49 protein-coding genes (2 of these 49 cut by a window edge) are annotated in these 57533 nt (G+C 61.1%); 13 read left to right on the plus strand and 36 right to left on the minus strand.

Annotation, left to right across the window (positions count from 1 at the left end; translation table 11 throughout):
* Together ctlX and rocF are read right to left on the minus strand one after the other, a co-directional pair.
* Nucleotides 1-446, minus strand: partial view of a citrulline utilization hydrolase CtlX gene (gene ctlX, locus ACR0EF_RS04385; protein WP_170371211.1) — the 5' end (the start) only. It extends 475 nt beyond the left edge of the window; the window shows 446 of its 921 coding nt (coding positions 1-446); the start codon lies at nt 444-446; the stop codon falls past the left edge of the window.
* A complete protein-coding gene (gene rocF / locus ACR0EF_RS04390; protein WP_170371210.1) occupies nt 446-1366 on the minus strand; it encodes an arginase in 921 nt (306 codons plus the stop codon). The genes ctlX and rocF overlap by 1 nt, the downstream gene beginning before the upstream one ends.
* Nucleotides 1367-1452: 86 nt before the next feature.
* Between rocF and ACR0EF_RS04395 the strand changes: the two genes are divergently transcribed.
* Nucleotides 1453-1881 (plus strand): Lrp/AsnC family transcriptional regulator, encoded by a 429-nt coding sequence (locus ACR0EF_RS04395; protein WP_093961837.1) that lies wholly within the window; start codon nt 1453-1455, stop codon nt 1879-1881.
* 101 nt (nt 1882-1982) lie between these two features.
* Entirely contained in the window at nt 1983-4592 is a 2610-nt protein-coding gene (mprF, locus tag ACR0EF_RS04400) for a bifunctional lysylphosphatidylglycerol flippase/synthetase MprF (RefSeq protein WP_170371209.1), read from the plus strand.
* Between the two features lie 3 nt (nt 4593-4595).
* On the opposite strand, the gene ACR0EF_RS04405 is transcribed toward mprF, so the two are convergent.
* From ACR0EF_RS04405 to ACR0EF_RS04430, 6 genes are all read right to left on the minus strand, one after another.
* The gene (locus tag ACR0EF_RS04405) at nt 4596-6188 is read right to left on the minus strand and encodes an efflux transporter outer membrane subunit (RefSeq protein WP_170371208.1); all 1593 of its coding nucleotides are present in this window, start codon (nt 6186-6188) and stop codon (nt 4596-4598) included.
* Between the two features lie 2 nt (nt 6189-6190).
* Nucleotides 6191-7336: an HlyD family secretion protein gene (locus ACR0EF_RS04410; protein ID WP_170357580.1), complete on the minus strand. Its 1146-nt coding sequence runs from the start codon at nt 7334-7336 to the stop codon at nt 6191-6193.
* A 21-nt stretch (nt 7337-7357) separates the two neighbouring features.
* The gene (locus tag ACR0EF_RS04415; RefSeq protein WP_170371207.1) at nt 7358-7717 is read right to left on the minus strand and encodes a DUF3302 domain-containing protein; all 360 of its coding nucleotides are present in this window, start codon (nt 7715-7717) and stop codon (nt 7358-7360) included.
* 34 nt (nt 7718-7751) lie between these two features.
* Nucleotides 7752-8321, minus strand: coding sequence for a disulfide bond formation protein B (locus tag ACR0EF_RS04420; protein ID WP_170371206.1), 570 nt, complete (start codon nt 8319-8321; stop codon nt 7752-7754).
* A 12-nt stretch (nt 8322-8333) separates the two neighbouring features.
* Nucleotides 8334-8489, minus strand: a complete 156-nt coding sequence (locus tag ACR0EF_RS04425; RefSeq protein ID WP_170339565.1) for a DUF5993 family protein — start codon at nt 8487-8489, stop codon at nt 8334-8336.
* Nucleotides 8490-8599: 110 nt separating this feature from the next.
* The gene (locus ACR0EF_RS04430; protein WP_170371205.1) at nt 8600-9361 is read right to left on the minus strand and encodes a DeoR/GlpR family DNA-binding transcription regulator; all 762 of its coding nucleotides are present in this window, start codon (nt 9359-9361) and stop codon (nt 8600-8602) included.
* 219 nt (nt 9362-9580) lie between these two features.
* On the opposite strand from ACR0EF_RS04430, the gene glpD reads away from it, so the two are divergent.
* Complete coding sequence (glpD, locus tag ACR0EF_RS04435) at nt 9581-11173, plus strand: glycerol-3-phosphate dehydrogenase (RefSeq protein ID WP_170371204.1); 1593 nt, start codon at nt 9581-9583, stop codon at nt 11171-11173.
* A gap of 56 nt (nt 11174-11229) precedes the next feature.
* On the opposite strand, the gene ACR0EF_RS04440 is transcribed toward glpD, so the two are convergent.
* From ACR0EF_RS04440 to ACR0EF_RS04485, 10 genes are all read right to left on the minus strand, one after another.
* The gene (locus ACR0EF_RS04440; protein WP_170357584.1) at nt 11230-14367 is read right to left on the minus strand and encodes an efflux RND transporter permease subunit; all 3138 of its coding nucleotides are present in this window, start codon (nt 14365-14367) and stop codon (nt 11230-11232) included.
* A gap of 3 nt (nt 14368-14370) precedes the next feature.
* A complete protein-coding gene (locus ACR0EF_RS04445) occupies nt 14371-15549 on the minus strand; it encodes an efflux RND transporter periplasmic adaptor subunit (protein WP_170339557.1) in 1179 nt (392 codons plus the stop codon).
* Nucleotides 15550-15788: 239 nt separating this feature from the next.
* Nucleotides 15789-17507 carry a methionine--tRNA ligase gene (gene metG, locus ACR0EF_RS04450; RefSeq protein WP_170371203.1) on the minus strand — a complete coding sequence of 573 codons (1719 nt, stop codon included), beginning with the start codon at nt 17505-17507 and terminating at the stop codon, nt 15789-15791.
* 69 nt (nt 17508-17576) lie between these two features.
* Nucleotides 17577-18800: an MFS transporter gene (locus tag ACR0EF_RS04455; protein WP_170339553.1), complete on the minus strand. Its 1224-nt coding sequence runs from the start codon at nt 18798-18800 to the stop codon at nt 17577-17579.
* A gap of 76 nt (nt 18801-18876) precedes the next feature.
* Nucleotides 18877-19476 carry a YceI family protein gene (locus ACR0EF_RS04460; protein WP_170338990.1) on the minus strand — a complete coding sequence of 200 codons (600 nt, stop codon included), beginning with the start codon at nt 19474-19476 and terminating at the stop codon, nt 18877-18879.
* Nucleotides 19473-20687, minus strand: a complete 1215-nt coding sequence (locus tag ACR0EF_RS04465; protein WP_170339548.1) for an MFS transporter — start codon at nt 20685-20687, stop codon at nt 19473-19475. Before ACR0EF_RS04465 ends, ACR0EF_RS04460 begins: the two co-directional genes overlap by 4 nt.
* A 66-nt stretch (nt 20688-20753) precedes the next feature.
* Nucleotides 20754-21374, minus strand: a complete 621-nt coding sequence (locus ACR0EF_RS04470) for an ImuA family protein (RefSeq protein WP_093961848.1) — start codon at nt 21372-21374, stop codon at nt 20754-20756.
* Nucleotides 21375-21425: 51 nt separating this feature from the next.
* Nucleotides 21426-22007: a retropepsin-like aspartic protease family protein gene (locus ACR0EF_RS04475; RefSeq protein ID WP_170371202.1), complete on the minus strand. Its 582-nt coding sequence runs from the start codon at nt 22005-22007 to the stop codon at nt 21426-21428.
* Nucleotides 22008-22049: 42 nt separating this feature from the next.
* Complete coding sequence (locus ACR0EF_RS04480; protein ID WP_093961850.1) at nt 22050-22670, minus strand: MarC family protein; 621 nt, start codon at nt 22668-22670, stop codon at nt 22050-22052.
* The gene (locus tag ACR0EF_RS04485; protein ID WP_170371201.1) at nt 22667-24520 is read right to left on the minus strand and encodes an ABC-F family ATP-binding cassette domain-containing protein; all 1854 of its coding nucleotides are present in this window, start codon (nt 24518-24520) and stop codon (nt 22667-22669) included. The genes ACR0EF_RS04480 and ACR0EF_RS04485 overlap by 4 nt, the downstream gene beginning before the upstream one ends.
* 106 nt (nt 24521-24626) lie before the next feature.
* Here ACR0EF_RS04485 and ACR0EF_RS04490 point away from each other — a divergent pair, with 106 nt between their 5' ends.
* Complete coding sequence (locus ACR0EF_RS04490; protein ID WP_170371200.1) at nt 24627-25829, plus strand: multidrug effflux MFS transporter; 1203 nt, start codon at nt 24627-24629, stop codon at nt 25827-25829.
* Between the two features lie 119 nt (nt 25830-25948).
* Complete coding sequence (gene ndk / locus ACR0EF_RS04495) at nt 25949-26371, plus strand: nucleoside-diphosphate kinase (protein ID WP_027237357.1); 423 nt, start codon at nt 25949-25951, stop codon at nt 26369-26371.
* Nucleotides 26372-26431: 60 nt separating this feature from the next.
* On the opposite strand, the gene ACR0EF_RS04500 is transcribed toward ndk, so the two are convergent.
* Nucleotides 26432-26779: a TfoX/Sxy family protein gene (locus tag ACR0EF_RS04500; RefSeq protein WP_093961853.1), complete on the minus strand. Its 348-nt coding sequence runs from the start codon at nt 26777-26779 to the stop codon at nt 26432-26434.
* Nucleotides 26780-26921: 142 nt separating this feature from the next.
* Between ACR0EF_RS04500 and ACR0EF_RS04505 the strand changes: the two genes are divergently transcribed.
* On the plus strand, nt 26922-28100 hold the full coding sequence (locus ACR0EF_RS04505) for a cytochrome P450 (protein WP_170371599.1): 1179 nt from the start codon (nt 26922-26924) through the stop codon (nt 28098-28100).
* A 25-nt stretch (nt 28101-28125) separates the two neighbouring features.
* Here ACR0EF_RS04505 and ACR0EF_RS04510 read toward each other — a convergent pair whose 3' ends face one another.
* The 9 genes from ACR0EF_RS04510 to ACR0EF_RS04550 all read right to left on the minus strand — a co-directional run bounded on the left by ACR0EF_RS04510 (nt 28126) and on the right by ACR0EF_RS04550 (nt 39661).
* Nucleotides 28126-29496 (minus strand): sensor histidine kinase, encoded by a 1371-nt coding sequence (locus ACR0EF_RS04510; protein WP_170371199.1) that lies wholly within the window; start codon nt 29494-29496, stop codon nt 28126-28128.
* Nucleotides 29489-30169, minus strand: coding sequence for a response regulator transcription factor (locus ACR0EF_RS04515; protein ID WP_093961855.1), 681 nt, complete (start codon nt 30167-30169; stop codon nt 29489-29491). The genes ACR0EF_RS04510 and ACR0EF_RS04515 overlap by 8 nt, the downstream gene beginning before the upstream one ends.
* 165 nt (nt 30170-30334) lie before the next feature.
* On the minus strand, nt 30335-31771 hold the full coding sequence (locus ACR0EF_RS04520) for a DegQ family serine endoprotease (protein ID WP_170371198.1): 1437 nt from the start codon (nt 31769-31771) through the stop codon (nt 30335-30337).
* A 744-nt stretch (nt 31772-32515) separates the two neighbouring features.
* Nucleotides 32516-33157, minus strand: a complete 642-nt coding sequence (locus tag ACR0EF_RS04525; protein ID WP_367646388.1) for a nucleotidyltransferase family protein — start codon at nt 33155-33157, stop codon at nt 32516-32518.
* Nucleotides 33154-35571 (minus strand): GcvT family protein, encoded by a 2418-nt coding sequence (locus tag ACR0EF_RS04530; protein WP_170371197.1) that lies wholly within the window; start codon nt 35569-35571, stop codon nt 33154-33156. Before ACR0EF_RS04530 ends, ACR0EF_RS04525 begins: the two co-directional genes overlap by 4 nt.
* Nucleotides 35572-35665: 94 nt before the next feature.
* Complete coding sequence (locus tag ACR0EF_RS04535; RefSeq protein WP_170371196.1) at nt 35666-36973, minus strand: HlyC/CorC family transporter; 1308 nt, start codon at nt 36971-36973, stop codon at nt 35666-35668.
* A 69-nt stretch (nt 36974-37042) separates the two neighbouring features.
* Nucleotides 37043-37993 (minus strand): tyrosine recombinase, encoded by a 951-nt coding sequence (locus tag ACR0EF_RS04540; RefSeq protein WP_170371195.1) that lies wholly within the window; start codon nt 37991-37993, stop codon nt 37043-37045.
* A 2-nt stretch (nt 37994-37995) separates the two neighbouring features.
* Entirely contained in the window at nt 37996-39522 is a 1527-nt protein-coding gene (locus tag ACR0EF_RS04545; RefSeq protein ID WP_170371194.1) for a hypothetical protein, read from the minus strand.
* The gene (locus ACR0EF_RS04550) at nt 39512-39661 is read right to left on the minus strand and encodes a hypothetical protein (RefSeq protein WP_170338962.1); all 150 of its coding nucleotides are present in this window, start codon (nt 39659-39661) and stop codon (nt 39512-39514) included. The genes ACR0EF_RS04545 and ACR0EF_RS04550 overlap by 11 nt, the downstream gene beginning before the upstream one ends.
* A 79-nt stretch (nt 39662-39740) precedes the next feature.
* Here ACR0EF_RS04550 and ACR0EF_RS04555 point away from each other — a divergent pair, with 79 nt between their 5' ends.
* Nucleotides 39741-40328 (plus strand): shikimate kinase, encoded by a 588-nt coding sequence (locus ACR0EF_RS04555; protein ID WP_170371193.1) that lies wholly within the window; start codon nt 39741-39743, stop codon nt 40326-40328.
* Nucleotides 40329-41441, plus strand: coding sequence for a 3-dehydroquinate synthase (gene aroB, locus ACR0EF_RS04560; RefSeq protein ID WP_170371192.1), 1113 nt, complete (start codon nt 40329-40331; stop codon nt 41439-41441).
* Nucleotides 41442-41450: 9 nt separating this feature from the next.
* On the opposite strand, the gene ACR0EF_RS04565 is transcribed toward aroB, so the two are convergent.
* Both ACR0EF_RS04565 and ssb read right to left on the minus strand, forming a co-directional pair.
* Complete coding sequence (locus ACR0EF_RS04565; RefSeq protein ID WP_170371191.1) at nt 41451-42521, minus strand: site-2 protease family protein; 1071 nt, start codon at nt 42519-42521, stop codon at nt 41451-41453.
* Nucleotides 42522-42539: 18 nt separating this feature from the next.
* Complete coding sequence (ssb, locus tag ACR0EF_RS04570) at nt 42540-43013, minus strand: single-stranded DNA-binding protein (protein ID WP_170339526.1); 474 nt, start codon at nt 43011-43013, stop codon at nt 42540-42542.
* A gap of 204 nt (nt 43014-43217) precedes the next feature.
* Between ssb and ACR0EF_RS04575 the strand changes: the two genes are divergently transcribed.
* A complete protein-coding gene (locus tag ACR0EF_RS04575) occupies nt 43218-43796 on the plus strand; it encodes a lytic transglycosylase domain-containing protein (RefSeq protein WP_093961864.1) in 579 nt (192 codons plus the stop codon).
* A 52-nt stretch (nt 43797-43848) separates the two neighbouring features.
* Here the strand turns inward: ACR0EF_RS04575 and ACR0EF_RS04580 are convergent, their stop codons facing one another.
* The 5 genes from ACR0EF_RS04580 to miaA form a co-directional block, all read right to left on the minus strand.
* The gene (locus ACR0EF_RS04580; protein ID WP_170357599.1) at nt 43849-45936 is read right to left on the minus strand and encodes a dipeptide ABC transporter ATP-binding protein; all 2088 of its coding nucleotides are present in this window, start codon (nt 45934-45936) and stop codon (nt 43849-43851) included.
* A gap of 94 nt (nt 45937-46030) precedes the next feature.
* A complete protein-coding gene (locus tag ACR0EF_RS04585) occupies nt 46031-47494 on the minus strand; it encodes an ABC transporter permease (protein WP_170357600.1) in 1464 nt (487 codons plus the stop codon).
* A 13-nt stretch (nt 47495-47507) separates the two neighbouring features.
* On the minus strand, nt 47508-48554 hold the full coding sequence (locus tag ACR0EF_RS04590; RefSeq protein ID WP_170339518.1) for an ABC transporter permease: 1047 nt from the start codon (nt 48552-48554) through the stop codon (nt 47508-47510).
* Between the two features lie 137 nt (nt 48555-48691).
* Nucleotides 48692-50362 carry an ABC transporter substrate-binding protein gene (locus ACR0EF_RS04595; RefSeq protein ID WP_170339516.1) on the minus strand — a complete coding sequence of 557 codons (1671 nt, stop codon included), beginning with the start codon at nt 50360-50362 and terminating at the stop codon, nt 48692-48694.
* 340 nt (nt 50363-50702) lie between these two features.
* Nucleotides 50703-51599 carry a tRNA (adenosine(37)-N6)-dimethylallyltransferase MiaA gene (gene miaA, locus ACR0EF_RS04600; RefSeq protein WP_254433908.1) on the minus strand — a complete coding sequence of 299 codons (897 nt, stop codon included), beginning with the start codon at nt 51597-51599 and terminating at the stop codon, nt 50703-50705.
* 98 nt (nt 51600-51697) lie between these two features.
* Here miaA and pyrH point away from each other — a divergent pair, with 98 nt between their 5' ends.
* Together pyrH and ACR0EF_RS04610 are read left to right on the plus strand one after the other, a co-directional pair.
* Nucleotides 51698-52450 carry a UMP kinase gene (gene pyrH, locus ACR0EF_RS04605; RefSeq protein WP_170371189.1) on the plus strand — a complete coding sequence of 251 codons (753 nt, stop codon included), beginning with the start codon at nt 51698-51700 and terminating at the stop codon, nt 52448-52450.
* A gap of 206 nt (nt 52451-52656) precedes the next feature.
* Nucleotides 52657-54243 (plus strand): BCCT family transporter, encoded by a 1587-nt coding sequence (locus ACR0EF_RS04610; protein WP_170371188.1) that lies wholly within the window; start codon nt 52657-52659, stop codon nt 54241-54243.
* A gap of 50 nt (nt 54244-54293) precedes the next feature.
* On the opposite strand, the gene ACR0EF_RS04615 is transcribed toward ACR0EF_RS04610, so the two are convergent.
* Nucleotides 54294-54677, minus strand: coding sequence for a VOC family protein (locus ACR0EF_RS04615; RefSeq protein ID WP_170371187.1), 384 nt, complete (start codon nt 54675-54677; stop codon nt 54294-54296).
* A 257-nt stretch (nt 54678-54934) separates the two neighbouring features.
* Here ACR0EF_RS04615 and ACR0EF_RS04620 point away from each other — a divergent pair, with 257 nt between their 5' ends.
* Nucleotides 54935-56161 (plus strand): aminotransferase class V-fold PLP-dependent enzyme, encoded by a 1227-nt coding sequence (locus tag ACR0EF_RS04620; RefSeq protein ID WP_170371186.1) that lies wholly within the window; start codon nt 54935-54937, stop codon nt 56159-56161.
* Between the two features lie 45 nt (nt 56162-56206).
* Nucleotides 56207-57533: the 5' portion of a cryptochrome/photolyase family protein gene (locus ACR0EF_RS04625; protein ID WP_170371185.1), read on the plus strand. The gene runs 98 nt beyond the window's last position; only the first 1327 of its 1425 coding nucleotides appear in the window; the start codon lies at nt 56207-56209; the stop codon falls past the right edge of the window.

The following is a 57533-nucleotide window of genomic DNA, read 5'->3' on the forward strand; positions in this document are numbered from 1 at the left end:
CGCCCGACGTGATCGAGCACCATCGCACCGGTGCCCTCCAGCGCGAGGTTGTCCTGCTCGAGCCCGGAATAGTCGATCACGTCCTGAACGCGATAGTCGCGTTTCAGAATCTCGATCACATCCATCCGACGTTCGCGCCGGCGCGAGGGAACGAACATCGGATAGATCGCCACGTGTCCGCCCGGATGGGTCGAGAACCAGTTGTTCGGAAACACGCTGTCGGGCGTGTCGTTGTCGCCGAAATCGTCAAACACATGCACGGTCACGCCAGCGTCGCGCAGTTGCTCGACCGCGCGGTCATGCTCGTCGCGGGCCGCGGCCGAGGTCGCTTCGGCCGAGCGGTTGGCCAGCGTCTGGAACGCATTATCGTCGCGGGTCTCGGGGTTCGAGGCAAAGGCGTGTGGCCGGATCATGACCACGGCCGAAGGGGCCTGAAGGGAATGCATCAGAAGCTCCGGGTAATGCGGTCGAAGATGCGGCGCCCAAGCAGCGAGGCGGCCAGGTCGACCATAAGTTTCGCGGTGCGGCCGCGTTCATCGAGAAAGGGGTTCAGTTCGACCAGGTCCAGCGAGCAGACCAGCCCGCTTTCGTGCAGCAGTTCCATGACCAGATGCGCCTCGCGTTCGGTGGCGCCGCCGGGAACGGTGGTGCCGACGGCCGGGGCGATGGCGGGGTCCAGGAAATCCACGTCCAGCGAGACATGCAGAATGCCGTTCGCGGCGCGGACGCGGTCCAGAAAGGCCATCAGCGGAGCTTTGATGCCGTGTTCGTCGATGCTGCGCATGTCGGCCAGCATGGCGCGGTCTTTCTCCAGCGCGGCGCGCTCGGCCGGATCGACCGAGCGTAGGCCGATCATGCCGACGCGGTCGGTCGGAACGGGGGCCGCCAGCGCGGGGAAGGCGTCGAACCCGGGCTGGCCGGTGAAATAGGCGACCGGCGTGCCATGCAGGTTGCCGCTGCCGGTGCTGTTGGGTGTGTGGAAATCGCTGTGCGCGTCCAGCCAAAGCACGAACAGCGGGCGCCCGATCTGCTGCGCATGGGCGGCCATGCCAGAGACCGTGCCCATCGACAGGGCATGATCGCCCCCCATAAAGATCGGCAGACCTTGTTGGGCCGCCTGTTGCGCGACCCGTTTCAAAGCCCGCGTCCACCCTACGCATTCGGGTAGGGCAAAGAGGTGATCATGTTGCGGCATGTCGACAGTGTCCGGGCGGGTGTCGCCAAAGTCTGTGACCGTGTGCCCGAGGTCGGATAGAGCCTCGGCAATTCCGGCCACCCGGTACGCGTCGGGTCCCATCCGGCAACCCTGGCGCCGCTTGCCGACGTCCATGCCGGCACCAACGAGAATGACTGATTTGGTATCCATACGTTCATTTAGCGGTGCAATGCGGGTTGCGTGAAGGAGGCAAAATGCTCAAAATGAAATCTGAAAATCCAAATTGGAAACACGAAATGGACGATCTGGACAGCCGCTTGCTCAGCGCCCTTCACAGAGACGCTCGCGCGTCCCTGTCAGAGCTTGCAGAAGTGCTGGGTGTAACGCGGACGACCGTGCGCAGCCGGCTGCAGCGGCTCAAGCAATCGGGTGAGATTGTGGGCTTTACTGTCCTGACCCGTCGGGACGTCGCGCAAAGCCCGGTGCGCGGGTTGATGATGCTGGAAATCGAAGGGCGCGGGACCGAGCGCATCATGGCCCGGATCGCAGCCATGCGGCAGGTGCGGGCGGTGCATTCCACCAACGGCGGATGGGACCTGATCGCCGAGATCGGGACCGAAACGCTAGCCGAACTGGACGAGGTTCTGTTCCAGATCCGCCGCATCGAAGGCGTGACCCGCTCCGAGACCAATCTGCTTCTGTCCACTCGAAAAGGCCGCTTTTGAACCGCCCGCCATTCACCAGCGCGGCATAGCTTTGAATACCAAACGATTTGTGCAAGAGTTTTCCCGCAGGCTTGATCAAGCCCATGGGCAGGGAAATCAATATGAGCACAGCAGACCCAGGCGAAAACTCGCGGGCGGAGATCCTGATTGCCCGGGTGACCGGTCTGTTGGAGCAGCCGGTTGTCAGGTTGGCTATACCTGTGGTGATAACGCTGATCGCGTTGACGGTGCTGCACGACCTGTCGAGCCATGTGAAATGGTCGGACGTTCAGTCTGACATTGCCGGAACATCCTGGCGGGTGATGTTCCTTGCCGTGTTCTGGACGGCTTTCAGTTTTCTGTCTCTGTCCTTCTATGACGTCTTCGCCGTGCAGAGCGTGGCGGGGGGAACGGTCCCCCTTCGCATTGCGGCCATGGCCGGGGCCAGCGGCTATGCGGTGTCGAATTGCCTCGGATTTTCGTACATCACGGGCACGGCGATCCGCTATCGGATCTATGCGTCGCTGGGGTTGGATCTGGGACGGGTCGCGGGCGTGATCGCCACATCATGGGTGGCCTTCTGGATGGGCCTCATCCTGATCCTCGGCGGAATGATGACGCTTCATCCGGACGGGATCGCCCAAGCGTTGCCGATCAGCGGAACGCTTGAAACGGTCATCGGGGTCGCCCTGCTGGCCGGTCTGCTGGTGCTGTTTGTATGGCTAGCCAAAGGCGGGCGTCGGCTGTCCTTTGGCGGGGTGGGATTTGACCTGCCCGGAGGCAAGTTGGCCAGCCTTTTGACACTGGCCGCAATCGGGGATCTGTTCGGCGCGTCGATGGCTCTTTATGTTCTGATGCCCGACGATCTAGGCGTCGGTTATCCGTATTTCTTCACCATCTATATCTGCGCAATCGCAGTTGGGATTCTCAGCCATGCGCCGGGCGGAATCGGTGTGTTCGAAGCCACTTTGATCGCAGGGCTGGGGGCCTCGGGTCGGTCGGACGTGATTGCCGCCTTGCTGCTCTACCGGGTTGTCTACACGTTTTTGCCATTTGCCATCGCAAGCCTGTCGATCGCCGTCGCTTCGGCGCTGGCACACCGGCATCACATCAGCGGCGCGGCTACTTGGTTCTATCGGGCCGTCCGGCCAATCGTGCCGATGGTGGCTGCCGGTATCGCGGCAGTGGCCGGTGTGGTTCTTCTGGTGTCCGGCACCTTGCCTGCCAGCTCAACGAAGCTGGGGATCCTGCGCGAGTTTCTGCCCCTGTCCTTCGTCGAGGCATCGCATCTGGCCGGAAGCGCCATTGGCGTTCTGCTGCTGCTTGTGGCGCGGGGGCTGTACCGCAAGCTCTACCGGGCATGGATCGTTGCCATGATCCTGATGCTGGCCGGGTTCTTCGCGTCGCTGGCCAAGGGGCTGGATACGCATGAGGCCATCGGAATGCTTGCAGCCATCGGTTTGTTGGCCCTGTTTCGGGGGGCTTTCTACCGGGTCAGCGGCGCCTCCATCTTCCGACTGAACATTCCCTGGCTGGTCAGCCTGATCGCGTTGCTGGCGGTGATCTTCTGGATCGGGTTGTTCGCCTATTCCCATGTCGAATACGAAAATGCGTTGTGGTGGGAGTTTGCATGGAATGGCGATGCCTCGCGGTTCCTGCGCTCCAGCATGGTGGTGGCGGTCATCGTCGGGGTGGTGGCCGTGAACTCGTTGTTCGGACGTACGATCCCCGCACGTCAACGCACCGAGATCCCTGCGGCGGTCGGACGTCTGGCGCTGGCCAGCGAAGACACCGAGGCGCAGATCAGCCTGACCGGCGACAAACAGTTCCTGATCGCGCCAGATGAAAGCGCCTTTCTGGCCTATGCCGATTCCGGCAACGCGTTGATCAGCAAGGGCGAGCCTGTCGGCGATGAGGCCGCCGGCCAGCAGCTGATTTGGCAGTTGCGCGAAATGGCCGATGCCGAAGGCAAGCTCTGCGCATTTTATAGCGTGTCCACCAAGTATCTGCCTACGTTTCTGGACCTCGGGCTGTCGATCCTCAAGATCGGTGAAGTCGCCCGCGTTCCGCTGAAGGACTTCACGCTGGACGGAAAATCCCGCAAGCGGTTCCGTCAGGCCCGGAACCGGGCCGAGCGTGAAGGATATGTCTTCGAGATCATTCCCAAGGAACAGCTTGCACCGGTCCTGCCGGAGCTGCGCCAGATCTCGGATCACTGGCTGGAAGGCAAGGCGGGCGCGGAAAAGGGCTTTGCTCTGGGCGGGTTCGACGAGCAGTATTTGTCCTATTTCGATCATGCGGTTCTGAAGAACGGCGAGACGGGTAGGATCGTGGCTTTTGCCAACCTGTTTCAGGGCGGCAACAAGTCGGAATTGTCGCTGGATCTGATGCGCTACGAGCCCGACTGCCCCAGCTTTGTCATGGACGCTCTGTTCGCCGAGATGATGAACTGGGGCGCCGGCCAAGGGTTCCATTGGTTCTCGTTGGGGGCCGCGCCGTTTTCCGGGATCGAGAACCGGCAACTCGCCTCGCTCTGGAACCGGATCGGCGGTTTCGTCTACGAGCACGGCGAGCAGTTCTACCACTTCGAGGGGCTGCGCGCCTTCAAACAGAAATTCGACCCGGAGTGGAGCCCCAACTATCTGGCCAGCCCAGGCGGTCTGGCCGCGCCGCGCATCCTGTACGAGGTGAACATCCTGATATCTGGAGGCCTGACGGGCCTGACGAAATAGCGCTTAGTTCAGGCTTGCTCGTGTTGGGTCCTGCTGCAGCAGGTCCCCCCAATCGGTGCGATAGGACATCTCGGCCAGTACGGTTTCCGGCAGGAACTCCTGGTTCTGACGGATCTGCCAGCCCCCGCCCAGACCTTTGTAGACCGCGACCAGATTCGACGACACCTGCTGGCGCGCCTCGATCAGGTTGGCTTGCGAGCGCAGAAGCGCGGTCTGCGTGTTCAACACGCGGGAATAGTCGGCGATGCCGTCGCGATACTGGCTGACGGCGATGTCGGCAGCCTTGCGCGCTGCGTCGACGCTGCGTTGGTAGAACGTCACCTGCTTGCGCGCCTGGGCATAGGCGACCATGGCGCTTTCGACCTCGGAATAGGCGGTCAGCACGGTGTTCTGATAGTTGGCGATCAGCGCCTGATAGGCGGCGTCTTGCGCGCGCACGTTGTTCTTGATCCGCCCATAGTTCAGAACGTTCCAGACCACGCCGGCGCTGGCCAGACCCGTGGTGCTGTTCGAGCTGAACAGGTCGCGCCCGCCCGACGCCTGCAGGCCGATCGAGCCCGACAGGATGAACTGCGGATACAGGTCCGCCATGGCAATGCCCACTTGCGCCGATTGCGTGGCTGCGGCCAGTTCGGCCGCGCGAACGTCGGGGCGGCGGCGCAGCAGTTCGGCCGGAACGCCGACTGCGACGTTCGATCTTGCTGACGGAATCCGCCCGGACGTTCCCAGCAGACCGGTCATGCGCGACGGTGTCGTGCCCAGCAGAACCGCCAGCGCGTTCTTGGCTTGCTGCAGATCGCTTTCCAGCGTCGGCACCAGCGCCTTGGTGTTGTTCAGCAGGGCGGTGGATTCCTGCACATCCAATTCCGTCGTCACACCATTGTTGAACCGCAACTGGGTCAGATCATTGGCTTCCTGCTGCAGCTTGATGTTCTCGCGTGCGACGGCCAGCGACTCCTGCAGCGCGCGGATGTTGATGTACAGCGCGGCCACATCGCCCGTCAGCGTCACCAGCGCGTCGTCATAGTTGGCGACTTGCAGTGCCAGGTTCGACCGCGCCGCCTGCACGCCGCGTCGCTGCGCGCCCCAGACGTCCAGTTCCCACTGGGCGTCAAACCCCACCTGTGAGGTCGAAAACTCGGTATCCAGCGGAATGATCCGGTTGATATCGGCAATGGGACCGAGATTGTCGCTGATCCGGCGCCGCTCCAACGCGCCGCCCACGGCCTGAGACTGCGGATAGAGCTCGCCGAAGGCGATGCCCAGTTGCGCGCGGGCCTGCAACACTCGCGCGCCTGCGACTTGAAGGGTCAGGTTCTGGGCATAGGCCTCGGCCACCAGCTTGTTCAGGGTCGGATCATTGAAGCTCTGCCACCATTTGACCACGGGGGCGCTGCGTGATGTCAGCCCGCTGGCTTGGCTGGCGCTGGGGCTGTTGGCCTCCATCCACTGTTTCACGACCGGCGAGTTGGGGCGCACGAAATCCGGCCCGACCGGGGTGCATGCAAACAGCAACGCGGCGCTCAGCGCGGTGCCAACCAACATGTGGCGGCGGTTTCGTGGCCTGCGCGGATGGTCCGGGTTCATGTGTGTCATGCTCAGATATCCAACGGTCGGATGAAGTTGGCGAAGGAATAGAGGCGGATGTTGATGCGGCGCAGAAACTCGAAGCTTGTGCCTTGCCCGGTATAGATGGCCACGGCCGCGTGCCCGCCAGCGGGGAAGGTATGCCCTTCGGGGACGTCGACTGAAACCTGCACCGCGATGCGCCCGGGAATTTTAGGCAGCTCGAACCCCGGCAGGCGGCCAGAAGGCAGGTATTGCCCCTGCCGGGTGGCCCACCAGATGGCCTCGACCCTGCCGGTCAGAATTTCACCCGGATAAAGATCCAGCGCGACTTCGACGGGCTGACCGGGTTCGACGAATTTCAGGTTCTGCTGGCGGTATGTGGCCAGGATATAGGGCGAATCCTCAGTCACGAAGCTGGCGATGGCCCCAAGTCGGATATCACCGACCACAAGGCCGGGACGGGCCTGTTGCGAGACGATCATGCCGTTTTCAGGAGCGTAGATCGTTGTATTGTCGAGGAAATACTGTGCTTCGGCCAGCTGCGCCTTGGCCTGAAGGATACCGGTGTTCACTCCGTCGATCTGTGATTCCTGCGCAAGTTGCGCCTTTCTTAGATTGGCCTCAGCCTGTTTGACCGCAGCCTGATCTTCGGTCACTTGTTCGTTCCAGCGATCCAGCTCGTCCTGACGCGCACCCCCGGCAGGCACCAGGTTTTCATAGCGCGCCTTCTGCGTCATCGCATAAGCCAGCTGGGCATTGGCGCGCTCCACCGCCTCGGTCGAGGCGATCACGTCCTGTTCAAGGATTTTGGCGTTCTGCTCCGCAGCCACCAGTTGGGCCTGCGCGTTCTCGACGGCCAGCTTGAACACCGTGTCATCGAACCGGTACAGTGGATCACCCTTGGTGATGGGCGTGTTGGGTTCGACCAAGACCTCGGTCAGGATGGTCGGTTGTGTCAGTTTCGGCACGATCTGGATGGTGGACCGCACCACGTGGCTGTCGATCGAGAAGGGTTGGAAGAACCGGAGCGCGACGAGGAAGATCAACAGCAGATGGGCGCCGACCCAGAACGACACGATCCCCCAGACAATGTTGAACTTGAGCCATTGTGCTTTGAAGAAAATGAACCAGACAAAAATGATGTAGAAAAGCGTGATGCCGAGGGCGACGAACATAGTGGTGGATTTCCTTCGGCGTCAGGTTTTCTGTAGGTCGTCTGCAGCAGGGGCCCGGTACTCGTCCTTGACCTGCCCGCCAAGGCGCTCGATCTCCTTGCGGATCGCTTCGCGCTCGCCCTCGGGCAAGCGGCGGATGTCCACGGTCATGCCATCATGATAAGCCCAAATAAAGGCGTGCACCCAGGGGATGATCGCCAGAAACCCCATCCATCCCATCAGTTTGACGGCTTCGGCATGGGGGTGGTTCCGTTTGATTGCGATCCGGCCGGGCAGGCCCATGATGAACAGAAACAAGGCCATGACCGCCGCCAGCAGCAGGATCAGCGCGACGAAAGTCAGGTAGTCATAATAGCCCAGCGGCTGCCCCAGTAGTCCCATCGTCGCGCCTCCTGTCTGGACGGTTGCCCCATCCTCAGTTGTTGGTGTCCAGTTCGTCAATCAATTTGTAGCTGGTCGGCGGGTCGGCGCAGATGCCCGGACCGCATTCTAACAGCGTCGAACCGGCGTTCAGCACCGCAAGACCCAGCATGATGAAGAACGCAACCTTCGCCAATGTGCTGCCGCCAAAGCGTGGTTCCGCGCGCGTGTCCGAAACATACTGCTTCTCGAACATCAGCATGATCGCGGTGCCCAACAGGATCAGGAAAAAGCAGATGGCCGCCCAGGTATAGTAGTGCAGGCCCAACACCGGAGAGCCATAGTGCCCGGTTCCCGGCACGATGTGCAGAAGGATCTGCCGCACCGACACGCTGCCGCCGTAGAGGGCTGCAATCAGAATGATCGCATAGTGTTGGGGCCGCGGGCCATAAAGCAGGTTCAGGCCCAGACCAACACCAACCGCAACGAAGCCAACTCGCTGCAACAGACAGAGCGGGCAGGGCAGTTCGTACAGCTTGAGCTGGTAGACATAGGCCAGCAACAGAACAAGGCTGACGGCCAGCATTCCTAGGGCATTCAGAGTACGGGACAGTTCAGGTGTCATGATCGTCCCTTTCTACAACTGAATTGTCAGTTGGCTGGTGGCGTGAAACTTGAGCCAATAGACGCTCAACGCCAGCGTGAGAAAGAAAACCACGTTCCCGGCCTTTGTTCGTCCAAAGTAATTCAGCGCCATAACGGCTGTAAGTAACGCAAATAAAAGCGCGATCATGGCTCGGTCCTCCCCTCCCGTGCAACGATTGCAATGGTGGTGATACTGTCAGGCCCGCTGCCATCTGGCAAGTTTTGGGATCGTCCGTTCGCCTTAAGTGCGAGCGAAGCCTAGCCGCACACCGCCAATTGGGTCTGCCATTCGCGGCAGCGCGCCGCCAGTTCGGATGTGACGGGAGCGTCTGTGTAGAACGTGTCGATTTCGGACAATGACGTGATGCGGGCCGGGGCCGACCGCTGGAACTTCGAGTGGTCTGCAACAAGGCTGGTATGCCGCGCCTGCGCGATGATTGTCTGGCTGACGTTCACTTCCTGAAAATCGAAATCCAGCAGATCGCCTTCGCTATCCAGCGCAGAACACCCTATGACCGCGTAGTCAAACTTGAACTGACGAATGGTCGAGACAGTCAGATTTCCGATCAGGCCTCCATCTGATCGGCGCAGAACACCACCAGCGACCACGATCTCGCATTCAGGGTTTTCGACCAGAATGTTGGCCACGTTCATATTGTTGGTCACGACCATCAGGTTCTTGTGGGTCAGAAGTTGCCGCGCCACGGCCTCGGTCGAGGTGCCGATATTCATGAACACCGATGCTCCGTCCGGAATGTCGGCGGCACACCGTTTGGCAATGCGTTTCTTGGCTTCGTCGTTCAGTCCGCGGCGGTCTTCGTAACCGATATTCGAAACGCCCGACCTCAGAACCGCGCCGCCGTGAACGCGGTCCAGCATCCCGGAATCGGACAGTTCCGACAGGTCCCGACGAATGGTCTGGACGGTGACATTGAACCGCTCGGCCAGATCCTCGACCGCGACACGTCCGTTTTGCTTGGCAAGGCTCAGGATGTCGGATTGGCGAAAGGACAGGGACATATTCGGCTCCGCGGGTGTGGCTCTGTTCGTTTTTGTTCTTTTTGTACATCGAGCGCAAGCGTTATGTTTTCTTGACTGGGTGCCAAAGAAGATAGAAGTGAACGACAATTAAGTTGCACGAGATGCGACAAAGCGAATAAAAACGAAAATCGAAATTGACTAAACGAGTGTCGGTCGCGTTAATGCGCGCGACCCTTTTGCAAATGGAATCATCAGACCATGGAACAGTCGGACACTCAGATCACCGATCTTTTCATCATCGGTGGCGGCATCAATGGCTGTGGCATCGCGCGCGACGCCGCAGGGCGCGGGTTGAGCGTCACGCTCGCCGAGATGAACGATCTGGCTTCGGCCACTTCGTCAGCTTCGACCAAGCTGTTTCACGGAGGGCTGCGCTATCTGGAGTATTTCGAGTTCCGTCTGGTCCGCGAGGCCCTGATCGAACGTGAAACGCTTTTGCGTGCCATGCCGCATATCAGTTGGCCGATGCGGTTCGTTCTGCCGTATCACCCGGACATGCGGTTTGACTCTGAAACGCCCACGTCGCGCCTGTTGGGGGCGGTCATGCCGTGGATGAAGGGGCGGCGGCCTGCCTGGCTGATCCGTTTGGGGCTGTTCATGTATGACAACCTGGGCGGCCGGAAGATCCTGCCGGGAACAAGTTCATTGAACCTGCGCACGGCGCCCGAGGGTGCGCCGCTGAAGGACAAGTTCGAAACCGCGTATGAGTATTCCGATTGCTGGGTCGAGGATTCAAGGCTGGTGATCTTGAACGCACGCGATGCAGAGGCACGCGGCGCGCGGATCTTGGTGGGCACCAAGGTTCTGTCGGCCGAACGCAGCGAAGATGTTTGGCAGATCACCGTGCAGGATTGCGAAAGCGGTGAAACCCGTGAACTGCGCGCGCGGATGCTGATCAATGCGGGCGGGCCGTGGGTTGGAGACATCATTCGGACAAAGATCCGTTCGAACTCACGCGAGGGCGTGCGGCTGGTGCGCGGCAGCCATATCGTGACGCCGCGTCTCTGCGACCATGACAAATGCTACTTCTTCCAAGGTGAGGACGGGCGCATCATCTTCGCCATTCCCTATGAGCAGGACTTCACTCTGATCGGGACCACTGATCAGGACCACCCCGATCCGTCCGAGCCGCCCGTCTGCACCGAGGCCGAGCAAAATTATCTGTGCGCCTTCGCGTCCAAATACTTCAAGAAGCCGGTCTCGCGTGACGACATCAACTGGACCTACTCCGGCGTGCGCCCGCTGTATGATGATGGCGCCCAAAGCGCCACGGCAGCGACGCGGGACTACACATTGAAAGTGGACGCCGAGGGCGGCGCGCCGGTCCTCAACGTGTTTGGCGGCAAGATCACAACCTATCGCCGCCTTGCCGAAAGCGCGATGGAGAAGGTGGCCGAGCACTTCCCAGACCTCTCTGGCCCTTGGACTGCGGGAGTTGCTCTGCCGGGTGGGGATTTCCCGGTCGACGGGGTAGAGGCACTGGTTGCCGGATTGAAGGCTGACTACGGATTCCTCACCGACAAATGGGCGCACCGTCTGGTACATGCGTACGGCACCGAAGCACGCATTATCCTCGGGAACGCAGTCCAGGCCGATGATCTGGGCGTCGATTTTGGCGCGACCCTGACCGAGCGTGAGCTCGAATGGCTGATCGACAAGGAATATGCCCGTACAGCGCAGGATGTGATCTGGCGTCGAAACAAACTGGGACTGCGCCTGAAACCCGAGCAGGTTGAGCAGATTGAGGCCTGGATGCAGAAGCGTCGTCAGCAACAACGGAAAACCGCTTAATTACCCACCAAAGAAAAACGCCCCGCGGATGTCGCGGGGCGTTTCTTTTTTCTCGGTCAGGCCGCCTTTTCGGAGGGGTCGGGATCCTTGTTCGTGCCCTTGATCCACTCTCGCATGCTCTGCATCACCGCATAGAGGACCGGCACCAGGATCACCCCGAACAGGGTCGCGGCGAGCATCCCGCCAAATACGGCCACACCAATCGCCTTCTGGCTGGCGGCACCAGCACCGCTGGCTGCCAGCAGGGGCACAACGCCCAGCAGGAAGGACAGCGCGGTCATCATGACGGCCCGGAAACGCTGATGCGCAGCCTCGGCGGCGGCGTCCTTGACAGACAGACCCTTGGCCCTCTGCTCCATCGCGAATTCCACGATCAGGATGCCGTTCTTTGACGCAAGCCCCACCAGCATGATCATCCCGATCTGCGTGTACAGGTTGATGTCACTGCCCACGATCGCCACCGCCGCAACCGCGCCGAACAGGGCTACGATCACCGACAGCAGGATCGAGACCGGCATCGTCCAGCTTTCGTATTGTCCGACCAGGAACAAATACCCGAATAGGATCGCCAGCCCCAGGATCACCACGACCAGCCCGCCGGATGCCAGCTGTTGTTGGGCGGTTCCGGTCCATTCAAAGGCATATCCCGGGGGCAGGGCGGTCGCCGACTCTTCTGTCATCACGGTGATTGCGTCACCGGTCGACAGACCTTCTGCCGGAACCGCCGTCACCGTCGCGGAACGGAACAGGTTGTGGCGTTTCAACAGAACCGGGCCAAGCACGTTTTCGACGTCGATGAGCGTTCCCAGCGGGACCATCTCACCGGTGTTCGAGCGGACGTACAGGTTCGAGATGTCCTCGACATTGTCACGATACGACCCTTCGGCTTGGATCATCACGCGATAGACGCGACCGAACAAGTTGAAGTCGTTCACATAGTACGAGCCAAGCTGAGCCTGCATGGTCTGGAAGATTTCGGCGACCGATACGTTCAGAGTTTTTGCCTTTTCCCGATCCAGATCCACGAACAGCTGCGGGACGTTGGCCCGGAAAGTCGTGTAGGCTTGGCCGATTTCAGGCCGCTGGTTGGCAGCGTAGACAAAGGATCCCACGGCCGAGGCCAGATCCTGCGGCGAGCCGCCTCCGGTTTGCTGAACCTCCATTTCGACGCCCGCCGACATGCCAAGACCTTGGATCGGCGGCGGGTTGAATGCGACGATCGAGGCGGCGGATTCGCCGTTGGCGATGGCCAGTACCTTCTGCAGGATGGCGTCCGCCGTCAGATCCTCGTCTTGCCGTTCGTCCCAGTTGTCGAGGTTGACGAACACTGCCGCACCGTTGGTGATGGTTCCGTTCAGCAGTGAGAAACCGTTGATCAGAACGGTATTCGCCACGCCCGGGATCTCGCGGATCTGGTCATCCACGCGTTTGGATACCGCCTCGGTTCTCTCCAGTGTGGCCGCGTCGGGCAATTGGATGTCCACGAAAAGATAGCCGTTGTCTTCAAGCGGCAGGAACCCGCTGGAGGTGTTCGACATGATAGTCACGCCGCCAAAGGCAAAGCCCGCGATGATCCCGAGCGAGACCACGGGGACGATCAGCAGCTTGCGCACGATGGACACATAACCTGCGCGCATCGTCCCGATGAATTTCTCGAACACCGCCAGCAGACCCTTGGGCGGGCCTGAACGTGCCTGAAGGACCAAACCGCACAGCGCTGGCGACAAGGTCAGCGCATTGATGGACGAGATGACGACGGCGGTCGAGATCGTAACCGCGAACTGTGAATACAGCCGCCCCGAGATACCGGGCATGAAGGTCACGGGGACGAAGACGGCCAGCAGAACCAGAGTTGTCGCAATGACGGGGCCAGTAATCTGCCCCATGGCCTTGCGGGTCGCCTCAGCCGGCGGCAGGCCTTCCTCGGCGATGATCCGTTCCACGTTCTCGACGACCACAATCGCGTCGTCAACCACGATCCCGATGGCCAGCACGAGTGCAAAAAGCGAGATTGTGTTCAGCGACATCCCGAACAGCAGCAGGAACGCAAATGTCCCGATCAATGAGACCGGAATCGCCACGGCCGGAATGATGGTCGCCCGCCAACTGCCCAAGAAGATGAACACGACCGAGATCACCAGAATGAAGGTCAGGATCAGCGTCGACACCACGTCGTTCAGCGACTGTTCGACGAAGTCCGTAGTATTGAACGGAACCGCATACTCCACATCGGTCGGGAAGGACCGTGAAAGACGCTCCAGTTCGGCTTCGACGCGGTCGGACACGGCCAGCGCGTTGGCGCCCGGCGCTTGGTAGATGCCGATTACCGTCGCCGGAACGGCCTGAAAATAGCCCGATGCGGCATAGTATTCCGCCCCCAGTTCGACGCGTGCAATGTCACGGACCCGCACGATCGAGCCGGCGTCGCCGGTCCGAATGACGATATCGCCAAACTCCTTGGCCGATGTCAGGCGGCCTTTGGTCTTGATCGTGTACTGAAAGGTCTGACCTTCAGGCACCGGCGGGGCGCCGATCGAGCCAGCGGAAACCTCGATGTTCTGTTCGCGAATGGCCGAGATCACGTCACCCGGCGTGATGGAAAGGGCGGCCATCTTGTCGGGATCCATCCAGATCCGCATCGCGTATTCCAGGTTGGTCAGAACGTCGGCCTTGCCCACGCCCTGCACCCGTGCCAGCGCATCCTTGAGGTTGATCGACGCGTAGTTCGACAGGAACACGCTGTCATAGGTGCCGTTGGGCGAGGTCAGGGTGACCAGCAACAGCATGTTGGTCGACGCTTTCTGCGTCACCACCCCCGACGAGGTGACTTCGGTCGGCAGCGAGGACATGGCCTGCGCCACACGGTTCTGCACATTGACCGATGCGATGTCGGGGTCGGTGCCCACCTCGAACGTGATGTTCAGCGAATACGAGCCGTTGTCCGAGGATGTGGACGTCATGTAGATCATGTCATCCACGCCGTTGACCTGCGCTTCGATCGGCGCGGCAACCGTGTTTTCAACGGTTTCGGCGTTAGCGCCAGTGTACGTCGTCGTGACGCTGACCACCGGCGGGGTAATGTCCGGGAATTGGGCAACCGGCAGGACCATGTAGCCGATCGCCCCCATGATTGTCAGCACAAGCGAGATCACAAGTGCCAGCTTGGGCCGGCTGATGAACAGGGCGGAAAACATCAGTTATTCTCCCGGCTGTTCAGAGGCGACAACGGCGTCAACGGCAACACCCGGGCGCACCCTTTGCAGCCCTTCCACGATGACGCTTTCGCCCTCGCGCAGACCTTCCTTGACGATCACGGCAGAACCGACCGTGTCGCCGGTCGTGATGTAGCGCTGTTCGACCATCTGCTTGTCGTTGACGACCAGCACAAACTCTCCGCGTTGATCTCGCTGCAGGGCAGCTTGAGGGATCAGCACTTCAAGTGTGGGTTCAAGCGCTTCAATGTGAACGTTCAGAAAGGCGCCATCCACGATCAGACGTTTGTCGTTTGCAAACTCGGCGCGCAGGGTGATCGCGCCGGTCAACGGGTCGATCCGGTTGTCCACGAACACGATCTTGCCGGTTTCTTCCAGCTCGGTACCATTGGGCAGCGTAAGCCGGACAACCGGGCTCTTGTTGCTTTCAGCAAGGGTGGAGGCGGTCTCACCAACGGTCTGAAGAACGGAGGTGAACTGCTTTTCATTCAACGAGAAATTCACGTAGATCGGCGCTTCGCTGATCAGGTTGACCAGCGGTTCCGTGTTGGGGCCGACCACGTCGCCGACGCTGGTGCTGATCCGACCGATCCGGCCGGAAAACGGCGCGTGGATCTGCGTGTAGTCCAGATCAAGCTGCGCCTGTTGAATGGCTGCGTTGGCCGCTTTGACTTCGGCTTCGGCGACCAACTCGTTCGCGCGGGCAATGTCGCGCTCGGATTCCGGCGTTGCGTCGCGCCTGTACAGTTCTTCCTTGCGGGCCAAGTCGACCTTGGCCAGTTCCAGATTGGCTTCGGCCCGATCAAGATCCGCTTTTCGGGCGTCCAGCGTGGCCTGGTACAGGTCGGGCTCAATGGTAAACAGCAGATCACCCTCGTTGACCAACGAGCCTTCTTCGACATTCCGGCTTTCCAGGAAACCGCTGACCCGTGCGATGATGTCCACGTTGTCCGTGGCTTCGGCCCGCCCGATGAAAACAGCCTCCTCGGTGATTTCCTGTGTGTATGCGGCCGCAATCGAAACCTTGGGCGGCGGTGCATCCGACTGATCCTGGGCAAATGCGACCGGTGTAAACGCAAGGCATGCCAGCAGTGTCGCGCAAAGGCCGAGACGCGAGAGCGTTCGATTGCTGGTCGTGTGGGTAAGCGTCTTTTCAACGGTCATTGCGAGTGCCTCATTCAAACCGGGATTTGGGTCGAGCCGGACCGTTCCTGAAGCCCGAGTCGACTAAACTCCAAGTCAGGATGGAGGCATTGTTGAAAATTCTCAAGTATTTGAATTTTAAACGCTCGAACCCTGTCCGGGGATGTCTCGGCCGTCGAACCAATTTCGTCCGACGATTTCATCGGATCGGTCGGGTCAGTTGGCTGAAAAAAAGGGGACCGCCGGCCCCCTTGCTGTACTCAGCTCCGCACTCCGGCAAAGCGTGTTTGCCAATCTTCGCGCTGTTCGTCGGTGATCTTGGCGAACAGAACGTCCGGCACCGTGAACGCGTGTCCGGCGGGCAGGGCGCTCAGCGCGGCCTCCACGTCCTCGGGCCAGCTGGTATCGAGCGTGTTCATCGCGCTCAGCATTCTGGCCGAAGTTTCAGGGATGAACGGCGCGCTGAGTACTGCATAAAGCCGGATCAGGTTCAGGCCCAGCCGCACCTGCGCGGCGGCCTGTTCCGGGTCTTCTTTGAAGGTGGACCAAGGCGCAGCGGCCTGCAGGTATTCGTTGCCCGCAACCCAGATCGCACGCAGTTCCTGCGCCGATTTGCGGACCTCCATCGCCTCCATGTGCGCCTCGTAGGCGCGAATGCGCTTGGTCAGTTCCTCGCTCAGCGCCTGTTCGCGTTCACCGTATTCGCCACCGGACGGAACCTCTTCACCGAATTTCGAGCGGCAGAACTTGGTGATCCGGCTGACGAAATTGCCCAACACGTCCGCCAGGTCCTTGTTGACCGATTGCTGGAAGTTCTCCCAGGTGAATTCGCTGTCGCTGCTTTCGGGCGCATGGCTCAGCAGCCACCAGCGCCAGTAGTCGGCGGGCAGGATGTCCAGCGCCTGGTCCATGAAGACGCCGCGGCCCTGGCTGGTCGAGAACTGTCCGCCGTCATAGTTCAGATAGTTGAACGACTTCAGGTGATCGACCAGCTTCCACGGCTCACCCGAGCCGAGGATGGTGGCCGGGAAGGACAGGGTGTGGAACGGCACGTTGTCCTTGCCCATGAACTGCACGTAACGCACGTCGTCGGCGCCCTTGTCGGTGCGCCACCAGCGTTCCCATTCCGCATCCGACTTGCCGTGGGCGTCGGCCCATTCCTTGGCGCAGGCGATGTATTCGATCGGCGCGTCGAACCAGACGTAGAAGACCTTGCCCTCCATGCCGGGCCAGTCCTCGTCGCCCTTCTTGACCGGGATGCCCCAGTCCAGGTCACGGGTGATGCCGCGGTCCTGCAGGCCGTCGCCGTCATGCAGCCATTTCTTGGCGATCGAGGTGGTCAGCACCGGCCAGTCAGTCTTGCCGTCGATCCAGGCGTCCAGCTGATCCTTCATCGCCGACTGGCGCAGATACAGGTGCTTGGTCTCGCGCACCTCAAGGTCGGTCGAGCCGGAAATCGCGCTGCGCGGGTCGATCAGGTCGGTCGGATCCAGCTGCTTGGTGCAGTTTTCGCACTGGTCGCCGCGCGCCTTTTCGTAGCCGCAGTTGGGGCAGGTGCCTTCGATGTAGCGGTCGGGTAGGAAACGGCCGTCGGCGTTGGAATAGACCTGCTTTTCGGTCACTTCGCGGATCAGCCCGGCCTCGGCCAGCTTGCCGGCGAAATGCTGGGTCAGCTTGTGGTTCTGCGGGCTGGACGACCGGCCGAAGTGATCGAAGCTGAGGCCAAAGCGTTTGGCGATGTCGGCCTGCACCTCGTGCATCTCGGCGCAGTATTCGGCCACCGGCTTGCCCGCCTTGGCGGCGGCCAGTTCGGCCGGGGTGCCGTGTTCGTCGGTGGCACACAAGAACATGACCTCGTTTCCGCGGCCGCGCTGGTAGCGCGCGAACAGATCCGCCGGCAGCTGCGAGCCGATCAGGTTGCCAAGGTGCTTGATCCCGTTGATGTAGGGAATTGCCGAGGTAATGAGAATCCGAGCCATGTTTGGTTTCCGCCTAACTGTCTGCGCGCGCTCTATCAAACCGGATCGGGAAATCCCAGCCCCAGAATGCTATCGCCCTTCGCGCGAGCGTTTCAGCAGGCGGCCGATGGTGAAGGACGTGCGCGGCGCGTAGACGTAGTTGGTGCGTTCCTCGGGCGTCGGGCGCGAGCGCATCCGGGCCAGTCCAAAGATGATCAGGACCGCGTGGCCCAATGCCACGAAGGCAAACAGCGCGCCGGGGCCGAATTGCTCGATCAGCGTCGAGGAAACATAGGGCGAGGCGATAGCCCCCAGCGCATACCAGAACATCAGCGCCGCCGACAGTTCCACCCGCTGCTCGGTGGTGGCGAAGTCGTTGGCATGCGCGGATGAGATCGAGAATATCGGAAAGGTCGTTATTCCGAACAATCCGGCGGCCAGCATAACGCCCACAGTGCCCGTGCCGCTGGCGGCCATGGTGATGCTGCAACTGATAACAGCGGCAATCGACATCCAGATCAGCACCCAGCGGCGGTCGTATTTGTCGGCCAGCCACCCGACCGGATACTGCGCCAGCGCGCCGCCCAGAACAAAGGCGGCCAGAAAGAACGCGATCTGATCGACGCCCAGCCCAACCTCTTGTCCGTAGACGGGACCAACCATCCGGAACGAAGCAGAGCTGATGGCCGAGACGATCACTCCAGCCACCGCCAAGGGCGAGCAATGCCAGGCCAGCTTGGGCCGCAAACGCGGTGCGTCCGGGGTTTCAGGCTGGCTGGCGCGCGTCAGGGTCAGCGGCAGCAACGAAGCACAGCACAGGATGGCCAGCAGGTTGTAAGAGACATAAGAGGCAGGCGGCAGAACGGCGATGATCAACTGCGCGCTGAGCGAGGCTCCCATATCGGCCAACCGATATGTGCCCATGGCGCGGCCGCGGGTTTCGTTGGTGACTTTGGCGTTCAGCCAGGCCTCGATAACCGTATAACAACCCGCCACGCAGGTGCCCGAGGCAATGCGCAGCGCGGCCCAGGCATAGGGGTTTTCGGTCAGCGTGTGGCCAATCAGACCCATCGCGCCCAGAGCCGTGCAGACCGCAAAGGCGCGCGAGTGCCCGATGGATCCCATCAACCTTGGCGCCCACCAGCATCCCGCGAAAAAGCCCAAGAAGTGAGCCGAGCCCAAAAGGCCGATCTGTTCGGTCGAAAACCCCAGCGTCAGGCCGGATATCGCGTCCAGTGGACCCACGCCGCCCGTGGAAAGCTGCAATAGAATGACCGAAAGAAAAAGGGCGGCGAATGAGATGATGGTACGCATGGGTCCAGTAGATGTCCGAATGGCGCATGACGATGCGCGCGGCTATTCGACTTTGTGGTGTCGTTTTCCGCCAGTTTCAGGGTTTTCTGCGAATTTCGGTTCGTATGTTCAATCCCACAGTTTCGTCGACCAGGTCCGCATAGCCGGTGGCGCCGAAATCGTTCCGGTTCAACGCGCCGGTCAAATGGATGAACAGCCGGTCCAGATCGTCCTTTGCGGAACCCGGCGGGCGATAAAGCGCGGCATCGAGAGTGATCGGACGTGTCACGTCGCGCACCGTCAAATCGCCGGTGACGGTCGCTCCGTCGGAAATGCGTCCGCCGGGGCCAAGGCTGACGGCCGTCGAGACGAAGTGGATAGATGGAAACCGCGCGGCATCCAACACGGATCGGCTTAGCATCGGGCCGCGTGCAAACGGCAGTTTCGTGCGCGCCTCGGCGACGTTCAGGACGACGTCGACCATGCTGTTGCGCAGGTTTTTCGTGTCCACCAGAACATCAGCGGTCTGGATCGGCATGGTGCCGGTCTGGGCCGAGCCAGCCAGACCGAATGTGAATTCGATCAATGTCCCTTGTGTTTCAAGTATATACGGAACCGGTGCGGCCACGGCGTGCCGCACCAAGGGCAGCGATGCCAGCCCCGCCAGTACCAGAGTTCGGCGGGTCAGGCGGCTCATGCCGGAACCCGCCCCTGGCGCGGCCGCGAGCGCATCAGCAGTGTCGCAATAATGGCGATGTTCAGCCCGTTCCACAGGATCCCGTTCACGAAGGCCAGTTCATACTGCCCGGTCACGTCATAGATCCAGCCGGACATCCAACCACCCAGCGCCATGCCCATGATCGTCATCATCATGACGAAACCGACGCGCGCGCCGGCTTCTTGTGGGGGCATGTATTCTCGGACGACCAGCGCATAGCTGGGCACGATGCCGCCCTGCGCCAGTCCGAACAACAGGCTGATGACATAGAGCGACACCATTCCGTCATAAGGCAGGAACAGGAACAGGGCGATGCATTGCAGGATCGACCCGATCAGCAACGTGTGAACGCCGCCCAGCTTGTCTGCGACCAGCCCCGAGATGATCCGGCTGACGACACCGCCCATCAGCATGAGCGACAGCATCTCGGCCCCGACCGCCGGGCCATAGCCCAACCCTACGCAGTAGGAGACGATGTGGACCTGCGGCATCGACATGGCGACGCAGCAGCCGATTCCGGCGAGGCCCAGCACATATTGCAGGGTCCGCGGCGACAGGCCGACGCTGCGCGCGTTGATCTGCGCGGCGGCTGCGGCGGTGCCATGCGCCTCGGCTGGGACCTGCCGGCGCAGCAGCAGCGACAGCGGGATAACCACGATCAGGGTGATGACCGCCAATGTCAGATAGACCTGCTGCCACCCGTCGCGGGCAAGGATACCGGACAGGAGCGTGGGCCAGATCGCTCCGGACAGATAGTTTCCGCTGGCCACCAGCGCCACGGCGATCCCGCGTCGGCGCAGGAACCAGTGCGAGATGTCGGCGATCAGCGGGCCGAACCCGACGGCGGTGCCCAAGCCCAGCAGCAGATGCGCCACCGACAGCATCGTGATCGTCGGCGCCCATGTCGCCAGCAGATAGCTGAGCGCGCTGAGGCCTGCGGCACCGATCAGCGCCTTGGTTACGCCCAGCCGGTCCACCACCTGACCCAGCCACATGTTGCCAAGCGCAAATCCGATCATGGCCAGCGTGTAGGGCATCGAGGCTTCGGCCCGGCTGGCGCCGAACTGGGTCTCGATCGCGGGCATCACCACGATCACCGCCCACATGCCCACATTGGCAACCGCCGCGATGGCCAGCGTGACCAGAAGGCGAAGCCAGGAATAGCGGCTGTCGTGGATCGGGTGGGTCATTCCGGCACGCTAGGGGGCGGGATGCGGTTTGACCAGTCACAACTTGCGTGATCCATGCCCGGTCGGTCAGGCGCAGGTTTCCTCGGCGCCGATCCGTTGCAGGTGCAGCCCGGCGCGCGGCGCGGTCTGGGTGGCGTGCCAGCTGACCGGGGGCAGGGCGCGGGCGCGGCGGCGGGTTAGGGTCCAGCGGCGGGTCTGGCCCGTGTGCGCCGGGGCCATGTGCCAGCGTGTCTCGATCCCCTGCGCGCCGCCGTCGCCGGGGGTCAGCAGCAGCCCCAGCGGGGCCTGACCCATCGTGCCTCCCTGTTCGGCGGCCAGATGCATCCGGCGCACCGGCGTCAGACCCGGTGCCCCCGGCAGATCGCCGATCACCAGCGGCACCGCCCCGCTGCGCAGCGCCTCTTCGATGCACCACAGCAGGTCCTCGGCCCGGGTGGGACGGACGAACAGGAAACGGGCGGGATCGGCAAAGGGCATCATGCCGTCGGGGTTCAGCTGATCGGCCTCCCACGCGGGCGAGATCCACAGAACCGGCCCCTGCGCCTGACCGGCCAGCCACATGGCAAAGCTGCGCCGCGCGGGGCCGCAGGCCTCGTGCACGCGGGCCAGTTGCAGCGAAATCTCATCATGCAGGGTCAGCCCCGGCGCCGCGCGCGCCGGTTTGCGGCCAAGAAGATGCGTGGACATGGCCGAATGCTAGCATGTTCGGGTTTTGTTCTCAATCCCGAAAGCCGCCGTTCAGCGCGACAGGATCATCCGGCCATCAGAAAACTGGATGTTGGAAAAACGGTGCAGGTAATCCATGCCCAGTAGGGACTGGTCCAGATCCCCTCCGTTGATCCATGCCGGAACATTTCGGTCTGTGATGGGCCCCAAAGCCAGGCTGTCGAGGCGCACAGGCGCAGTCTGGACCACCCCATTTGCGGTCGAGGCACGCCCGTGAAAGGTCAGCTGACCGGTATCGAATCCGACGCGCTCCGCGTCCTGCGGGCTCAGCACGATCTGGCTGGCCCCGGTATCCACCAGGAATGTCACCGGTTTGCCATTCACCAGCATCGGCAAGTAGTAGTGCCCGTCGAACGAGCGGGGTACTTCGATCACATCTCCGGTCACGGACATCTGCGGAGATACGCCAACGGTCGAGCGGATGTCGCCCCAAAGGCCGACAACGGCAATGATCCCGATGAAGATGAAGACCCAGGCCATAGCCATCTGCAGGGTCTTCCCCAACGACTGCCGATTGTGAGTGAAGAACCACATCAGCAGTGCGGCTCCCAGCAGAACCAGATAGGCCAACCGTCCAAAATCGCTACCATCCATGCGGGCACCCGAAACCTTCTTTCATAAGGTCAATATGGGGTTTCAGGACGCGAACCCAAAGGCCTTGAGCCCGTCAAGAATGAACTGAACCGACAGCGCGGCCAGCAACATGCCCAGAAGGCGGGTCAGCACGGTCAGGCCGGTCTTGCCCAGAATGCGCGCGATCAGGCCGCTGGACAAGAAGAACAGCAATACAACCGCCATCACGGCAAGCATCACGCCGACAGCGGCAGCGATGCCCTGAATGCCGGGGTGCTCACCGGCCAGAAGGATGATCGTTGCGATCGATCCGGGCCCGGCCACCAGCGGAATGGCCAGCGGAAAGACCGAGGGGTCAGGGTGCTCTTCTTCTTCCGCTCGGTCCTCGCGCCGCTTGTTGCGCCGCTCGAACAGCATGTCGAGCGCGGTCAGAAACAGCAATGCGCCGCCAGCGACCTTGAAAGCCTCCATCGAGATGCCGACAAAGCCGAGAACCGCCTCTCCGAAAGCGGCGAAGGCGATAAGGATGCCCGAAGCGGTCAGGCACGTGCGGTAGGCGACGCGGCGACGGGTGGCCGGGTCCATTCCTTGTGTCAGCGCGACGAAGATCGGTGCGGTGCCAAAGGGATCGATCACAACGAACAGGGTTGTGAACGCGGTTATGAAGAATGCCATTTCGATCATGCGGCGGCCTCTGCGCTTTCCAGCCGCTCGGCGGCGGCGACCCACAGCGCCTCGGCGCGGGACATGGCCTCGACCACCTCGGCGAATTTTCGGTTCCAGGTTTCCAGATCAGCGATCCGGTCATCTTCGTACAAAGCCGGGTCGGACAATTTGGCCGAGAGCTTTTCGTGCATGTCCGTCAATTTCTCCAGCCGTTCCTCGCATTTCCGCAGGTCGGCCCGTAGCGCGAGAATGGTATCGCGAGAGGCGCGTTTGGGTTTGGCGGCCGGTTTTTCCCGGGCCGGTGGTTTGTCGCGCGCCAGCAGCATCTGGCGATAGGCTTCCAGGTCGCCGTCAAAGGGTTTGACCGTGCCGTCCGAGACCAACCACAGCCGATCGGCCACCAGCCCCAGCAGGTGCATGTCGTGGCTGACCAGAACCACAGCACCGGAATAGGCAGTCAGCGCCTCGACCAGGGCCTCGCGGCTTTCGATGTCCAGATGATTGGTCGGCTCGTCGAGGATCAGCATGTGCGGCGCGTCGATCGTCGCGATCAGCAGCGACAGGCGCGCTTTCTGGCCGCCTGAAAGCCGGCCCACCTCGGTTTCGGCCTGATCCGCGCCCAACCCGAAACCGGCCAGACGCGCGCGCAGCTGGGCCGGGGTCTCGGTCGGGCGCAGGCGCCGCAGGTGATCCAGCGGTGTTTCGTCCACATACAGCTCGTCCACTTGATGCTGGGCGAAATACCCGATGCGCAGCTTGCTGCTGCGAGTCATCTTGCCAGCCATCAGGGGCAACCGGTCCGACAGCAGCTTGGACAGTGTCGATTTTCCCTGACCGTTCTTCCCCAACAGCGCGATCCGGTCGTCCTGATCAATGCGCAGGTTCAGCCGGCGCAGCACCTCGGTGTCGCCATAGCCGGTGACGCCGCCCTCAATCTGAATGATCGGCGGCGACAGTTCCTCGGGCTCGGGGAACGAGAAGGCGCGCAAGGCGGCCTCCTGCGGGGTCGAGATCAACTGGATCCGTTCGATCATCTTCAGCCGCGATTGTGCCTGAACGGCCTTGGACGCCTTGTAGCGGAACCGGTCAACGAAGCTTTGCAGATGGGCGATGCGGGCCTTGGCCTTGGCGTTTTCGGCCTCGGCCTGAGCCAGACGTTCGGCGCGGCGTTCGGCGAACTTGTCGTAGGGCACCGCGTAATAGGTCAGCTGGCGGTCTTCCAGATGCAGGATCGAGCCGACCGCCCGGTTCAGCAGGCCCCGGTCGTGGCTGATGACGATGACCGTATGCGGATATTTCGCCAGATAGCTTTCCAGCCACAGCGCGCCTTCAAGGTCCAGATAGTTGGTCGGTTCGTCCAGCAGCAGCAGGTCGGGCTGTGAGAAAAGAACCGCCGCCAGAGCGACCCGCATCCGCCAGCCGCCCGAGAAATCGGAGCAGGGCCGCTGCTGATCGGCATCGTCAAAGCCCAGCCCCTTGAGGATCGTAGCCGCTCGGGCTTCGGCCGACCAGGCGTCGATATCGGCCAGCCGGGTCTGAATCTCGGCAATCCGGTCGGGGTCTGTGGCCTGCTGCGCCTCGGCCATCAGGGCGCTGCGCTCGGTGTCGGCGGCCAGGACCGTGTCGATCAGCGACACGTTTGACGAGGGCACCTCTTGTGACACACCGCCGATCCGCGCGCGTCGGGGCAGGGTGATGCTGCCCGATTCCAGCGCCAGCTCGCCCCGGATCAGGCGGAACAGAGTGGTCTTGCCGGTACCGTTGCGGCCGACCAGACCCACCTTGTGGCCTTCGGGAATGGTGGCGCTGGCGCCCTCGAACAGAGGGCGGCCTTCGACCGAATAGGTGATGTTCTCGATCCGTAGCATGGGCAGCTCTTAGCAGAGCGATACTGGCACCGCCAGACGCAAGCCATGTGCAAACCACATGCGCTGTGCTAGCGCTTTTGCAGATGAACGAAATTCGGATGTTGAGATGCGGGCCGCACAAACTCCACCCTCTTTGGTGACCCTTGTCCTTGCGACCGGTCTGTCCGTGCTGTCGTTGAACATGTTCCTTCCGTCCCTTGCGAACATGGCGGTCGATTTTCGGGCGGATTATGCGCTGGTGAACCTGTCGATCGCAGCCTATCTGGCCGTGTCCGCCGTACTGCAACTGATCCTTGGGCCAATGTCCGACCGGTTCGGGCGCAGGCCGGTTCTTTTGACCTGCATGGCGGTCTTTGTGGCGGCGTCACTTGGCTGTGTTCTGGCGGAGTCGATCTGGACCTTTCTGGGGTTCCGTCTGATGCAGGCCGCCGTGGTCGGGGGCTCGGTGCTGTCTGCCGCGTCGATCCGCGACCAGTTTCCGCCCAACGAGGCCGCAAGCAAGCTGGGATATGTCGCCATGGCAATGGCTTTGGCGCCGATGCTGGGCCCGATGCTGGGTGGCACTTTGGACATGCTGTTCGGGTGGCGGGCCGGGTTCGTGTTTTACACGGTTGTAGGGGCGGCGCTGCTGACGCTGCTCTGGGCGGATATGGGCGAGACCAACCACAACCGGTCCGCCACTTTTGCCGCGCAGATGCGCGAATACCCGCACCTGTTCCGTGCCCGGCGGTTCTGGGGCTACGCGTTGTGCGCGGCATTCTCGATCGGGGGATTCTACAGTTTCATCACCGGAGCGCCCCTGGTGGCCGCCGCCTGGTTCGATCTGAGCCCCGCGACACTGGGCCTGGGGATCGGGATCATCACCGGCGGTTTCATGGTCGGCAATTTCGTGACCGGTCGGATCGCCGCGCGTACTCGGCTGACGACGATGATTCTGGCCGGGCGCATCATCGCCTCGGTCGGGCCGTTCTGCGGGCTGTTGCTGTTTTTAGGGGGGATGGGGTCGGTCTGGGTGTTTTTTGGATCAGCCATATTTGTTGGTTTTGGAAACGGTTTGACGAACGCCAACGCGTCTGCGGGCGTCATGTCGGTTCGACCGCAACTGGCCGGCAGCGCGGCGGGCCTGTCGGGCGCTCTGATCGTCGCGCTCGGTGCGGTCATCACTTCGATCACCGGAGCTGCGGTCAGCCCCGAAAACGGCCCGTATCTGGTGCTGTCGATGATGGCAGGCAGCAGCTTTCTGGGCCTTTTGGCCGTTCTGTATGTCCGTTGGGTGGATGCACGGGACCCGCTTCCCGACGCAATCTGACGCCCAAAGGCGCGATCGCGCCATCATTCCACTTTTCACGGGCGAAATACCGTGTTAGGCGGCGCGCGATGAATTTCGCGCGGCCCAGCCCGCGCCGTCAGACCAAGGAGAGGCCCGATATGGCACTGGAACGCACTTTTTCGATCATCAAGCCCGATGCAACCCGCCGCAACCTGACCGGCAAGATCAACGCCAAGTTCGAGGAAGCCGGCCTGCGCATCGTCGCGCAGAAGCGCATCCACATGACCAAGGAACAGGCCGGCAAATTCTACGAAGTTCATGCCGAGCGTCCGTTCTATGACGAACTGTGCGAGTTCATGTCGTCGGCACCGGTTGTCGTTCAGGTTCTAGAAGGCGAAAACGCCATCGCCAAGAACCGTGAAGTCATGGGCGCAACCAACCCCGCCGATGCAGCACCGGGCACCATCCGCGCCGAGTTCGCCGAGTCGGTCGGTGAGAACTCGGTTCACGGCTCGGACGCGCCGGAAACCGCAGCGGTTGAGATCGCATATTTCTTCTCGGGCATCGAACTGGTCGGCTAAGCCGCACCACGATACCTGTCGAGATTGCCGCGTCCGATTTCGGGCGCGGTTTTTTGTTGGTCAGACGGATTTCAGATCGTCAGGGCCGACCCGTACACCGATGGCATCCAGATCCGCGATGATCCGGGACGCCGGAGCCCGGTTCGTTGACGATTTCAAAGCATCGAACCTTGCGCGCAGGGCTTTCTTTTCTTCGCCCTTGCAATCGTTCCAGGGGCGGCCTTGCAAGCCCATGACCAACACGTAATAGCCGATGAAATGGGGCCGGGTTCCGGCCTGTATCAGCCGGGCATAAGCCGCATCGGCACCAAGCTCGCGCAACTCTTCGGCCGAGTGGATGCCCGCACGGGCACAGGCCTGTTCGAAAGCAGGCCCAAGATTGCGGATGGAAGACACAGGTTCGGGCATGTTTCTTTCTTAGCCTTGCCGGGGCGTGCTGTCACTGCCCGCCGGAACGTTGTACGACGAATTCCGTTGCGCTAGGCATTGAGCGGCGGGTCGGTGCAGAAGGGGGAAGGAATTGACAAGCGACATTAGCAATCTGGACCTGATGAACCCGCCTGAGGGCTTCATCGACAATCCCTTCCCGTTTTATGATGCGCTGCTGTCTTCGGCGCCGGTTCTGGCGCAGCCCGATGGCTCGGTTCTATTGTCGCGGCACGCTGATCTGGACCGGATCTATCGGGACACGACCTTGTACTCGTCCGACAAAAAGGCCGTGTTCGGACCAAAGTTCGGTCCGGGATCACCATTGTTCGAGCATCACACCACCTCGCTTGTGTTCTCGGATCCACCCTTGCACACGCGGGTTCGCAAAATCATGACTTCGGCCCTGACCCCGCGCGCCATCGCCCGCATGGAGCCCGGTTTGATCCAGACCGTCGATCGTTTGCTGGATCGCCTGGACGACAAGCGACAAGTGGATCTGATCGAAGACTATGCCGCCACCATCCCGATCCAGATCATCGGAAACCTTCTGGACGTACCGGTGGACGAGCGCGAACCGCTGCGCGACTGGTCCCTGGCCATTCTTGGGGCGCTCGAACCGGCATTGAGCGCCAAGCTACTCGAGGACGGCCATGCGGCCGTTCGGGACTTCAAGGAGTATCTGACCGATCTGGTGGCCCGGCGCAGGGCCGCGCCCGGCGACCCCGAAACCGACGTCCTGACCCGGTTGATCCGCGGTGAAGGGGCCGACGAAAAGTTGAGTGAAATCGAGTTGCTTCAGAATTGCATCTTCATTCTGAATGCCGGTCATGAAACCACGACGAACCTGATCGGAAACGGGTTGGCCCTGCTGCATGACCACCCGGAGCAGCGTCAGCGGCTTATGGATGATCCAAGCCTGATCAATTCGGCGGTCGAAGAGGTTTTGCGGTTCCGTTCACCCAACCAGTTCGGCAACCGGGAAACGACGGCTGACGTCGTGATTGACGGGCGTTCGATTGCCAAGGGCACCAACCTTCATCTGTGTATCGGCGCTGCAAACAGGGATCCGGCCGTGTTCCCAGACCCGGGCCGGTTCGACATTTCGCGCAAACCGAACCGTCACCTCGCCTTTGCCGGCGGGCCGCACGTCTGCGCAGGCCTTACACTTGCGCGCCTTGAAGGGCGGGTTGCCCTGTCGCGGTTCGTGACACGGTTCCCAGATTTCCAACTGTCCGATGAACGTGTCAGAGGTGGACGTATGCGGTTCCGCGGATACGCTTCCTTGCCTGCGTCCCTTTGATCGGCAAAAAACGTGAGGCGCTAACCTAAGGTTTTTGCGCCAGCTTCAGAACTGCCTTCAGCCCGGGATCCGCATTCTGGGCACTGAAGTCCCCGCCATGCATGCGGGTGATGGCCGCCACCAGAGCCAGTCCGAGGCCTGAGTTTCTGTCCGACCGCGCGGGATCGAGTGTGACGAAAGGCAGTTGAAGCTGCGACAGCATCTCGGCCGGCACGCCCGGGCCGCGGTCGCGGACACTCAGCAGGGCAAACGGGCCGTCTTCGCGTAGTTCGATGGAAATTGCAGTTCCTTGAGGGGCATAGCGCATGGCGTTTTCCAGAAGGTTCGACAGGGCCTGCGACAGCAAAGGGCGGTGCCCCATGATCGGAGCTGCCCGACCCGTGACCTCGAGGCGCACATCCTTGTCGGCCGCGACCGGTTCGTACAACTCCACGGCATCGTTGACCAAGCGCTCAAGATCCACAGGTTCAAACTGCTCCCGCCCCAGCCCGGCCTCGGCGCGTGAGATCTCGGTCAGTTGCCCGAGAACCCGCAACACGTGATCGATTTCGGCCGTTGCCCGGGCGATGTCGACTTCGCGATCCAAGTCGCTTTTGCCCGGCTCGGCCAAGGCGACCACCCGCTGCTTCAACCGGGACAGAGGTGACCGCAGATCATGCGCGATCGAGTTCGACGTGGTGCGCAAGTTGCTGACCAACTCTTCGATCCGGTCCAGCATGTTGTTCAATGTGCCTGCCATCTGGTCGAATTCGTCGCCGGTCCCACGCTGTGGCATTCGTTGGGACAGGTCGCCGGACACGATGGTTTCTGCGGTGTCGGCGATATCCTTCAGCCGCGAAAACACCAGACGGGTCAAAAGCCAACCGGTCAGAATGCTCAGCGCAAGAGCCGCGCCCAGGGCCAGCGCCACCGAATGAAACAGCACCCGGTCGAACTGCTGACGGGCGAGGGCGTCGCGGCCCACCAGCAGCCGTTCGCCGCCGGGCAGCAGGATCGACGCGGCGGAGATCGGGACCAGCTGATCCGTCTCGGTTCTGCGCAGTTCCAGATCCACCCACCCACTGCCAGCGGCGATGCCTTCGGGCCATCGCTTGAGGTTGCCGGCCAAGGTTTTCCCCGAGCGGTCAGCCAACAGATAAAGCGCATCACGCTCGGACGCGGTCGGAAGCCGGCGTTCGATGGCCACCATCAGGCCGACCAGCCCCAGGCGTTCGTACTCGTCCGCCAGCCCGGTCAGTTCGGCGGACACGACAGATCGGGTTTCGCCTTCGATCGTCCGGTTGGCGGTGATATAGACCAGCAACAATACGGCCGCGGTCAGCAATGTGCTGAGCACCATGCTGGCCAGCACCAACCGTGTCCTGGAGTCCTTGAACGACAAGGGCGACTTAACCATCAGAAACCATGTAACCGGCCCCGCGCACGGTTTCGATCAGTGGTGGTTCACCACCTTCATCCAATTGCCGACGCAGTTTGGAGATGTGAACGTCGACGACGTTTGTATTCGGGTCGAAATGATAGTCCCAGACACCTTCGAGAAGCATCGTCCTCGACACCACCCGGTTTTTCCGGCGAAGGAAGAATTCCAGAATCTGGAACTCTCTGGGCGTCAGGGTGATCTCGCGACCGTTGCGCGTGACCTTTCGGGTCAACAGATCCATTTCAAGGTCGCGGCACTTGAGAGTCGGGGTTTCCTCGGATTCCTGAGGTCGGCGCAACAGGGCTTCGATCCGGGCATGAAGTTCCTGAAATGAGAAGGGTTTGACCAGATAGTCGTCGGCACCCGCATGCAGCCCTTTCACCCGCTCGTCCACGGCGCTCATGGCTGTCAGCATCAGAACCGGCGTCTTGACCCCGGCGGCGCGCATTGACTTGATCAGGGCCAGACCATCCAGCCCGGGCAGCATCCTGTCCAGAACGACCGCGTCAAATCCGCCGTCGGTCGCGTGGTACAAACCTTCGCGGCCATCCTCGGCGCATTCGACGACATAACCTTCCTCGCCAAATCCCTTGGCGATGAAGTCCCGCGTGTCTTCATCATCCTCAACGATCAACAGACGTCTGCTCATGGTCGGATTTCCTTTCACTCAGGATATAATCACGTATGGACAGGTAAAAAAACTGCCGGGTGCGAAATCCGCACCCGGCAATCCCGACAGCACGTGGACAAATCGTGTCCGCCAGGAGATGCGCGCACCGGATATCCCCATCATGCGGTGCGCGCGGGACGCAGGTCAGGCGATCTCGACGGCGACGAAGATCTGATTGCCGCCGCGGTTGATCAGCATCAGCGCCGGATCGGTTTTCTGATCTTCGAGCGCGGATTTGAGCGCTTCGGGTGTTTCCACATCCTGGTTGCCCAGCTTCACGATCACGTCGCCCTGCCGCAGACCGGCCTTGGCCGCCGGGCTGTCCGGCTTGAGCGAAGTGACGACCACGCCGTGCACGTTCTCGGGAACTCCGATCTGCGCACGAGTCGCTTCGGACAGCGGTGCTACGGTGACACCCAGCGTCTTGCCCGCCACCGCGTCATCGGTCGGTTCCGCGTTTGCCGCCATCTGGGCCGAATGCTGCCCGAGCGTGACGTTCAGGGTTTCTTCCTTGCCATTGCGCAGGACGGTGACCTTGCTGTCGGTTCCGACGGCTGTGGTGCCAACAAGGACCGGCAGTTCACTGCTCGAGTCGACCTGTTCGCCATTGAAGGCGATGATTACGTCGCCCTGTTGCAGCACGCCCTGAGCGGGGCTGTCCGGCAGAACCTCGGACACCAGTGCGCCGACAGTGCCATCGACACCCATCGCTGCGGCCAGCTCGGGGCTGATGTTCTGGATCGAGACACCCAGCCAGCCACGGCTGACCTGGCCATCGTCACGCAGGTCCGCAGCGATGTGCTCGACGATGTTCGAAGTCACGGCAAAGCCCAGTCCGACCGAACCGCCACTGGGCGAATAGATTGCCGAGTTCACCCCGACGACTTCACCGTCCATGTTGAACAGGGGACCGCCCGAGTTGCCTTTGTTGATGGCCGCATCGGTCTGAATGAATTCAGCGTAGGGGCCTTCCGAGATATTGCGTCCCTTGGCGGAAACGATGCCGGTCGTGACGGTCGAGCTCAGGCCGAAGGGGTTGCCGATGGCGACCACGTCTTCGCCCACGCGGATGTCGTCGCTATCCCCCAGCGGGACCGGCTGAAGCGCCTCATCCGCCTCGATCTTGAGCAGCGCGATATCGGTCAGGGGATCGGTCCCCACGACTTCAGCCTCGTACGAGCGATCATCGCTCAGGCGCACGGTGATCTTGCTGGCTTTGTCGACGACGTGGTGGTTGGTGATGATATAACCATCTTCATCCAGTACGAACCCGGACCCCAAGCCCTGACTGGGGCCACGGCGCGGGGCGTCAAAGCCTTCGGGAATCCCGAAACGTTTGAAGAACTCACCAAAAGGCTGGCCTTCGAAGTCAAACTCCTGGCCGCTCGCTGGCGACGGGGCCGCGTCGATCGAAGCAATGACGGTTACCACGGACGGTGAAACGGTCTCGACCAGATCCGCCAGGGCTTCGTCGGCCTGCGACGGAATAGCGGTCGCGGCCAGCAACGCCGCGCTCAGCGCGGTGGCGCCAAACAGCCCTGAGGTACGAGGGAGAATAAGGGGGGATTTGCGGATGCTCATGTTGACTAGGTCTCCTTGGTTCGGCGCTTGTTGATGTGCGCTTTGCAGGGAACATGAGCCGTCAGTCTTTGCGTTTTCTGACTGATCAATTAATAAATCTTAATTTTGCCACATTGCAGGCGTCTGGTAGCGCTCGCAATCCCGGGAATCGGCCGTGGGAGTTGCCGGTCGAATCGGTGGATTGTTGCCGAAATGAGGGTCAAACTCGTAAAAGCATTGAATTGAATCAAATTTGTTAACAGTCCAGCGGCGGTTTTTGACCGAATTTTCACGGACACTCACAGGTTGCGCCACCGCCCTTTCAGAAGGCGGTATTTGTCTAATAGGTCTTTGCAAAAATGTCATTTTGATCGTTTAGCGCTAAAAATTTCTTGTCGTGGGTCAGCAATGGCAAAGCGAGCGAACAACCTTGGGTAGATTTCCGTGACGCGCGTTGTTGCGGAAATACCATCACGAATCCGGCAAAATTAACCGATTCAACCAATTTTACGTTGTTTGCACTGAACTTATCGGTGACGATGAACGTGCCCAAGTGAAAGGGGGGCCTGACAGCATCAAGGGGGTGCTTGAAGGCAGATCTCAGTCACCGGAAGCGCTGAGCGGCATGTTAACGAGGGGGTCTTGTTTCGGTTCGGCAGCACATTGGTCTGATGTCTTGACGACATCCGGGCCGCGTTTTCGGGATTGGTGAAAGTGGTAGTCCTGTTTTGGGCAACCGGCCCGGTCGTTCTCGACCGGGCCGCGTTACTTTTGGGATCTTTTCTTTTTACGCCATTCGGCCCACGCTTGGGGCGTATCCAGATCCAGAATAGCGTTCTGACCCGGCAAAGGCTGTAGGTGCACCTGGTCCAGATGCGCGCGTACGATGGCTTGTGCGCCGCCATCTCCGGTCAAATGCGCCAGATCAGCAAAGAGACTTCGGTCGAAGATCACAGGATGCCCTGGTACGCCGTCCGAGGACGCTCCGCGCCAGATCAGCTTGTCAGGATGTTCGGTGACCGACCGGAGGACCGCGCGCAGGTCGTCTGATGTCAGCTCTGGAAGATCGGCCAGCAGGATCATCGCTGCCCGGGCTGATACCGGCAGCTGCGCGACGGCCCTGCGCAAACTGGCATTCATGCCTTCATCCGCATCGGGAACTGAAACGACCTCCAAGTCCATCCCGCTCAGGGCGGTGTATCGCGGGTGAGGCGCCGGCGGCAGGGCGACGATGACCGGCCCGACAGCTCGTGCGTTTTCGGCCGAGCGCCGGATCAGTGGTTGACCGTCGACAATTTGCATCAGTTTGTCCACTCCGCCCATACGGCGAGAGCTACCGGCGGCCAGCAAGATGACAGGGATATCCTCCATGCCGGCCACCTTGCCGCCAACCGGAACGGCTGTCACCCCCGCATACGCGCACCGTCAGGGTCAAATAGTGGACTGGTCAGTACGCGCGCCTTGCGCATCTGGCCCAGGATTTCAATTTCGACCGCCAAGCCGTCGGCCGCCAGTCCCGTTGGCAGGAAGCCCATGGCAACTGATTTCTGTGCGAAATGCGAGTACCCGCCGGATGTACAAAACCCAACCACTGCGCCGTCATGCCAGATGGGTTCGTAGGCGTTCACATCTGCGTCCTCGGCCTCGACCTCAAAGGCCACAAGCTTGCGGGCCGGTCCTTCAGCCCGCTCGGCCTCGGCGACAGCGCGCCCGATGAAATCGACGTTCTTGGAGAACGAGATGAAGCGGTCCAGCCCGGTTTCCGCGGCCGTGTAGTCGGGCGAGAACTCGCGCATCCACGAGCCGAAGAACTTGTCGAGCCGCAGGCTCATCATCGCGCGCATCCCGAAGGGGGTGATACCGTGCGGCTGGCCGGCCTGCCACAGGGTCCACCAGAGCTGGCGTTGTGCCATCGGATCGCAGTAGATCTCGAACCCCAGATCGCCGGTATAGCTGACCCGCTGCACGACGCAGTCGGTCATGCCGACGACCATTCGGCGTACGTCCATGAAGCGCATGTCGCTGATATCGGCGCGGGTGCAGGCGGCCAGAACCTCGCGGGCCTTAGGGCCTGAAATCTGGAAGCCGTTGCGTTTGTCGCTGATATTCTCGACGGTTACGCCGTCTTCCTGATGCTGCCGGAACCAGCGCATGTGGAAGCTTTGTGCGCCGTAGGAGGCGGTGAGTTGGAACTCTTCCTCACCCAGGCACGACACGGTGAAATCCCCGATCAGCTTGCCCTTGGGTGACAGCATGGGCGTCAGCGACAGGCGGCCCGGAGCGGGGATGCGGCCCGCCATGATCCGATCCAGCCAGTCGCGGGCGCGGGGACCGGTGACCAGGTATTTGCCGAAATTGTGCACCTCGTTGATGCCGACGCCCTCACGCACGGCCCGCACCTCGCGGCCCGTTGCCCCGAAGGCGTCCGAGCGGCGGAAGGAGGGGGTTTCATAGCCGGGCTCGCCATCCTGCGCGAAGTAATTGGCGACCTCGAGCCCGTATTGCTGGCCCCAAACCGCGCCCAGATCGCTGAAGATGTCATACATCGGCGTGGTGCGGTTGGGGCGGGCAGCGGGTAGTTCCTCGTTCGGGTAGGAGACCGAGAAACGCTTCTGATAGTTCTCGATCACCTTGGGGCGGGTATAGCCGGGGGTGATCCAGTCGCCGAACCGGGCCACGTCCATGGCAAAGACGTCGCGTTCGGGCTCGCCCTCGATCATCCATTGCGCCAGCGTCAGGCCGACGCCGCCCCCCTGGCTGAACCCGGCCATCACGCCGCAGGCCGACCAGTAGTTGCGCACGCCCGGCACCGGCCCGACCAGCGGGTTGCCGTCGGGGGCAAAGGTGAACGGGCCGTGGATCACCGATTTCACCCCGGCCTCGGCCAGAACCGGGAAGCGGCGATAGGCGAATTCGATCGAGTCGGTGATCTTGTCGAAATCGTCGGGCAGCAGCTCGTGCCCGAACTCCCACGGCGTGCCGTCCACGGCCCAGGGTTTGCAGGGTTGTTCGTAGAAGCCGATGCAGAGACCGCGGCCTTCCTGCCTCAGATAACTTTCGCCGGCCGGGTCCATGACGTGCGGATGCTCGCTGCCCGCGTCGATGATCGCCTCGATTTCGGGGATGGTGTCGGTGACGAGGTATTGGTGCTCCATCGGGTGCAGCGGGAAGTAGATGCCCGCCATCGCGCCAACTTCGCGTGCCCAGAGGCCGCCAGCGTTGACGATATGCTCGGCGTGGATGGTGCCCTTGTCCGTCACAACGTCCCACGTGCCGTCGGGGCGCTGGTTGGTCTCGCGCACCATGCAGTGGGTCTCGATCGTGGCCCCGCCCATCCGTGCGGCCTTGGCATAGGCGTGGGTCGTGCCCGAGGGATCAAGGTGCCCGTCCAGCGGATCATAGAGCGCGCCGATGATGCCGTCGGTGTTGGTGATGGGGGCGATCTTCTTGATCTCGTCGGGGCCCACGATTTCGGTTTCCAGCCCCATGAAGCGATGCTTGGCGCGTTCGGCCAGCAGCATGTCGAACCGGTCCTGGTTGTCGGCCAGCGTGATGCCGCCCACATGGTGCAGCCCGCAGGACATGCCGGTGATCTCTTCCAGCTCTTTGTACAGCCGGATGGTATAGCCCTGCAGCGCCGCCATGTTGGTGTCGCCGTTCAGCGTATGAAACCCGCCCGCCGCGTGCCACGTCGATCCGCTGGTCAGTTCCGACCGTTCCAGCAGCATCACATCCGACCAGCCCAGCTTAGTCAGGTGATACAGCACCGAACACCCGACAACTCCACCGCCGATTACGGCAACCTGACACGTCGATTTCATCCGCACCTCCTTGCGTCTGGCCTGAAGGTGCAGGGGCGCCGCGCCGGTATCTGTCACGAAAACGACCGAGTTTGTCGTTTCCACCCGCCGTCCGTCAGAGCGGCCGCACCTTCAACCAGGTGATCCGGTTGCCCTCGCGCTCGACGACCTCGAACCGGAATCCGTGGAACGAGAACACCTGACCGACTGTCGGGATCATCTGCGCCTCGTGGATGACCAGCCCGGCAATTGTGTTGGCCTCGTCATCGGGCAAGGACCAGTCCATCGCACGGTTCAGGTCGCGGATCGTCATCGAGCCTTCGACTAGATACTGACCATCTTCGGTTCGCGTAACCGTCACATCTTCGTCCACGTCGAATTCGTCGGCAATCTCGCCGACGATTTCTTCGAGGATGTCCTCGAGCGTGATCAACCCGCGCAGCGAGCCGTATTCATCTACCACCAGCGCAAAATGGCTGTGCATGCGCAGGAATTCCCGCATCTGGTCGTCCAGCGTGGTGGTCTCCGGTACGAAATAGGGGTCATTTGCTACCTTGAGGATGTCAAATGACTTCAGTCTTTCCGCCCCGCCATCGCTACCGCCCGCCTTTGCGTACATGGCACGGAACAGATCCTTGGCGTGCACGACGCCCACTATGTTTTCGGGCTGGCCACGGAACACCGGCAGGCGCGTGTGACGGCTTTCGAGGCATTGTTTCAAAATCGCTTCGGGGTCGGCATCGGCGTCGATCATCTCGATATTCGAGCGATGCAGCATGATTTCCTCGACCGTGCGGTCGCCAAGGTCAAGCGCGCCCAGGATGCGGTCGCGGTCCTCTTTTTCGACGACCCCCTCGGAATGGCCCAGTTGCAGAGCGCCGGCGATCTCCTCGCGTACGGCAAGGATGTTGCTGTCGGGGTCGATCTGAACCCCGAACAGGCGCAGTACACCGCGCACCAGCAGGCGAACGGCAGCCACCACCGGCGAAAACACCGTAACGACAACACCGATCACCGGGGCGACCGCCGCGGCGGCCTTTTCGGCATTGGTAATCGCGTAGGTCTTAGGCAAAACTTCGGCGAAGACCAGAACAAGCAGGGTCATGACCAAGGTGGCCAGTGCCACGCCGCTTTCTCCGAAAAGTCGGGTGAACAACGCCGTGGCCAGCGAGGCTGCAAGGATGTTGACCAGGTTGTTGCCCAGCAGAACCGAGCCGATCAGACGTTCGTTGTCATCAGTGATCTCCAGCGCCTTTTGCGCGCCGCGCGAACCTTTGTCGGCTTGCGCCCGCAGTTTGCCCCGCGAAGACGCCGTCAGCGCTGTTTCAGACCCCGAGAAGAAGCCGGAGAGTACCAGCAGAAGCAGAATTGAGGCCGTAGTCAGCCAGAAGGCGCCATCGAGAAGAGAAGGGTCAGAGTCCATCGGTCCGTTTCAGGTATTGTTGATGCAATGGTTATGGGGTCGCAGATGCGCGCGATCAAGGGTTTGGCCCTAGTCTCGACCTTCATCCTTGGCAAGCGGGTGATGCTGCAACACCAGTTCCGAAAGGCGCTCGTCCAGGACATGAGTATAGATTTCGGTCGTCGCGACGTCGGCGTGCCCAAGCAGGGTCTGGATCGAACGCAAGTCGGCACCATTGGCCAAAAGATGCGTCGCAAAGGCATGGCGCAGCGTGTGTGGCGTGACTTTGTCAGGAGATACACCACCTTGCACGGCCAGTTCCTTTATCAGTGCAAAGAACCGGTGTCGGGTCAGGTGCCCTGATTTTCCGCGCGAAGGAAACAGGAACCGGGACCGCTGGCCTCCGTTGGCGACGGCTGCATCTTCGGCTTCGTCCCGGATCGTCAGCCATGCCGCCAAAGCATCGCGCGCAGGCGGTGACAAGGGCACCATGCGCTCTTTTCCGCCTTTGCCGAGAACCAGCAGCATGCGTGGGTCGCCCCGGGCGGATGAAACCGGCAGGGAAACAAGTTCGGTCACACGCATCCCGGTCGCATACAGAATTTCCATCAGGCAGGTGTTGCGCACCTTGTCTGCCGTACTGCGCCCTGTTTGCCTGGCGGCCTCAAGCAGGCGGTCGACTTCTGCCACGTCCAGCGTCTTGGGTAGCCTTTTCTGGCGTCCCGGGCCTTTGATCTGGATGGCCGGATTGGTCGAACGCCAGCCTTCTTCAAACGCGAAACGGTACAATTGCTTGATGGCAGAGAGGCGGCGGGCGCGGGTCGCGCGCGAAAGGCCTTGTGCGTCACAGTCAATCAGGTAGGCCTCGATCATATCCTGGTCGGCGGCTTCGAACTCGGCATTTCGCCGACCGAGCCACGCGGCAAAGTCCTTCAAGTCCCGCCCATAGGCCAGCAAAGTGTTGGTTGCCGCCCCAAGTTCTGCGGCCTGCGCCTCGAGAAACGCGGAAATCCACAAGTCTTGTGTCGCCGGAGCGGACACTGTCAGGCCCCCTTCAAAACGAGCAACTGCAAGGCGGCGCGGCGCGCCGTGTCTTCCAGGCCGACATGTCGGAACACCGCGATGGCCGCAGTCAAGTCAACCAGATTGCCGCGCGCGCCATGCGCGAACATCTGCATGGCCTCAAGAATTGCCTCACCCAGACGGTTTGCTTCCAACATCGCGCGGATATCGGACGGGATCGGTGCCGACCATGCAAACCCTTCGGCAATGGCGTCAGCCATCGATGAGGGCGAGTTCGAACGCTCGGGTTGGCCCGATGCCAAAGCAGCCAGAAAGGCATTGGCCTCGGGTCCGTCGGGGACAGATCGTGCGGCATCCTCGTACAACTCGGACAACAGCAGGATGCGCCAGCGCAGATTCTCGGTGGTCGGGTCGGGCAACTTGATCGGCATCAGGCGCTCGGCGAACAGTTCGGCAAAGGGCACTTCGAGCCCGACCAAACCCATTTCTGCCCAGACTTTCGGCAGGGTCTTGGATATTGCCTCGGGGCTTCCGGTCTCCAGCGCCGTTTCGAAACGCTGAACAGCCGAGACGCGATCCCAGACCGCGCCCGAAGCCGCAGGCGCGCGCTCGGTAAAAAGGCCCAGCAGATGGTTCGGCGTAAGCGCGCCGATGCGGGTCAGACGCTCGGCCGCTTCGATCTGGGCCTTCCAACCGGCAACATCGCGCAGGTCGGCATTGGCAAAGGCTCGCGGCAACGAGGCGGTCGGAAGTCGCTCGCCGATCGCTTCGAACAGGCGAAACGTCAGCGGGTCAGGGTCTTCGGGCTGCGGCAAATAGGCGGCGCCTTCGAACATCTCTGGGCTTAGGAAGCGATCCAGCAGATCGAGTTGCTCGGGCGGCAGTAATTCGAGCGCATGCGCCGCTTCGAGTGTCAGTGCGGCCGAAGCCCAGTCACCTCTGCGAGCCTTGCAGAAGACCTGCGCGGAATAATCCCGCGACAAATGCGGTTGCGCGATCAGCGCAGTGCAGCTGCGGTCTTCGTCGCCGGTCAATAGAGTTGCGTCAAACCATCGTTTGAACCGCTCAGGCGTATCGGTGGGGCCGGCTAGCTGCACCAAGGATTGCGTCGGATCGGCGGCACCCAGCTGCATCAGGCGATCCAGCCGCGCCAGAAGGAGCTCGTCTGGCTCATTGGAATTCGCCGGCGCGCGGGCCTCGGTCAGCAAAAGTGTGAACAACAGCCGCTGCATGGCTGGGTTCGATTTGACCGGCACGCGCGCGATAAGTTCGGCCAGCCGGGCCGGATCGCTGGGCAGCCACAGATCAACCGGCAGCCCGGTCGCGGACCCATCCACCAATCCCAACGGCGGCGACAGCGCCTCGAGAGGAGAAACCTGAATGTCGGGTTGCAGGCCCGTATCGGTAACCGGCGGCTCAAGCAATACGGTCCCCGGCAACAGGTCAGGGGCTGTCTCCAGCCAGTCGATCGCGGATAGCGGCTGTTCGGTTTGTGCGGCGGCTTGGCCGGTCAGTGCAAGCGCCAGCACGACGGCCCTAGTTGACATCCAGAATTACCGGTTCGCTGATTTCGCTTTGCGGGGCCGAGAAGTCGGCGCCGAAGAACGGACCAAGATACGCATAGGCCACCAAGCCTATGAAAAGCAGGCAAATTAGGTACAACAGGAATTTGATCAGACGGCCCATGGCTCAACGCTGCCTCAATTTTCGATTTTGGCCAAGTTATAACTGGCATTTTTCCCAAGATCACGTCATTCACAGGGAAATGAGCGAAATTAAGCATAACGTGGCGCCGACCGGACAACGGCAGGTCTATGACCTGCACAAAACGGTGGTTTTGGTCGGCATGATGGGCGCTGGCAAGACGGCCGTGGGGCGCGCTCTGGCCGCGCGCCTTGGTGTTCCTTTCCTCGACAGTGACAGCGAGATCGAATCGGCTGCCAACATGACCATCCCCGAGATCTTTGAACGGTACGGCGAGCCGTTCTTTCGCGCCAAAGAAAGCCAGGTCATCGGCCGTCTGCTGGACGAGAAAAAGGGTATCTTGTCGACCGGTGGCGGCGCTTTTCTGAGCGAAGAAAACCGGACGATGATTTCGGACCGTGGGGTTTCCGTATGGCTGTGCGCCGACCTGGAAGTATTGTGGAACCGGGTGCGCCACAAAGACACGCGACCCTTGCTGCGCACGCCGGATCCGTATGCAACGCTGCGTGACCTGTACGAGGCCCGCGTGCCGTTGTACGCACAGGCTGATCTGGTGGTGAATTCGGACGGCGACACCGCCATCGAAGATATGGTTGACCGGGTTCTGGAAAAGCTGATGACGCGCCCGGATGTTTTGGAAGTCAAATAGATGCATCAGACAGTTAACGTTGATCTGGCCGAGCGGTCCTATGACGTGGAAATCGGGCCGGACCTGTTGGCTCAGGCCGGTGCGCGGATCAGACCTATGCTGCACCGTCCGCGTGTCGCGGTTCTGACCGATGAAACCGTGGCCGGTTTGCATCTGGATGCTTTGCGCAGCGGCCTGGCGTCCGCCGGGGTGGAAATGACCGCATTGGCTCTGCCCGCAGGTGAGGCGACCAAAAGCTGGCCGCATTTCGAGCGCGCCGTCGAATGGCTGCTGGCCGAAAAGATCGAACGGCGCGATGTCGTCGTAGCCTTCGGCGGTGGAGTGATCGGCGATCTGGGCGGCTTTGCTGCGGCGGTGCTGCGTCGCGGTGTGCGCTTTGTGCAGATCCCAACCTCGCTTTTGGCGCAGGTCGACAGTTCCGTGGGGGGCAAAACCGGTATCAATGCTCCGCAAGGCAAAAACCTGATCGGTGCGTTTCATCAACCGTCGTTGGTTCTGGCTGATACCTCAGTGCTTGGCACGCTGACGGCGCGTGATTTTCTGGCGGGATACGGTGAAGTCGTAAAATACGGCCTTCTGGGGGATGCCGATTTCTTCGAATGGTTGGAGCGCAACGGCCCCGCGCTGTCGGCCGGGGACATGGCGACCCGGGTTCAGGCCGTCACCCGTTCGGTTCAGATGAAGGCCGACATCGTGGCCCGCGACGAGACCGAGCAAGGCGACCGGGCGCTGTTGAACCTCGGGCATACGTTCTGCCACGCGCTTGAGGCGGCGACGGGCTATTCCGACCGGCTGCTGCATGGCGAGGGTGTTGCAATCGGCTGTGCCCTGGCGTTCGAGCTGTCGGCCCGCATCGGGCTGTGTTCCCAGGAAGACCCGAGCCGCGTCCGCGCGCACCTGAAGGCGATGGGCATGAAGACCGATCTGTCTGACATTCCCGGAGATCTGCCGGGCGCCGAAGATCTGGTCGACCTTATGGCTCAGGACAAGAAGGTCGTTGACGGCCAGCTGCGCTTTATCCTGGCGCGTGGGATCGGGCAGGCCTTCGTCACGTCGGACGTGCCACGCGATGCCGTTCTGTCCGTGCTGCAGGATGCCTTGGCAACGTGCTGATAAGCGGAGTCAGCGTCCCCGTATCACCATCAATTCGCCAATGTTTTCGCGGGTGATGTATCCGACCATCTGACCGGTCTTGGTGCAGACCGCCACGGCCGGTGCGCCACCATGGAGACCATCCAGAACGGCTTCGAGCCCACTGGTCAGGGCCACCCGGGGGATTTGCTCTTCCATGACCGAGGTCGCGGGTTCCGACCGGGGGTGATCGCCGGCTAGCGCGGCAAACAGCCGATTGCGGGTCACGAAGCCCAACAGCTGCCCGTCTGCGCCCAAAACCGGAAACTCATGCTGCGTTGTCTGGATCACGGCCTGGGCCGCCGTTGCCAAGGTGTCTTGGGGGGTCAGTGCGTGGAATTCGGTAATCATCGCGTCGCGAGCCAGCACGCGGCGCGCCACCGAGCGCATTGCTACATCCTGACTTTCTGCATTTGCTGCGATGAAGACGAAAACCGCGATCAGAACCAGGATCGGGTTACCGGTGCTGAGCCCCAGAAACCCGAACCCGACGGCCACGGCCTGGCCAGCAAAGGCGGCGGCCCGTGTGGCCCTGACCCTGTCCATCTTCAGGCAGAGCAGGGCGCGGAACACGCGGCCGCCGTCCATCGGAAACGCGGGGATAAGGTTGAACACCGCGAGGAACAGATTGACGTAGGCCAGCCGGCTCAGCAGGTCGACGCGGGTCGAGTCGATTTGCGCCAGCGTTTCAACCTGCATTCCCGCACCCAGAAGGACAAGTATGCCCCAGATGACGACGTTGACCGCTGGACCAGCCAATGCAACGGCAACTTCTTGCATCGGCTTTTCCGGCATCCTCTCCAGGCGGGCCAAGCCTCCGATGGGCAGCAGAGTGATGTCAGGAGTGCGAATGCCATACCTGCGGGCCATCAGCGCATGACCGAACTCATGGGCAACCACGCAGGCAAACAACGCCAGAACAAACACGATGTTGTCGATGGCTGCTGGCCACCCACCGTCAGAGTAGGCGGCAAAGCCGACCCAGGCCAGCAGCAGGAAGAAGGTGACATGGACCCTCAGTTCCGATCCGAGCAATCGGCCGACGGCGAAGGACCATGTCATGACGTGCCTCGCTGGAGCTTAGAACGGGATTTCGTCGTCGTCGATGCCGCCTGATGCCGGTGCCGGTGCGCTGGACTGTGCGGCGTAGGGCTCGGAGTATCCGCCGCTGTCCTGGCCGCCACCGTATCCGCCGCCCTCGTTGCGACTGTCCAACAGGGTCAGTTCACCGCGGTAAGGGCGCAGAACGACTTCGGTGGAATAGCGATCCTGACCGGACTGATCCTGCCACTTGCGCGTTTCCAGTTGGCCTTCGATGTAGACCTTTGACCCTTTGCGCAAATACTGCTCGGCGATGCGGACGAGCGGTTCGGAAAAAATAGCGACTGTGTGCCACTCGGTCCGTTCGCGGCGTTCACCGGTATTTCGGTCCTTCCAGTTCTCCGAGGTCGCGATCCGTAGGTTGCAGACCTTGCCACCGTTCTGAAACGACCGCACTTCGGGATCACGCCCGAGATTGCCGACCAGAATGACTTTGTTGACTGAACCTGCCATGGATTTCCCCGTTTTTTGACTAGTTTGATGGCGCCCGAATCTGACGCTGAGTTCACCTGAAACCCTATACGTCCTGCGCCCGGGTTGGAACACGGTTGATGCCCGGAGTGCCACCCGGAAAATCAGTGTTTCCTTAACCAAGCTTTCATTTCTGCCTGAAATACCTATAATCCGAATGATTGCTGAACGAGCGGGATTGCTTGAATGCGTTGTCTGTTAAGTGGTTTTTCAATTGCATGCCTCGTTCTGGCGTCGACGCCGCTGAGCGCAGATGTCCTGTCGACCAAGAATCGCAAAGATATCTTTTTGAAGCAGGCCAAGATATTGGACACGCGGGCCGCCAGCCAGTATCGCGACTCTGAACGGCTGAAACCGAAGACGCCGGACGGCAGTTTCAAAAAGCGCTATTCCGGCAAGTACCGTGGTGAATACCTTGCCATGGCGCGCCAGGCAGCGCGCAAGCACAATGTCCCGGAAGAACTGTTCCTGCGTCTGGTTCAACAGGAAAGCGGTTGGAACCCTCACGCCAAGTCGCACAAGGGCGCTTTGGGCCTCGCGCAACTGATGCCGCAAACCGCCAGGCTGCTGAACGTGAACCCGCATGACCCGAAGCAAAACCTTGAAGGCGGTGCGCGGTATCTTTCGTGGCAATACCGCAAATTCAAGTCCTGGCGCCTCGCGCTGGCAGCCTATAACGCTGGCCCGCAAGCGGTAGAAAAGCATGGGGGCGTGCCGCCCTATGCCGAGACGCAGAATTACGTCAAAGTCATCTGGGGCGGCTGATATTCAAGTCGCAAGAAAAAAACCGGCCCACGGCCGGTTTTTCTTTGGGCGATCACTCAGCTGCTATTTTGATAACCGGCTCCATCTTGGCCAGTGTTTCGGTGGACAGATGACACTTGATTTGGTGTCCGTCAGCCAGCGTCTGGACCGGCGGAACCTCTTTTTCGCACAATCCGCCCGCAACCTCGGACTTCCACCGGCACCGGGTTTGGAACGGACATCCGGGCGGCGGGTTCATCGCCGAAGGAATATCGCCTTCAAGGACGATGTGTTTCTTTTCGACCGAGGTATCGGCGATTGGAACCGCGCTCAGCAGCGCCTCGGTATAGGGGTGATAGGGCGGCGAGAAGACTTGATCGGTCGTGCCCAGTTCGACCACGTGGCCCAGATACATCACCATGACGCGGTCGCTGAGGTAGCGCACGATCGACAGGTCGTGGCTGATGAACAGCAGTGTCGTCTTGTGTTCGCGCTGGATCTCCATCAACAGATCGGTCACGGCTGCCTGCACCGACACATCCAATGCCGAGACCGGCTCGTCCGCGACGACGATCCGGGCGTCCCCGGCAAAGGCACGGGCTATCCCGACGCGCTGTTTCTGGCCGCCTGACAGTTGGCGCGGCATACGGTCAGCAAACGCGCGCGGCAGCTTCACCAGGTCCAGCAGCTCGAGCATCCGTTGCTTGCGTTCGGCCTCCGAGTTTCCGACGCCGAAGATTTCCAGCGCGCGGATGATCTGACGTCCGACCGTCATCGACGGATTCAGCGTATCGAACGGATTTTGAAAGACCATCTGAACTTCGCCGACGGTCTTGGCATCCCGTTCTTCGATCGGCAGATGCTCGATATTGCGGTTGTCCAGCAGGATCTGCCCGTCGGTCGCCGTCTCCAATCCCATGAGGACCTTGGCAAACGTGGATTTGCCGCAGCCGGACTCGCCAACGATCGCCAGCGTTTCCGATTCATGTGCGTCGAAGCTGAGGGTTTCGTTGGCCTTGACCACTTTCTTTTCGCCCCCACCGAACAGAGCGTTTGCGGCCACCTCATAGTATTTCTTGAGGTTGTCCATTTTCAGAACGGTCTTGCCGATCGGCGCTTTTTCTTTTTGCTCGGCAACCGTGATGGGTGCGTTCCAGTCGATTTCCTGGAACTTCAAGCAGCGCGTATGGTGGCGGTCATTGCCGGGGACCGGGAACATCTGAATGTCCTGCGCGTCACAACGCCCTTCCTCGAAATAGTCGCATCGCGGGCCGAAATTGCAGCCGGGTGGGCGTTCGTGCGGCAACGGGAAGTTGCCGGGGATTGCAACCAGCGGGCGTGAATTCTTGTCCGCGCCGGGCAGGGGGATCGAGCGAAACAGCGCCTGGGTGTAGGGGTGCTGCATCTCGTCAAAGACATCGTGGATCGAGCCCCGTTCAACCGCCTCGCCGGAATACATCACGCACAAGCGGTCACAGGTCTCTAGAACCAGGCCCAGATTGTGCGAAATGAACAGCATCGAGGTGCCGTATTTCTTGCCCAGATCCTTGACCAGTTCCACCACGGCGGCCTCGACCGTCACGTCCAGCGCGGTTGTCGGTTCGTCCAGGATCAGAAGCGACGGCTTGGACATCAGGGCCATCGCGATCACGATGCGCTGCTGCTGGCCACCGGACAGCTGATGCGGAAAGCTGTTCAGCATCCGCTCGGGGTCCGGCAGGCGCACATCCGTCACCACTTCCAGAGCACGGGCATAGGCCTCTTCTTTGCTGACCCCTTCGTGGATCATCGGCACTTCCATCAGCTGTTTGCCGATCTTCATCGCCGGGTTCAAAGAAGCCATCGGCTCTTGATAGATCATCGCGATCTCATTGCCGCGAATATCCCGAAGTTCTTCCTTGCTCATCTCGCTAAGGTCACGGCCCTTGAATTTGATCGAGCCGCCAACGATCCGACCATTCTTGCCAAGGTCCTGCATGACACCCAAGGCGACCGTCGACTTACCGCAGCCGGATTCACCGACCAGCCCGACAGCCTCGCCGGGCTGCACACTGACCGAAAAATCCATCACGGCCGGTATTTCCCGCAAGCGGGTAAAGAACGAAATCGAGAGCTTGTCGATTTCGAGGATCGGCCCGTCATAATCCGCCAGTTTGTTCATCTTGCTTGCTCCTCGCCAGCAATCGGGGGATCCCCTTCATCTGGCTAAAAATATCCTGGTGGGGGCCGGGGGCAGTCCCCCGGCCGCTTTCACATCAGTCCTTCAGGCTTTCTTCTCGCAGGCCATCCGCCAGCAGGTTCAATCCCAGAACCAGTGACAACAGCGCCAGTGCCGGCGGCAGTGCAGGGTGCAGGTAGATCGACAGCAGCTTGCGTCCTTCGTTGATCGTGGACCCCCAATCCGGGCTTTCCGGCGGCAGGCCCAGTCCAAAGAACCCCAAGGTCCCCAAGAGGATGGTCGTGTAGCCGATGCGCAGGCAGAAATCGACGATCAGCGGCCCGCGGGCGTTGGGCAGGATTTCCCAAAGCATGATGTACCAGGGGCCTTCGCCGCGCGTCTGCGCCGCGGCCACGTAATCGCGTGTCTTGATGTCCATGGCCAAGCCGCGCACGATGCGGAACACCGTGGGCGAGTTGACGAAGACAACCGAAACGAACACGACCAGGATGCCGCCAGGAATGTCGAACAGATCCAGATAGGTCGGCAGACCCCAGATGCTGTAGTCGTCCGTGCGGATGACGTATCCCCCGGTCGAGATCAGCGACAGGTACAGCCAGATCGCGATACCCAAGACGCCGATCAGCAGCGGCGTACGGAATTTCGGCCGGGTGTAGTAGCGCGAATTCAGAAGGACACCGATGAAGAGGATCGGGAACACGAACAGGACTGCGGCCATATAGTTCGGCACGCCGGTCGCGACGATTTCCGGTGTGACCAGCAGGTAGAACAGCAGGATGACCGGGAACGCCAGGATCAGATTGGCGAGGAACGACAGAAACGTGTCCAGCCGCCCGCCATAATACCCGGCGGGCAAGCCCAGCGTGATCCCGACCATGAAGGCAAACATCGTGGCCAGCGGAGCAATCTGTACGACGATCCACGCCCCCTTGACCATGCGGCTGAATACGTCGCGGGCAAGGTTGTCGCCGCCCAGCAGGTACCAGGCGAACTCACCGTCCTCGGCATTGGGCAGGGGGGTGCCGGGCACCTTGTTCTTCATGCCGGAAACCTGGACCAACGGATCATGTGTCACGATCAGGTCCAAAGCCCCGAAGATGCCGGTGAAAACCCAGAACATGACCAGTCCAAAACCGATCATGCCGATCGGGCTGTCGAAAAGCTTGCCGTACAGGCCAAGGCGCCGTTTGAAGGCAACCGACATCGCGAAAAGAATGATCAGCGACAGCCAGACCGGCAGAAATTGCTGCGAGATCGCGCCGATAATCCCGGCCCCAGTGCCCAGGAATATTCCCAGCAGCAGGTAGGCGACCACCGTCGCGATGCTGGCCAGGAAAGAATACCACAGCGCGGATTGCGTCAGGTTCCTGAGGCCGCCGCCCGAACTGACGGTGCCATCCGCATTCACGCTGACTTGCGTCTCGGGCAGCAGAATGCTTGCCAGGATCCAGACAACGACGGATACGACCAGCGCAGCCAGGGCGATCATCATGATCGGGTTCAGAAAGGCGATAGAGCCAGTCCAGCTCAGATGTTCCATGGTCTATCCTCCCTTATGAAATGCGGATGCGCGGGTTGAGGTAGACATAGCCGATATCCGAGATCAGCTGCGTCACGAGCACCACGAAGACCGACACGACCGAGATCGCCAGCAGAAGCTGGATGTCGTTGTTCCCCGCGGCCTGCACCAGTGCCCAACCGAAACCCTTGTAGTTGAACAGGGTCTCGACGATCACGACGCCGTTCAGCAACCAAGGGAACTGCAGCATGATGACCGTGAAGGGCGCGATCAGCGCGTTGCGCAGGGCGTGCTTCAGAACGATATTCCCGAAGGACACACCTTTCAGGCGCGCGGTTCGAATGTATTGCGCGGTCATCACCTCGGTCATCGAGGCTCGGGTCATCCGCGCAATGTAGCCCATGCCGTAAAGGGCAATTGTCAGGACCGGCAGGAAGAAATTCTCGAAAGTCGGGTTTTCCATGGCCTGTGTGGCCGTGCCCTTGAACCATTTCAGACCCACGGTTGACGAGGTGAAGATAGCGATGAAGATCACGCCCGACACGTATTCCGGCGTGGCCGTCGTGATGATCGAAAACGTGGACAGGGACCGGTCCAACGCAGACCCCTCGCGCATGCCGGCCAGCACGCCAACCAATAGGGCGGTCGGGATCATCAGCACCAGCACCCAGAACATCAGGTAGCCGGTGTTGCCCAGCCGCTTGCTGACGATCGTTCCGACCTCGTCCTTGAAGACGGTGGAATAGCCCCAGTCGCCCTGAAGAATGCCGCAATAGCGCGGTGTCGTTTCCGGAGTAGAGCCGGGACGAGTGCAACTTCCCACGAACTGACCATCCGGTAGCGTGTTGGTGAAACCGGGCACCACCCCCAGCCATTGACCGTATTTGACCAGCGTGGGTTGCATGTATCCGCGGTTCTCAAGCCAAGTGACGACCTGCTCATCGGACATACGCTGGTTGCCCTGCGTCTTGGCCAGCTTTTCCAGGTTTGGATAGAGGTTGGTCAGGAAGAAGACCACGAAGGTCAGGCACAGCGCCGTCAGCAGCATCACGCCCAATCGTCGAAGGATGAAGAGTCCCATGTTGGCCCCTGTTGTTCGGGTTCTCCGCAGATCAGCGGACCATTTTCTGGCCTCGGACGTCCGACCCCGCGTCGGTGTGTCTGCGGCTGGAAAGGGGCGCCCGCATTCGGGCGCCCCTTGAAAGGTTCAGGTCGGGATCAGGCCGCCCAACCCCATTTGTAGTGATGGTGTTCGAACGACACATGCATGTCGGTTCCGACCAGACCGTCCTTCATGTGACGGTACAGCGACCGCCAATAGGGCTGGATGGTGACACCTTCTTCCTGGATCATTGCTTCGCCCTTGGCCACGATTTCGCGGCGCTTGTCGGCATCGGCAATGGCCAGAGCTTCGGTCAGCAGGGCATCAAACTCGGCATTGGACCAGCCGAACTCGTTCCAAGCCTCGCCAGTGCGGTATGCCAGTGCCCAGATCTGAACGCCCAGCGGACGGTGGTTCCAGTTGGTCGAGCTGTAGGGGTATTTCGCCCAGTCGTTCCAGAACGTGTTGCCCGGCAGAACCGTCCGCTTGACCTTGATGCCCGCGTCGCGCAGCTGGGCTGCCACGGCATCGGTGGTGTTGCGGCGCCAGTCATCGTCGATCGAGATCAGCTCGTGTTCGAAATCGGCCATACCGGCCTCTTCCATCAGCTTGCGCGCGCCTTCCGGGTCAACTTTCTGCGGCGGCAGTTCGTAGTAATCCGGGTGGATCGGACCAACGTGGTGGTTTTCTGCAGGCGAGCCGCGACCACCGTAGCCAAGTTCGAGGCAGACCGAGTTGTCCACGGCCATCTGCAGCGCCTGACGTACACGTTTGTCGGCATAGACCTTCTTGCCGTCCACTTCCGCAAGCTGGTTCGGGCGGATCACGATGGTGTTCATCGTGACAACCTCGGACTTCACGTAGCCCAGGCTGTCCATCACGTCGATGAATTCACCAACCGATTCATACAGCATGTCGACTTCGTCCGATTCCAGAGCCGCCAGCCATGCCGACGGATCGGTGCCGTAGTCGATGTACTCAATGCGATCCAGCGCCGGACGACCGAATACGGCTTCGCCCCACCAGGTGTGGTTCTCGTTGCGCACAAGCGCGGCTTTCACACCCACTTCCAGTTCTTCGATCAGGTAGGGGCCCGTGCCGACATTGTTTGTCAGGTCCGTTTCGCTGAACGAGCTGTGGATGATCGCGGCCGGATAGTCTGCCATGCCCGGGATCAACGAGATGTCCGAGTTCGGCAGATTCAGCTTGACGGTGTGCGAGTCCACAACCTCGATCGCGCCTTCGATTGCCTGGCCGGTATCTGCGTCGACCAGCGTTGCGAAACGGCCCGCCATCGAGTTCGTTTCCGAGCTCTTGTCGCACCAGCGCGCGATGTTGCGTGCCACGTCTTCGGCGGTGAAATCGTCACCGTTGTTCCACTTGACGCCCTGACGCACCTTCAGCGTGTAGACGGTCGCATCGTCGTTGACTTCCCAGCCCTCCAGCAGCATGCCGCGGAATGTGCCGTCCGAGTTGTACTCGACCAGGTATTCCAGCGTGCCACGGGTGACGTTGGCGATCTGCGACCAGTCATAGGTGCGCGGATCCTTCAGCGCGCGAACTTCCTGCTGAACGCGCAGGGTGCCACCTTCTTTCTTGGCGTCTTCGCCCGCGGCCTTGGCGGGTGCGGTCAGGCCGACCATGCCGTATGCGGCCGCGGCAGTGACACCAAGGCTGGTCGTGCGCGTCAGAAACTCGCGGCGGCTCAGCTTGCCGTCCCGATATTCCTGGGCGTGCATTTCGGCGGCCCAGTGCATCGGGGCTCCGGTCAATGTCTTGGTTTTCATGGATGTCTCCCTGTGAGATTATTATGGGTATTTGTTGGTCCCCGTCGAAGCCAGACAGCGCCGAGCAAGGTCATTTTGGATGTAGTTTTTTGAATTCTGTGCATCCCCATGGGTTCATTCGGCACCAGATTCCAATTTAGGTCAATGTTCGAAATCGTCATCAAGTGCACAAAAACGACATTTGCAGAGAAACCTGAGCCGCGGTCGCCGGGGCTGCTATCGGCAAGTCTGATTCTGGAACTTGTGATTCCCTTTTCCGACGGGTTTCGGTCGAAAACCCCTTATGTGGCTGAAAATAAATGACTTCGGACGAAGTTTTGGCGCGATGTCAGTGATTCACTCAGCCTTGGCTCGGATCGACGTTATGCCATTGCTTCATCCGGGCACGGCACCACGTGCGCTGGCGTTTGGCGTACTGGCGTGTCGCAATCGTTGCTCTTTCGCGGGCATCGGCCAAGGTCATTCGCCCCTCGATATGGGCCATCAATTCAGGTACTCCGATGGCCTTGCACGAAGGCAGGTTCGGGTCGTACCTGTCGCGCATCGCCGCAACTTCGTCCAGGGCACCTGCCTGCAACATCTGGTCAAAGCGCGAATTGATGCGCGTGATCAGCCAGTCTCGCTCGGGCGTCACGACGATCGGAAACGCTTGATTCAGGGGCAGCAGCGGTGGCGGCGTGTCGTCCTGCCAATCCGCCAGGGTCCGGCCCGTGGCTTGCTCGACCTCCCAGGCCCGTTGCACACGGGCGCGGTTGCGCGTGTCGATCCGGTCCCGTGTCCTTGGATCAATCCCGGCCAGAAGCTCGGGCAGGGGAATCGCGTCCGCAGTCTTGCGCAACTCGGGCGGCGTTGCCGGGATGTCTGCCATACCTTCCGTCAGCGTCAAAAAGTAGAGACCTGTTCCGCCCACGATGATCGGACGCTGCGGCCCTGACAAAAAAGTCCGCACCTCGCGCAGCCAGTGGCCGGCCGAATAGTCTTGATCAAAAGCGACATGGCCATAGAGAGCGTGTGGAGCCCGAGCTTCTTCGTCGATCGCGGGTCGGGCGGAAATGATGCGCCAGCAGTCGTAAATCTGGCTGGCATCCGCATTGACGATGATCCCGCCCGCGTGTTCGGCAATCTCCAGTGCAAGGGCTGATTTGCCCGATGCGGTCGGCCCCATGATAAGGACCGGCAGATCGTCGGGAATGGGCGGCAGACTGTTCAGCAAATTGCGCGCTGTGTTTTCAGCCATGAGTGTTTGCCCTGTTCCTTGACCATCCGCATTGAACCCGCGGTGGTTTTGCTTCATTTTGCGCCGGAAAACAAACCCGTGCCAGCCCGGAGCGCAACATGAGCCTTTCTTCCACCAACACAACCACCGAAACCCCAAAGACAACGTACAAACGCGTCATGTTGAAAATCTCGGGCGAGGCGCTGATGGGGGATCAGGGATTCGGGCTGCATCCGCCGACTGTCCAGCGCATCGCGCAGGAAGTGAAGTCGGTGCATGATCTCGGGGTCGAGATCTGCATGGTCATCGGCGGTGGGAATATCTTTCGCGGCCTGTCCGGTTCGGCCCAAGGGATGGAGCGGACCACGGCCGACTACATGGGCATGTTGGCGACCGTGATGAACGCGCTGGCCATGCAATCCGCGCTTGAGGGCCTGGGTGTCTTCACTCGGGTGATCTCGGCCATCCGCATGGACGAAGTGTGCGAGCCCTATATTCGCCGCCGCGCCGTGCGCCACTTGGAAAAGAAACGGGTGTGCATCTTCGCGGCTGGAACCGGCAACCCGTACTTCACCACAGATACCGCAGCGACGTTGCGTGCCAACGAAATGACCTGCGAGGCCATCTTCATGGGCAAGAACGGGGTCGACGGCGTCTACGACAAGGACCCCAAGGCACACTCGGACGCTGTCCGCTATGACTCGGTGACCTATGACGACGTTCTCGCCAAGCGTTTGAAGGTCATGGACGCTTCGGCTATCGCTCTGGCGCGCGACAACAATCTGCCGCTGATCGTATTCGGACTGGACGAGCCCGGCGGGTTCCGCGGAATTCTGGCAGGCGAGGGGACCTATACCAAGGTTCAAGGCTAGCCAAAGACCCGACCCAACAGCCCACATTAGTTTGCCTAGCGCCCGACTCGGTTCGGACGTTAGGTAACCCAACGCCTTCCGGTCTGCTGAAAATGCTCGGTGTGACCGGTATGCGTGTCGCTTTTGCCCGCCGGAAAGTCTCTGGCGGCTGACCGAAAAAGCGATCTTTCCCCGATCAAAAGCGCATTAAAATGAGAGGAGAGAGAATGTCCGACAATTCAGATGCCGACTACGAGGTCGGTCAGGACAATATCCAGATCATGGGGCTGGATATCCACAATCCGGTATTTGCCGTTTCTGGCCTGACCATCATCGCCTTCGTCTTCTTTTCGCTGGTTTTCCGCGAGCAGGCTGCCGATTTCTTCGGCTGGTTGCGCCCCGCGCTGACCAACCAGTTCGACTGGGTATTCATGCTTTCGGCCAACATCTTCGTTGTGTTTTCGTTGCTGCTGATCGTGACGCCGCTGGGCAAGATCAGGTTGGGCGGCGACGATGCGAAACCGGACTACAGCTATGCGGGCTGGTTCTCGATGCTGTTCGCCGCTGGCATGGGGATCGGGCTTGTTTTCTGGGGCGTGGCCGAGCCGATCTCGCACTTTGGCGCATCACTTGGCGGTGTCGCCGTGGGAGAGGACGGCCTGCGCACCGATTGGGCCCCGTTGGGCGCCGGGCTGGAGGATCCCGACGCATCGCGGAAGCTGGCGATGGCAGCCACGATCTTTCATTGGGGCATGCACCCCTGGGCGATCTATGCGGTCGTTGCACTGGCGTTGGCCTTCTTCAGCTTCAATCGCGGGCTGCCCCTGACGATGCGCTCGGTCTTTTACCCGCTGTTCGGCGAGGCCACTTGGGGTCCGCTGGGGCACGTCATCGATGTGCTTGCGGTCTTTGCGACCATCTTCGGCCTGGCGACCTCGCTCGGCCTGGGGGCGACACAGGCGCTGGCCGGTTTGAATTATCTGTTTGATGTTCCGGTGACGGACGGGATGAAAGTGCTGCTGATCGGCTTGATCACGGTTTTCGCCCTGATTTCGGTGATCGCCGGACTGGACAAGGGGGTCAAACGCCTGTCCGAGGCCAACATGGTGCTGGCGGCGCTGCTTTTGTTGCTGGTCCTGATCGTGGGGCCGACCATGGCGATCCTGATCGGGTTCTTCGACAGCATGATCGAATACGTCGTCGCGCTGCCGGGCCTGTCCAATTGGGTCGGGCGCGAAGACACGAACTTCATGCAGGGCTGGACCACCTTCTACTGGGCGTGGTGGATCTCCTGGTCACCGTTCGTCGGCATGTTCATCGCACGTATCTCGCGCGGGCGCACGATCCGCGAGTTCGTGACCTGTGTCATCCTGATCCCGACGCTGGTCGGCGCCCTTTGGATGAGCGTTTTCGGCGGAGCTGCTCTGGATCAGGTCATTTCCGGCAATGGGCAGGCTCTGACCGATGCGGCGCTGGAACTGAAGATGTTCAAGATGTTCGAGGCCTTCCCGATGGCTGGACTGCTGTCGTTCGTCGGTATCGTGCTGGTGGTTGTGTTCTTCGTCACAAGCTCGGATTCGGGTTCGCTGGTGATCGACACCATCACGGCAGGCGGCAAGACCGATGCTCCGACGGCTCAGCGCGTATTTTGGTGCGTGCTGGAAGGGGCCATCGCGGTCGTACTGCTGCTGGGCGGTGGGCTCGGCGCATTGCAGGCCGCGGCCATTGCCACCGGCTTTCCCTTTGCGATCGTGCTGGTCTTGATGTGCGTGTCCATCTTCATCGGTCTGGTGAACGAACGCCGACGCAACTGAGCGTACCGCCACTGACAGAGGGCCCCGGTTACATCACCGGGGCCTTTCATTTATTTCGGACTGCCTTCGAAGAAGCCGACCGAATTGCCATCGGGATCGACCGCATAGAAGAACCGACCGGCCGGGATTTGGATCGGATCCGAGACAACCTGACCTCCGGCAACCTTGACCCTGGCCATGATCTCTTCAGCCGTGCCCTTTGCGGCCAGATGAAGGGTCGGGCCGGTACCATCTTTTGCTGGCTTTCCCGGATACAGATGCAAGGCAACGCCCGTTGCCGGGTCAGCGGGGCGGAACATGGCCATGGGGTTCGGGCCGGATGTGTCGACCGCAAGTTCTGCCCCTGTGGCGTGGGCATAGAATTCTACCGCCTTGTCCAAGTCGAAAACAGGCAGTTCGCCCCACACCAGAAAATCCTTTGGAAGAAAACTCATCTGAAACCTCTCTTTTCTTGAGTGCCGTGAGTTTGGCATGTGCTGATGACAGAAGCTGGCATCAGACGCCCGGCTTGACCGCGCGGGGTTGGCCGGGCTAACTGACGGCGTTTGGTCCCGTCATCCTCGTGCGGGCGGCCGAACTGCCGCGGCGATACCCGTGGCTGGCTGGAAGACCTGCCATGTATCGGAGTTGTCCGGTGTCATGCGCGGGCGGAACTTCGGAACATTGGGCATGACAACAGAAGGATTGTGCGATGGGCACTCTGGATATTGACTTCGTTCGGGCGCAGTTTCCGGCTTTTTCCGAACCCAGCCTGAAAGGGCAGGCATTTTTTGAGAACGCGGGCGGCTCCTATACCTGCAAACCCGTTCTGGATCGGCTGACCCGCTTCTATACCCAGCGCAAGGTACAGCCATATGCGCCCTACGAGGCCAGCCGTCTGGCGGGCGAAGAGATGGATGAGGCACGTGTCCGGATGGCGGCTCTGCTGGGCGTGGACACCGACGAACTCAGCTTTGGCCCTTCGACCACGCAGAACACCTACGTACTGGCGCAGGCCTTTCGGCAGTGGATGAAACCGGGTGAAGCGATCGTGGTAACCAACCAGGACCATGAAGCCAACTCGGGGCCCTGGCGGCGCCTTGCCGAGGACGGCATCGAGGTTCGCGAATGGGAAATCGACCCGGAAACCGGTTCGTTGAATCCGTCCGATCTGGAAAATCTGCTGGACGACAAGGTGCGGCTGGTTTGCTTTCCCCACTGTTCCAACGTGATCGCCGAGATCAACCCGGTCACCGAAATCACGGCGATCGCGCATGCGGCCGGGGCATTTGTCTGCGTGGATGGTGTGTCCTACGCACCGCACGGCTTCCCGAACGTGGGGGACCTTGGGCCGGATATCTACCTGTTCTCGTCCTACAAGACCTACGGACCGCATCAGGGCTGCATGGTGATCCGGCGCACGCTGGGCGAGTTGCTGCCCAATCAGGGGCATTTCTTCAACGGAGACGTGCTGTACAAGCGGTTCACGCCGGCCGGACCGGACCACGCTCAGATTGCCGCCAGCGCCGGCATGGCCGACTATGTCGAACAACTCTGCGACCACCACGGCGGCCCATCCTCGGGGGCTTCTGCGCGTGGTGCTTTTGTCCATGACCTGATGCGTGCGCACGAAGTTGAGCTTCTGCAGCCGGTTCTGGACGCGCTCAAGGATCGCAACGCGGTGCGCCTGATCGGCCCGTCCGATGCCGAACGCCGGGCTCCGACCGTGGCCTTGGCCGTCAACCGCAACTCCGAAAGCGTGGCGGCTGATCTGTCCAAACACGGCATCATGGCCGGGGGTGGTGATTTTTATGCGGTTCGCCCGCTGACCGCCATGGGTGTCGATCTGGAGCAAGGTGTTCTACGGGTCAGTTTCACCCACTACACCTCGCGAAACGAGATCGACCAATTGCTCGAAGCATTTGACCGGGTTTTGTGATCCGGTAACAGTTCCGCCCCGTAGACATATGAAAACGGGGCGGAAATGGACAAAGAGCAGTCACCAATAATTTTGTGGTTCCGGCGTGATCTACGCCTGACTGACCATCCAGCTTTGGCTGCGGCCGCGCAGACAGGTCGACCTGTGATCCCTGTTTTTCTGCGCGATCAGCTGGTCGATTACTTGGGCGCGGCTCCGAAATGGCGACTGGGCCTCGGCCTTGCCGCATTGTCTGACAGCCTCGAGCGCAAGGGCAGCAAGCTGATCCTGCGAAGCGGCCCGGCACTGGCCGCGCTTGAAGACCTGATACGGGAAACAGGGGCAACCGATGTCTATTGGTCGCGGGCCTATGATCCCGAATCCATCGGGCGTGACACTCAGATAAAGGCTGCATTGTCCGCGCAGGGCGTAACCGCCAAGTCTTTCGCCGGACATCTTTTGTTCGAGCCATGGACGGTCGCCACACAGGCAGGTCAGCCGTTTCGTGTTTTTACGCCCATGTGGCGGGCTGTGCGCGGGAGAGAGATCGGCGCTCCCAAGCCGGCACCCTCGCGGATCGCGGCACCCCGATCATGGCCGCAGTCGGATGTGCTTGAGATCTGGGACCTTGGCGCGGATATGCGTCGTGGCGCAGCGGTCGTTCGGGCTCATGTCGAACCGGGTGAGGCCGCCGCATTTGCGCAGCTGGACGAATTCACCGAACGGCTCGACGCGTATCCCGCAAAACGCGACGATCTGGGCGATGACAGCACATCGGGACTATCCGAGTACCTTTCGTTGGGCGAGATCAGCCCGGCAACCATCTGGCATCGGGTCCAGAGCGCAGGGTTTTCCGGCTCGTCCGGGGCCGAGGGCTTCTTGCGCCAACTCGTCTGGCGCGAGTTCGCATATCACTTGATGTACCACACACCGCATCTACTGAGCGCAAACTGGAAGCCGGAATGGGATGCGTTTCCGTGGAACACAGACGCCGACACCCCCGAAGTTCGAGCCTGGACGATGGCGCGAACGGGGATACCGGTGATAGATGCGGGCCTACGGCAGATGTACGTCACCGGGCGGATGCACAACCGCGTCCGCATGATCGTCGCCAGCTACCTGACCAAGCACTTGATGACGCACTGGAAGGTCGGCATGGATTGGTTTGCGGACTGTCTGGTCGATTGGGATCCGGCAGCGAATGCCATGGGGTGGCAGTGGGTTGCGGGGTCGGGGCCGGATGCCTCGCCGTTCTTTCGTATCTTCAACCCGCAGACCCAAGCCGAGAAGTTTGACCCCACGGGCGCCTATGTCCGCCGATGGCTGGCCGAAGGACAAAAGAACCCGCCCGAGACGGCGCTTGCCTATTTCGATGCGGTGCCGGTGTCATGGG

The sequence above is a fragment of the Ruegeria sp. CG8 genome, from assembly GCF_056537165.1.

Bases quoted from the DNA above. Each gene is read 5' to 3' on its own strand.
- ACR0EF_RS04620 (WP_170371186.1), top strand. From the start codon at position 54,935: ATGGGCACTCTGGATATTGACTTCGTTCGGGCGCAGTTTCCGGCTTTT.
- aroB (WP_170371192.1), top strand. From the start codon at position 40,329: ATGCATCAGACAGTTAACGTTGATCTGGCCGAGCGGTCCTATGACGTG.
- ACR0EF_RS04610 (WP_170371188.1), top strand. From the start codon at position 52,657: ATGTCCGACAATTCAGATGCCGACTACGAGGTCGGTCAGGACAATATC.
- ACR0EF_RS04415 (WP_170371207.1), bottom strand. From the start codon at position 7,717: ATGGGACTACTGGGGCAGCCGCTGGGCTATTATGACTACCTGACTTTC.
- mprF (WP_170371209.1), top strand. From the start codon at position 1,983: ATGAGCACAGCAGACCCAGGCGAAAACTCGCGGGCGGAGATCCTGATT.
- ACR0EF_RS04615 (WP_170371187.1), bottom strand. From the start codon at position 54,677: ATGAGTTTTCTTCCAAAGGATTTTCTGGTGTGGGGCGAACTGCCTGTT.
- ACR0EF_RS04520 (WP_170371198.1), bottom strand. From the start codon at position 31,771: ATGAGCATCCGCAAATCCCCCCTTATTCTCCCTCGTACCTCAGGGCTG.
- metG (WP_170371203.1), bottom strand. From the start codon at position 17,507: ATGGCTCGGATTCTCATTACCTCGGCAATTCCCTACATCAACGGGATC.
- ACR0EF_RS04580 (WP_170357599.1), bottom strand. From the start codon at position 45,936: ATGAACAAACTGGCGGATTATGACGGGCCGATCCTCGAAATCGACAAG.
- ssb (WP_170339526.1), bottom strand. From the start codon at position 43,013: ATGGCAGGTTCAGTCAACAAAGTCATTCTGGTCGGCAATCTCGGGCGT.
- ACR0EF_RS04480 (WP_093961850.1), bottom strand. From the start codon at position 22,670: ATGATCGAAATGGCATTCTTCATAACCGCGTTCACAACCCTGTTCGTT.
- ACR0EF_RS04475 (WP_170371202.1), bottom strand. From the start codon at position 22,007: ATGGATGGTAGCGATTTTGGACGGTTGGCCTATCTGGTTCTGCTGGGA.
- ACR0EF_RS04410 (WP_170357580.1), bottom strand. From the start codon at position 7,336: ATGTTCGTCGCCCTCGGCATCACGCTTTTCTACATCATTTTTGTCTGG.
- ACR0EF_RS04445 (WP_170339557.1), bottom strand. From the start codon at position 15,549: ATGACCGTTGAAAAGACGCTTACCCACACGACCAGCAATCGAACGCTC.
- ACR0EF_RS04545 (WP_170371194.1), bottom strand. From the start codon at position 39,522: ATGTCAACTAGGGCCGTCGTGCTGGCGCTTGCACTGACCGGCCAAGCC.
- ACR0EF_RS04460 (WP_170338990.1), bottom strand. From the start codon at position 19,476: ATGAGCCGCCTGACCCGCCGAACTCTGGTACTGGCGGGGCTGGCATCG.
- ACR0EF_RS04420 (WP_170371206.1), bottom strand. From the start codon at position 8,321: ATGACACCTGAACTGTCCCGTACTCTGAATGCCCTAGGAATGCTGGCC.
- ACR0EF_RS04555 (WP_170371193.1), top strand. From the start codon at position 39,741: ATGAGCGAAATTAAGCATAACGTGGCGCCGACCGGACAACGGCAGGTC.
- ACR0EF_RS04530 (WP_170371197.1), bottom strand. From the start codon at position 35,571: ATGAAATCGACGTGTCAGGTTGCCGTAATCGGCGGTGGAGTTGTCGGG.
- ACR0EF_RS04590 (WP_170339518.1), bottom strand. From the start codon at position 48,554: ATGGGACTCTTCATCCTTCGACGATTGGGCGTGATGCTGCTGACGGCG.
- ACR0EF_RS04430 (WP_170371205.1), bottom strand. From the start codon at position 9,361: ATGTCCCTGTCCTTTCGCCAATCCGACATCCTGAGCCTTGCCAAGCAA.
- ACR0EF_RS04425 (WP_170339565.1), bottom strand. From the start codon at position 8,489: ATGATCGCGCTTTTATTTGCGTTACTTACAGCCGTTATGGCGCTGAAT.
- ndk (WP_027237357.1), top strand. From the start codon at position 25,949: ATGGCACTGGAACGCACTTTTTCGATCATCAAGCCCGATGCAACCCGC.
- ACR0EF_RS04515 (WP_093961855.1), bottom strand. From the start codon at position 30,169: ATGAGCAGACGTCTGTTGATCGTTGAGGATGATGAAGACACGCGGGAC.
- ACR0EF_RS04470 (WP_093961848.1), bottom strand. From the start codon at position 21,374: ATGTCCACGCATCTTCTTGGCCGCAAACCGGCGCGCGCGGCGCCGGGG.
- glpD (WP_170371204.1), top strand. From the start codon at position 9,581: ATGGAACAGTCGGACACTCAGATCACCGATCTTTTCATCATCGGTGGC.
- ACR0EF_RS04585 (WP_170357600.1), bottom strand. From the start codon at position 47,494: ATGGAACATCTGAGCTGGACTGGCTCTATCGCCTTTCTGAACCCGATC.
- ACR0EF_RS04535 (WP_170371196.1), bottom strand. From the start codon at position 36,973: ATGGACTCTGACCCTTCTCTTCTCGATGGCGCCTTCTGGCTGACTACG.
- ACR0EF_RS04510 (WP_170371199.1), bottom strand. From the start codon at position 29,496: ATGGTTAAGTCGCCCTTGTCGTTCAAGGACTCCAGGACACGGTTGGTG.
- rocF (WP_170371210.1), bottom strand. From the start codon at position 1,366: ATGGATACCAAATCAGTCATTCTCGTTGGTGCCGGCATGGACGTCGGC.
- ACR0EF_RS04455 (WP_170339553.1), bottom strand. From the start codon at position 18,800: ATGCGTACCATCATCTCATTCGCCGCCCTTTTTCTTTCGGTCATTCTA.
- ACR0EF_RS04595 (WP_170339516.1), bottom strand. From the start codon at position 50,362: ATGAAAACCAAGACATTGACCGGAGCCCCGATGCACTGGGCCGCCGAA.
- ACR0EF_RS04500 (WP_093961853.1), bottom strand. From the start codon at position 26,779: ATGCCCGAACCTGTGTCTTCCATCCGCAATCTTGGGCCTGCTTTCGAA.
- pyrH (WP_170371189.1), top strand. From the start codon at position 51,698: ATGAGCCTTTCTTCCACCAACACAACCACCGAAACCCCAAAGACAACG.
- ACR0EF_RS04405 (WP_170371208.1), bottom strand. From the start codon at position 6,188: ATGACACACATGAACCCGGACCATCCGCGCAGGCCACGAAACCGCCGC.
- ACR0EF_RS04565 (WP_170371191.1), bottom strand. From the start codon at position 42,521: ATGACATGGTCCTTCGCCGTCGGCCGATTGCTCGGATCGGAACTGAGG.
- ACR0EF_RS04465 (WP_170339548.1), bottom strand. From the start codon at position 20,687: ATGACCCACCCGATCCACGACAGCCGCTATTCCTGGCTTCGCCTTCTG.
- ACR0EF_RS04440 (WP_170357584.1), bottom strand. From the start codon at position 14,367: ATGTTTTCCGCCCTGTTCATCAGCCGGCCCAAGCTGGCACTTGTGATC.
- ACR0EF_RS04575 (WP_093961864.1), top strand. From the start codon at position 43,218: ATGCGTTGTCTGTTAAGTGGTTTTTCAATTGCATGCCTCGTTCTGGCG.
- ACR0EF_RS04505 (WP_170371599.1), top strand. From the start codon at position 26,922: ATGAACCCGCCTGAGGGCTTCATCGACAATCCCTTCCCGTTTTATGAT.
- ACR0EF_RS04485 (WP_170371201.1), bottom strand. From the start codon at position 24,520: ATGCTACGGATCGAGAACATCACCTATTCGGTCGAAGGCCGCCCTCTG.
- ACR0EF_RS04395 (WP_093961837.1), top strand. From the start codon at position 1,453: ATGGACGATCTGGACAGCCGCTTGCTCAGCGCCCTTCACAGAGACGCT.
- miaA (WP_254433908.1), bottom strand. From the start codon at position 51,599: ATGGCTGAAAACACAGCGCGCAATTTGCTGAACAGTCTGCCGCCCATT.
- ACR0EF_RS04490 (WP_170371200.1), top strand. From the start codon at position 24,627: ATGCGGGCCGCACAAACTCCACCCTCTTTGGTGACCCTTGTCCTTGCG.
- ACR0EF_RS04550 (WP_170338962.1), bottom strand. From the start codon at position 39,661: ATGGGCCGTCTGATCAAATTCCTGTTGTACCTAATTTGCCTGCTTTTC.